The sequence below is a fragment of the Azospirillum sp. B21 genome (assembly GCF_008364825.1).
In the GTDB taxonomy this organism is placed as follows: Bacteria; Pseudomonadota; Alphaproteobacteria; order Azospirillales; family Azospirillaceae; genus Azospirillum.
Genome location: NZ_VTTO01000004.1, coordinates 187,290 through 242,026, shown reverse-complemented (window position 1 = coordinate 242,026; position 54,737 = coordinate 187,290). Strand labels below are relative to the sequence as shown.

55 protein-coding genes, 1 tRNA gene, 1 pseudogene and 1 other annotated feature (2 of these 58 cut by a window edge) are annotated in these 54,737 nt (G+C 68.4%); of the genes and pseudogenes, 25 read left to right on the top strand and 32 right to left on the bottom strand.

What is annotated here, in order from left to right; all coding sequences use genetic code 11:
- On the bottom strand, window positions 1-38 hold the 5' end (the start) of the coding sequence (locus FZ983_RS12240) for a sigma-54 dependent transcriptional regulator (RefSeq protein ID WP_149223822.1). Its footprint begins 1,384 nt before the window's first position; only the first 38 of its 1,422 coding nucleotides appear in the window; the start codon lies at window positions 36-38; the stop codon falls past the left edge of the window.
- 207 nt (window positions 39-245) lie between these two features.
- Here FZ983_RS12240 and coaBC point away from each other — a divergent pair, with 207 nt between their 5' ends.
- The 5 genes from coaBC to FZ983_RS12215 all read left to right on the top strand — a co-directional run bounded on the left by coaBC (window position 246) and on the right by FZ983_RS12215 (window position 8,650).
- Window positions 246-1,484 carry a bifunctional phosphopantothenoylcysteine decarboxylase/phosphopantothenate--cysteine ligase CoaBC gene (gene coaBC, locus FZ983_RS12235; protein WP_149223821.1) on the top strand — a complete coding sequence of 413 codons (1,239 nt, stop codon included), beginning with the start codon at window positions 246-248 and terminating at the stop codon, window positions 1,482-1,484.
- A 48-nt stretch (window positions 1,485-1,532) separates the two neighbouring features.
- Entirely contained in the window at window positions 1,533-1,988 is a 456-nt protein-coding gene (dut, locus tag FZ983_RS12230) for a dUTP diphosphatase (RefSeq protein ID WP_149223820.1), read from the top strand.
- Between the two features lie 131 nt (window positions 1,989-2,119).
- The gene (locus tag FZ983_RS12225; RefSeq protein ID WP_247883725.1) at window positions 2,120-5,815 is read left to right on the top strand and encodes an ATP-binding protein; all 3,696 of its coding nucleotides are present in this window, start codon (window positions 2,120-2,122) and stop codon (window positions 5,813-5,815) included.
- A 173-nt stretch (window positions 5,816-5,988) separates the two neighbouring features.
- Window positions 5,989-8,268 (top strand): PAS domain-containing sensor histidine kinase, encoded by a 2,280-nt coding sequence (locus FZ983_RS12220; protein ID WP_247883724.1) that lies wholly within the window; start codon window positions 5,989-5,991, stop codon window positions 8,266-8,268.
- Window positions 8,269-8,338: 70 nt separating this feature from the next.
- Window positions 8,339-8,650 (top strand): polyhydroxyalkanoic acid system family protein, encoded by a 312-nt coding sequence (locus tag FZ983_RS12215; RefSeq protein ID WP_149223817.1) that lies wholly within the window; start codon window positions 8,339-8,341, stop codon window positions 8,648-8,650.
- A gap of 231 nt (window positions 8,651-8,881) precedes the next feature.
- Here the strand turns inward: FZ983_RS12215 and FZ983_RS12210 are convergent, their stop codons facing one another.
- From FZ983_RS12210 to FZ983_RS34055, 3 genes are read right to left on the bottom strand one after another with little or no spacing between them, the layout of a single operon-like run.
- Complete coding sequence (locus FZ983_RS12210; RefSeq protein ID WP_149223816.1) at window positions 8,882-9,907, bottom strand: site-specific tyrosine recombinase XerD; 1,026 nt, start codon at window positions 9,905-9,907, stop codon at window positions 8,882-8,884.
- A gap of 4 nt (window positions 9,908-9,911) precedes the next feature.
- Window positions 9,912-11,915 (bottom strand): hypothetical protein, encoded by a 2,004-nt coding sequence (locus FZ983_RS12205; protein WP_149223815.1) that lies wholly within the window; start codon window positions 11,913-11,915, stop codon window positions 9,912-9,914.
- Window positions 11,896-12,036, bottom strand: a complete 141-nt coding sequence (locus FZ983_RS34055; RefSeq protein WP_167331734.1) for a hypothetical protein — start codon at window positions 12,034-12,036, stop codon at window positions 11,896-11,898. The genes FZ983_RS12205 and FZ983_RS34055 overlap by 20 nt, the downstream gene beginning before the upstream one ends.
- Before the next feature lie 393 nt (window positions 12,037-12,429).
- Between FZ983_RS34055 and FZ983_RS12195 the strand changes: the two genes are divergently transcribed.
- The 5 genes from FZ983_RS12195 to FZ983_RS12175 all read left to right on the top strand — a co-directional run bounded on the left by FZ983_RS12195 (window position 12,430) and on the right by FZ983_RS12175 (window position 16,298).
- On the top strand, window positions 12,430-13,104 hold the full coding sequence (locus FZ983_RS12195; RefSeq protein WP_149224041.1) for a shikimate kinase: 675 nt from the start codon (window positions 12,430-12,432) through the stop codon (window positions 13,102-13,104).
- Window positions 13,105-13,155: 51 nt separating this feature from the next.
- On the top strand, window positions 13,156-14,301 hold the full coding sequence (aroB, locus tag FZ983_RS12190) for a 3-dehydroquinate synthase (protein ID WP_149223814.1): 1,146 nt from the start codon (window positions 13,156-13,158) through the stop codon (window positions 14,299-14,301).
- A 132-nt stretch (window positions 14,302-14,433) separates the two neighbouring features.
- Entirely contained in the window at window positions 14,434-14,922 is a 489-nt protein-coding gene (locus tag FZ983_RS12185; RefSeq protein WP_149223813.1) for an SRPBCC family protein, read from the top strand.
- A gap of 167 nt (window positions 14,923-15,089) precedes the next feature.
- Window positions 15,090-15,551 (top strand): CBS domain-containing protein, encoded by a 462-nt coding sequence (locus FZ983_RS12180; protein ID WP_149223812.1) that lies wholly within the window; start codon window positions 15,090-15,092, stop codon window positions 15,549-15,551.
- 126 nt (window positions 15,552-15,677) lie between these two features.
- Window positions 15,678-16,298: a DUF2889 domain-containing protein gene (locus tag FZ983_RS12175; protein ID WP_149223811.1), complete on the top strand. Its 621-nt coding sequence runs from the start codon at window positions 15,678-15,680 to the stop codon at window positions 16,296-16,298.
- A gap of 69 nt (window positions 16,299-16,367) precedes the next feature.
- Here FZ983_RS12175 and FZ983_RS12170 read toward each other — a convergent pair whose 3' ends face one another.
- The gene (locus FZ983_RS12170) at window positions 16,368-16,847 is read right to left on the bottom strand and encodes a ribbon-helix-helix domain-containing protein (RefSeq protein ID WP_247883723.1); all 480 of its coding nucleotides are present in this window, start codon (window positions 16,845-16,847) and stop codon (window positions 16,368-16,370) included.
- A gap of 254 nt (window positions 16,848-17,101) precedes the next feature.
- Entirely contained in the window at window positions 17,102-17,377 is a 276-nt protein-coding gene (locus tag FZ983_RS12165) for a BolA family protein (RefSeq protein WP_085087049.1), read from the bottom strand.
- Window positions 17,378-17,571: 194 nt separating this feature from the next.
- Here FZ983_RS12165 and FZ983_RS12160 point away from each other — a divergent pair, with 194 nt between their 5' ends.
- From FZ983_RS12160 to cobT, 4 genes are all read left to right on the top strand, one after another.
- Window positions 17,572-18,156 carry a DnaJ domain-containing protein gene (locus FZ983_RS12160; protein WP_149223810.1) on the top strand — a complete coding sequence of 195 codons (585 nt, stop codon included), beginning with the start codon at window positions 17,572-17,574 and terminating at the stop codon, window positions 18,154-18,156.
- A 74-nt stretch (window positions 18,157-18,230) separates the two neighbouring features.
- The gene (gene cobS / locus FZ983_RS12155; RefSeq protein WP_111067384.1) at window positions 18,231-19,235 is read left to right on the top strand and encodes a cobaltochelatase subunit CobS; all 1,005 of its coding nucleotides are present in this window, start codon (window positions 18,231-18,233) and stop codon (window positions 19,233-19,235) included.
- Window positions 19,236-19,326: 91 nt separating this feature from the next.
- On the top strand, window positions 19,327-19,710 hold the full coding sequence (locus FZ983_RS12150; RefSeq protein ID WP_149223809.1) for a GxxExxY protein: 384 nt from the start codon (window positions 19,327-19,329) through the stop codon (window positions 19,708-19,710).
- A gap of 105 nt (window positions 19,711-19,815) precedes the next feature.
- Window positions 19,816-21,687, top strand: a complete 1,872-nt coding sequence (cobT, locus tag FZ983_RS12145) for a cobaltochelatase subunit CobT (RefSeq protein WP_149223808.1) — start codon at window positions 19,816-19,818, stop codon at window positions 21,685-21,687.
- A gap of 65 nt (window positions 21,688-21,752) precedes the next feature.
- Here cobT and FZ983_RS12140 read toward each other — a convergent pair whose 3' ends face one another.
- Both FZ983_RS12140 and FZ983_RS12135 read right to left on the bottom strand, forming a co-directional pair.
- Window positions 21,753-23,771, bottom strand: a complete 2,019-nt coding sequence (locus tag FZ983_RS12140) for an adenylate/guanylate cyclase domain-containing protein (protein WP_247883722.1) — start codon at window positions 23,769-23,771, stop codon at window positions 21,753-21,755.
- A 136-nt stretch (window positions 23,772-23,907) separates the two neighbouring features.
- Window positions 23,908-25,434 (bottom strand): M48 family metalloprotease, encoded by a 1,527-nt coding sequence (locus FZ983_RS12135; protein WP_149223806.1) that lies wholly within the window; start codon window positions 25,432-25,434, stop codon window positions 23,908-23,910.
- Here FZ983_RS12135 and FZ983_RS12130 point away from each other — a divergent pair.
- Window positions 25,433-26,296, top strand: a complete 864-nt coding sequence (locus FZ983_RS12130) for a thermonuclease family protein (RefSeq protein ID WP_247883721.1) — start codon at window positions 25,433-25,435, stop codon at window positions 26,294-26,296. The two genes, FZ983_RS12135 and FZ983_RS12130, sit on opposite strands and share 2 nt — an antisense overlap.
- Window positions 26,297-26,329: 33 nt before the next feature.
- Here FZ983_RS12130 and ptsP read toward each other — a convergent pair whose 3' ends face one another.
- The 8 genes from ptsP to FZ983_RS12090 all read right to left on the bottom strand — a co-directional run bounded on the left by ptsP (window position 26,330) and on the right by FZ983_RS12090 (window position 33,690).
- The gene (ptsP, locus tag FZ983_RS12125; RefSeq protein WP_149223805.1) at window positions 26,330-28,189 is read right to left on the bottom strand and encodes a phosphoenolpyruvate--protein phosphotransferase; all 1,860 of its coding nucleotides are present in this window, start codon (window positions 28,187-28,189) and stop codon (window positions 26,330-26,332) included.
- Window positions 28,179-28,481 (bottom strand): HPr family phosphocarrier protein, encoded by a 303-nt coding sequence (locus FZ983_RS12120; protein ID WP_149223804.1) that lies wholly within the window; start codon window positions 28,479-28,481, stop codon window positions 28,179-28,181. Before FZ983_RS12120 ends, ptsP begins: the two co-directional genes overlap by 11 nt.
- A gap of 11 nt (window positions 28,482-28,492) precedes the next feature.
- On the bottom strand, window positions 28,493-28,891 hold the full coding sequence (locus tag FZ983_RS12115) for a PTS sugar transporter subunit IIA (RefSeq protein ID WP_042690507.1): 399 nt from the start codon (window positions 28,889-28,891) through the stop codon (window positions 28,493-28,495).
- 122 nt (window positions 28,892-29,013) lie between these two features.
- Window positions 29,014-29,979 (bottom strand): RNase adapter RapZ, encoded by a 966-nt coding sequence (gene rapZ, locus FZ983_RS12110; protein ID WP_149223803.1) that lies wholly within the window; start codon window positions 29,977-29,979, stop codon window positions 29,014-29,016.
- Window positions 29,976-30,470 (bottom strand): HPr kinase/phosphatase C-terminal domain-containing protein, encoded by a 495-nt coding sequence (locus FZ983_RS12105; protein WP_149223802.1) that lies wholly within the window; start codon window positions 30,468-30,470, stop codon window positions 29,976-29,978. Before FZ983_RS12105 ends, rapZ begins: the two co-directional genes overlap by 4 nt.
- Window positions 30,471-30,638: 168 nt before the next feature.
- A complete protein-coding gene (locus FZ983_RS12100) occupies window positions 30,639-31,055 on the bottom strand; it encodes a hypothetical protein (RefSeq protein WP_149223801.1) in 417 nt (138 codons plus the stop codon).
- 192 nt (window positions 31,056-31,247) lie between these two features.
- Window positions 31,248-32,990 carry a stimulus-sensing domain-containing protein gene (locus FZ983_RS12095; RefSeq protein ID WP_149223800.1) on the bottom strand — a complete coding sequence of 581 codons (1,743 nt, stop codon included), beginning with the start codon at window positions 32,988-32,990 and terminating at the stop codon, window positions 31,248-31,250.
- Between the two features lie 4 nt (window positions 32,991-32,994).
- Window positions 32,995-33,690 (bottom strand): response regulator transcription factor, encoded by a 696-nt coding sequence (locus FZ983_RS12090; RefSeq protein WP_149223799.1) that lies wholly within the window; start codon window positions 33,688-33,690, stop codon window positions 32,995-32,997.
- A 296-nt stretch (window positions 33,691-33,986) separates the two neighbouring features.
- Here FZ983_RS12090 and FZ983_RS12085 point away from each other — a divergent pair, with 296 nt between their 5' ends.
- The 3 genes from FZ983_RS12085 to FZ983_RS12075 all read left to right on the top strand — a co-directional run bounded on the left by FZ983_RS12085 (window position 33,987) and on the right by FZ983_RS12075 (window position 38,213).
- Window positions 33,987-34,799: a pyridoxamine 5'-phosphate oxidase family protein gene (locus FZ983_RS12085; protein WP_149223798.1), complete on the top strand. Its 813-nt coding sequence runs from the start codon at window positions 33,987-33,989 to the stop codon at window positions 34,797-34,799.
- Between the two features lie 542 nt (window positions 34,800-35,341).
- Window positions 35,342-37,165, top strand: coding sequence for a phosphoenolpyruvate carboxykinase (GTP) (locus FZ983_RS12080; RefSeq protein ID WP_149223797.1), 1,824 nt, complete (start codon window positions 35,342-35,344; stop codon window positions 37,163-37,165).
- A gap of 268 nt (window positions 37,166-37,433) precedes the next feature.
- A complete protein-coding gene (locus FZ983_RS12075) occupies window positions 37,434-38,213 on the top strand; it encodes a DUF1003 domain-containing protein (protein WP_149223796.1) in 780 nt (259 codons plus the stop codon).
- A gap of 27 nt (window positions 38,214-38,240) precedes the next feature.
- Here FZ983_RS12075 and FZ983_RS12070 read toward each other — a convergent pair whose 3' ends face one another.
- Entirely contained in the window at window positions 38,241-39,947 is a 1,707-nt protein-coding gene (locus FZ983_RS12070) for a hypothetical protein (protein ID WP_149223795.1), read from the bottom strand.
- 116 nt (window positions 39,948-40,063) lie between these two features.
- On the opposite strand from FZ983_RS12070, the gene FZ983_RS12065 reads away from it, so the two are divergent.
- Entirely contained in the window at window positions 40,064-40,312 is a 249-nt protein-coding gene (locus FZ983_RS12065) for a DUF1289 domain-containing protein (RefSeq protein WP_211102895.1), read from the top strand.
- Here FZ983_RS12065 and FZ983_RS12060 read toward each other — a convergent pair.
- From FZ983_RS12060 to FZ983_RS12045, 4 genes are all read right to left on the bottom strand, one after another.
- Window positions 40,296-40,532 carry a hypothetical protein gene (locus FZ983_RS12060; protein ID WP_149223793.1) on the bottom strand — a complete coding sequence of 79 codons (237 nt, stop codon included), beginning with the start codon at window positions 40,530-40,532 and terminating at the stop codon, window positions 40,296-40,298. The two genes, FZ983_RS12065 and FZ983_RS12060, sit on opposite strands and share 17 nt — an antisense overlap.
- 139 nt (window positions 40,533-40,671) lie before the next feature.
- On the bottom strand, window positions 40,672-41,115 hold the full coding sequence (locus tag FZ983_RS12055; RefSeq protein WP_014249119.1) for a PA2169 family four-helix-bundle protein: 444 nt from the start codon (window positions 41,113-41,115) through the stop codon (window positions 40,672-40,674).
- A 115-nt stretch (window positions 41,116-41,230) separates the two neighbouring features.
- Window positions 41,231-41,818 carry a YgjV family protein gene (locus FZ983_RS12050; protein ID WP_188092304.1) on the bottom strand — a complete coding sequence of 196 codons (588 nt, stop codon included), beginning with the start codon at window positions 41,816-41,818 and terminating at the stop codon, window positions 41,231-41,233.
- A 610-nt stretch (window positions 41,819-42,428) separates the two neighbouring features.
- Window positions 42,429-42,710 (bottom strand): hypothetical protein, encoded by a 282-nt coding sequence (locus tag FZ983_RS12045; protein ID WP_149223791.1) that lies wholly within the window; start codon window positions 42,708-42,710, stop codon window positions 42,429-42,431.
- Between the two features lie 753 nt (window positions 42,711-43,463).
- Here FZ983_RS12045 and FZ983_RS12040 point away from each other — a divergent pair.
- Window positions 43,464-44,057, top strand: a complete 594-nt coding sequence (locus FZ983_RS12040) for a hypothetical protein (RefSeq protein ID WP_149223790.1) — start codon at window positions 43,464-43,466, stop codon at window positions 44,055-44,057.
- A 450-nt stretch (window positions 44,058-44,507) separates the two neighbouring features.
- On the opposite strand, the pseudogene FZ983_RS12035 reads toward FZ983_RS12040, so the two are convergent.
- A pseudogene (locus tag FZ983_RS12035) lies at window positions 44,508-45,186 on the bottom strand (IS3 family transposase); the annotation flags it as partial.
- Window positions 44,784-44,902, bottom strand: a sequence feature (AL1L pseudoknot). It overlaps the preceding pseudogene by 119 nt.
- 135 nt (window positions 45,187-45,321) lie before the next feature.
- Window positions 45,322-45,894, bottom strand: a complete 573-nt coding sequence (locus tag FZ983_RS12030; protein ID WP_149223789.1) for a hypothetical protein — start codon at window positions 45,892-45,894, stop codon at window positions 45,322-45,324.
- Window positions 45,895-46,236: 342 nt separating this feature from the next.
- Here FZ983_RS12030 and FZ983_RS12025 point away from each other — a divergent pair, with 342 nt between their 5' ends.
- Together FZ983_RS12025 and FZ983_RS12020 are read left to right on the top strand one after the other, a co-directional pair.
- Window positions 46,237-46,746: a hypothetical protein gene (locus FZ983_RS12025; protein WP_149223788.1), complete on the top strand. Its 510-nt coding sequence runs from the start codon at window positions 46,237-46,239 to the stop codon at window positions 46,744-46,746.
- Window positions 46,706-47,377, top strand: coding sequence for a rhodanese-like domain-containing protein (locus FZ983_RS12020; RefSeq protein WP_188092303.1), 672 nt, complete (start codon window positions 46,706-46,708; stop codon window positions 47,375-47,377). The genes FZ983_RS12025 and FZ983_RS12020 overlap by 41 nt, the downstream gene beginning before the upstream one ends.
- Window positions 47,378-47,512: 135 nt before the next feature.
- Here FZ983_RS12020 and FZ983_RS34050 read toward each other — a convergent pair whose 3' ends face one another.
- The 7 genes from FZ983_RS34050 to FZ983_RS11985 form a co-directional block, all read right to left on the bottom strand.
- On the bottom strand, window positions 47,513-47,671 hold the full coding sequence (locus FZ983_RS34050; protein WP_188092320.1) for a hypothetical protein: 159 nt from the start codon (window positions 47,669-47,671) through the stop codon (window positions 47,513-47,515).
- Between the two features lie 252 nt (window positions 47,672-47,923).
- Window positions 47,924-48,514, bottom strand: coding sequence for a hypothetical protein (locus FZ983_RS12010; protein WP_149223785.1), 591 nt, complete (start codon window positions 48,512-48,514; stop codon window positions 47,924-47,926).
- Between the two features lie 2 nt (window positions 48,515-48,516).
- Window positions 48,517-48,762, bottom strand: coding sequence for a hypothetical protein (locus FZ983_RS12005; protein ID WP_149223784.1), 246 nt, complete (start codon window positions 48,760-48,762; stop codon window positions 48,517-48,519).
- A 539-nt stretch (window positions 48,763-49,301) separates the two neighbouring features.
- Window positions 49,302-49,375 (bottom strand) — tRNA-Gly (locus tag FZ983_RS12000).
- A gap of 47 nt (window positions 49,376-49,422) precedes the next feature.
- Window positions 49,423-50,325 (bottom strand): lysophospholipid acyltransferase family protein, encoded by a 903-nt coding sequence (locus tag FZ983_RS11995; protein ID WP_149223783.1) that lies wholly within the window; start codon window positions 50,323-50,325, stop codon window positions 49,423-49,425.
- A gap of 7 nt (window positions 50,326-50,332) precedes the next feature.
- On the bottom strand, window positions 50,333-51,232 hold the full coding sequence (locus FZ983_RS11990; protein WP_149223782.1) for a GNAT family N-acyltransferase: 900 nt from the start codon (window positions 51,230-51,232) through the stop codon (window positions 50,333-50,335).
- 401 nt (window positions 51,233-51,633) lie between these two features.
- Window positions 51,634-52,047, bottom strand: a complete 414-nt coding sequence (locus FZ983_RS11985; protein ID WP_014249126.1) for a MucR family transcriptional regulator — start codon at window positions 52,045-52,047, stop codon at window positions 51,634-51,636.
- An 89-nt stretch (window positions 52,048-52,136) separates the two neighbouring features.
- On the opposite strand from FZ983_RS11985, the gene FZ983_RS11980 reads away from it, so the two are divergent.
- On the top strand, window positions 52,137-52,391 hold the full coding sequence (locus tag FZ983_RS11980) for a sulfurtransferase TusA family protein (protein WP_149223781.1): 255 nt from the start codon (window positions 52,137-52,139) through the stop codon (window positions 52,389-52,391).
- Between the two features lie 3 nt (window positions 52,392-52,394).
- Here FZ983_RS11980 and FZ983_RS11975 read toward each other — a convergent pair whose 3' ends face one another.
- Both FZ983_RS11975 and tsaB read right to left on the bottom strand, forming a co-directional pair.
- Window positions 52,395-52,865, bottom strand: coding sequence for a GNAT family N-acetyltransferase (locus FZ983_RS11975; protein ID WP_149223780.1), 471 nt, complete (start codon window positions 52,863-52,865; stop codon window positions 52,395-52,397).
- Window positions 52,862-53,650: a tRNA (adenosine(37)-N6)-threonylcarbamoyltransferase complex dimerization subunit type 1 TsaB gene (gene tsaB / locus FZ983_RS11970; RefSeq protein ID WP_149223779.1), complete on the bottom strand. Its 789-nt coding sequence runs from the start codon at window positions 53,648-53,650 to the stop codon at window positions 52,862-52,864. Before tsaB ends, FZ983_RS11975 begins: the two co-directional genes overlap by 4 nt.
- A gap of 221 nt (window positions 53,651-53,871) precedes the next feature.
- Between tsaB and ddpX the strand changes: the two genes are divergently transcribed.
- Complete coding sequence (gene ddpX, locus FZ983_RS11965) at window positions 53,872-54,420, top strand: D-alanyl-D-alanine dipeptidase (RefSeq protein ID WP_149223778.1); 549 nt, start codon at window positions 53,872-53,874, stop codon at window positions 54,418-54,420.
- A gap of 209 nt (window positions 54,421-54,629) precedes the next feature.
- Window positions 54,630-54,737: the start of a polysaccharide deacetylase family protein gene (locus FZ983_RS11960; RefSeq protein ID WP_149223777.1), read on the top strand. 945 nt of this gene lie beyond the right edge of the window; 108 of the gene's 1,053 nt are visible here — the first part of the coding sequence; its start codon is at window positions 54,630-54,632; the stop codon falls past the right edge of the window.

Sequence of the window (54,737 nt, the reverse complement as noted above, 5' to 3'; positions counted from 1 at the left end):
TCTTCGATCAGCAGGACGGGGATGGAACCGGGCGGCATGCTGTGGGCGACACGCAGAGGTAGGGGCGGGGCTGCCCCTATTGTCTAACAGATATTTCTGAAAATCCCACCCCCACGCGCATGCGCGGGGCGTGAACGCATCGATATCACTGCCGGACCGGATATGTCGCGGTGCCGCCGCTTGCCGGGGGAAGCGCGATGAACTATCAGCAGCGGGCATCAAGGTGTCGGAAGAGGGGGTTCGCCATGGCCGATCACGCCATTCTGGCCGGCAAGCGCGTGCTGCTGGTCATCGCCGGCGGCATTGCCGCCTACAAGAGCCTGGACCTGATCCGCCGCCTGCGCGAACGGGGTGTGACGGTGCGCGCGGTGCTGACCGAGGCCGGCGCCCGCTTCGTCACGCCGTTGTCGGTACAGGCGCTGACCGAGGACACCGTCTACCGGGACCTGTGGTCGCTGACCGACGAATCGGAGATGGGCCACATCCGCCTGTCGCGCGAGGCCGACCTGCTGGTGGTGGCGCCGGCCACCGCCAACCTACTGGCACGCATGGCCGCCGGCATGGCCGACGATCTGGCCGCCACCGTCCTGCTGGCCACCGACAAGCCGGTGCTGGTCGCCCCCGCCATGAATGTGCGGATGTGGCAGCATGCCGCGACCCAAGCCAACATGGCGCTGCTGGAAAGCCGCGGCGTCCGGCGCGTCGGCCCGAACGAGGGCGTGATGGCCTGCAACGAATACGGCCCCGGCCGCATGGCCGAGCCGATGGAGATCATCGACGCCATCGCCGCGCTCTTCGCGGAGGACGCTCACCGCCCCCTGGCCGGCCTCCCATTGACCGGACGCCACGCCGTCGTCACCAGCGGCCCGACGCATGAGCCGATCGACCCGGTGCGCTACATCGCCAACCGCTCGTCGGGCAAGCAGGGGCACGCCATCGCCGCCGCGCTGGCGAAGCTGGGGGCCGCGGTGACGCTGGTCAGCGGCCCGACCCGCCTGCCCGACCCGGCCGGCTGCAGCGTGGTCCATATCGAGACGGCGCGCGAGATGCTGGCGGCCTGCGAGGCGGCGCTGCCCGCCGACATCGCGGTCTGTGCCGCCGCGGTCGCCGACTGGCGTGTCGACGGCGCGTCCGACCGCAAGCTGAAGAAGGACGGCGGCGGCCCGCCGACGTTGGCCCTGACCGAGAACCCCGACATCCTCGCCACCCTGTCCCGGCCCGGCGAGCGCCGCCCGACGCTGGTGGTCGGCTTCGCGGCGGAGACCGGCGACGTGCTGGCCTACGCCACCGCCAAGCGCGCTCGCAAGGGCTGCGACTGGATCGTCGCCAACGATGTCTCCCCCGGCACCGGAACCTTCGGCGGCAGCGACAACACCGTCCACCTGATCCGCGCCGACGGCACCGAATCCTGGCCGACCATGCCCAAGGACGCCGTCGCCGACCGGCTGGCCGAGGCGGTGGCGGAGCATTTCGCCGGGAAGTAGCGTCTACCCGGCGCCCCTCCCCGACCCTCACCAATCACAGGATCCCCCATGTCTCCCACCGTCGCCTTCCTCCGCCTGCCCGGCAATGACGACCTGCCGCTGCCGTCCTACGCCACCGAAGGCGCGGCGGGGTTCGACCTGCGCGCCGCGGTGCCGGCGGATGAGCCCGCCGTGCTGGATCCTGGCAAGCGGATGCTGGTGCAGACCGGCTTCGCCGTCGGGCTGCCGGCGGGGTGGGAGATGCAGATCCGGCCGCGCTCCGGTCTGGCGGTGAAGAACGGCGTGACGGTGCTGAACACGCCGGGCACCGTCGACTGCGACTATCGCGGGCCGGTCGGCGTCTGTCTGATCAATCTGGGGGAAGAGCCCTTCACCATCGCCCGCGGCGACCGCATCGCCCAGGCGGTGATCGCCCCGGCCCCCCAGGCGGCACTGGTGGCTGTCGAGTCGTTGGACGAGACCGCGCGCGGCGCCGGCGGCTTCGGGTCCACCGGCGTCGCCTGAGAACTCCATCCCCCGCCTTCGTTTCTGTGGCATGATCGCCGCGCCGGAAGGGGTATGACGCAGCGGGCGAAGCACCCCCTCCGGCACTGGCGGCGGGCAAGGGGGTGGTCATGCGGAGTCCCCGGCGGAGCGTGGCGTTCCGCATCCTGGCGGGATTGACGGTCATCGGCGGGCTGGCCGCGGCGACCAGCGTCGTCGCCGTCTCGCTGTTTTCCCGCTTCCACCAGGGATACGAGCAGATCGCCACGGCCAAGGTGCCGGGGTTGGTCGCCGCCGCACAGCTGGTGCAGCAGAGCGGCGCCGTGGCCGCGATCGCCCCCGCCCTGGTCGCCGCCCAGGACCAGACCGCGCGCGAGGCGGTGATGGCGCGGATGGGCGACCAGATCGTCCGGCTGGAACAGCTGATGGCCCGGCTGATCGCTCATGGCGGCCAAGGGAGCGGCGGCCAAGGGAGCGGCGGACAGGGAAATGGCGGCCAAGCGAATGGCGCTCAAGCCGATCTGGGCGAACTCGACCGCCGCAAGAACGAACTGGTCGGCACGCTGCTGACCCTGAACGCCCAGGTCCGGCAGCAACTGGCCCTGACCGCAGAGACCAACGCCCGCGCCCAGGAACTGGCCGCCCTGACCGGCCGGCTCGGCGCCGCCGAGTCGCGGGAGGAGGAGGCGCCCTGGCCGATGGAGACGCGCTCCGGCCTTCCGGATGCCGAGGCGGCGGAGCGCAGCCGCGACGCGCTGGAACGCTGGCGCCGGGACCTGACCGCGGCAGCCACCACGCTGCTGGCCGCCCTGCGCGCCGACCGCGACAGCCAGCTGGACGGGTTCCAGGCAGAGACCCGCATGGCGCTGGACAATGCCGCCGCGGCGCTGGCCCTGCTGCCGTCGGACCGCGCCGCCCGGCTGCAGCCGCTGCAGCGCGAGGTGGAGGAGGCGGCCTTCGGGCGATCCCCCCTGTTCACCCTGCGCGCGGCGGAGCTGTCGTTGCAGCGGGCGGTCAAGCGGTCCGCGGCCCGCAATCAGGCGGTGTCGGACCAACTGGTCGGCATCGTGTCCGACTATTTCCTGGCGGTGGAGCAGGACGTCGCCCGCCGCTCGTCCGAATTCGAGCGGGTGATCCGCGACGGCGAGCGGGCGGTGGTCGCCATGGCGCTGCTGTCGATCCTGGGCGCCGCCGCGATTTTCGCCTACATCCACCGCAACGTGGTGGCGCGGCTGCGCCGGCTGCGCAGCGCCATGCAGGCGGTGGAGACGGCCGAGCCGGCGGCGATGCCAGACCTTGACCTGCCCCCGGCCACCCCGTCCGGCAGCCGGGACGAGATCGGCGAGATGGCCCGCGCGCTGGCCTATTTCGTCACCACCATCCGCGCCCGCGAAAGCGCGCTGGCCGACGGCGAGCGGCGGCTGCGCACCATCCTGGAACAGAGCCCGGTCGGCGTCTCCATCGGCCGCACCGACGGCACCGTCGCCTTCGCCAACGCCCGCGCCGCCGAACTTGCCGGCCGGCCGCTGGACGCGTTCATCGGCAGCCGCCACGCGCTGGCCCTGCCAGGCGCCAGCATCAGCCGGGGCGGAGCGGGGCAGGGCCCGGGGCAGGAGGTGGAGGCGGAGGCCGGCGGCGTGGTGGTGCGCGACGCGGAGGTCGCGGTCGACCGGCCGGACGGCAGCCGGGTCTGGGCCCTGCAGACGCTCCAGCGCACCAGCTTCGAAGGTGAGCCGGCGGTGCTGGCCTGGAGCTACGACATCACCGCGCGCAAGCAGGCGGAAGAAGCGCTGCGCGCCGCCAAGGAACAGGCGGAGATCGCCGCCCGCTCGAAGGCGGAATTCCTGGCGACCATGAGCCACGAGATCCGCACGCCCATGAACGGCGTGCTCGGCATGCTGGAGCTGATGGCGCTGACCCCGCTGGACGAGGAGCAGCGAACGCTGGTCTCCACCATGCGGGAGAGCGGCGCCGCACTGCTGCGGATCATCGACGACATCCTGGATTTGTCGAAGATCGAGGCCGGAAAGCTGGACCTGGAGGAGCTCGACCTGCGCCCGGCCGAACTGGTGGAGGGGGTGGCGGACCTGCTGGCGCCCCAGGCCCACCAGAAGGGGCTGGCGCTGATCTGCGACATCGACCGGTCGGTGCCGGCACGGCTGCGCGGCGATTCCGGTCGGCTGCGCCAGATCCTGTTCAACCTGGCCGGCAACGCCATCAAGTTCACCGACCGCGGCCGGGTGGTGCTGCGCGTCCATGCCGCCGGGTCCACACGCCAAAATCACGTGCGCCTGCATGTGGCAGTGGAGGACACCGGCATCGGCATCGGGCCGGAGGGGCAGGCCCGGCTGTTCCAACCCTTCAGCCAGGCCGACAGCTCCACCACCCGGCGCTTCGGCGGCACCGGGCTCGGGCTGGCGATCTGCACCCGGCTGATCGAACGGATGGGCGGACGGATCGGCGTCGAGTCGGTGCCCGGCCGAGGGTCGACCTTCTGGTTCACGGTGGACCTGCCGCAGGGGGAGGATCCCGTCTTGCCCGCCCCGGCGCCGCTGGCCGGACTGGCCGTGCTGGTCGCCGACGAGGATGACGTGCAGCGCGACGTGCTGGCCCGCTACCTGGAGCAGGGCGGGGCGACGGTGACCGCCGCCGCCACGGTGGCCGATGCGGCCTCCCGCCTGGGGCGCGGGGGGGTGGGGCTGCTGGTCACAAGCGGGGCGATGGCCGGACGGCTGGAACCGCTGGCCGGCGCCTGCGGACCCGGACTGCCGCGGCTGCTGCTGGGCGACGGACGGGGGAACGGTCCCGCGGTCGCTTCGCCCCACGGCGGACCGGGCGGGCTGGCCCAGCCGGTCCACCGCGCCGCCCTGATCCGCGCCGCCGCCCTCCTGACCGGCCGTGCCGCACCCGACGCGGACCGGGCCAGTGCCGTGTATACCGAAGCGGAGCGATCCGGTCCGCCGCTCCTTGTCCCCGCCCGCGCCGGAGCGGGAGAGGGAGAGCGGGACAGTCCGCCGGCCCACGGCCCGGTCCTGGTGGCGGAAGACCATCCGACCAACCAGCAGGTTGTTCTGCGCCAGCTGCGCCGCCTGGGCTGCTCGGTGGATCTGGCGGCGGATGGGGAGCAGGCACTGGCGGCATGGCGCGCCGGCCGCCACCGGCTGGTCATCACCGACTGCCACATGCCGGTGATGGACGGTTACGAGCTTGCCCGCCGCATTCGGGCGGAGGAGGGCGGGACCGGCCGGCGCACCGCCATCGTCGCCATGACCGCCAATGCGCTGTCCGGCGAGATGGAGCGCTGTCTGGCCGCCGGCATGGACGATTACCTCGCCAAGCCGGTGACGCTGGTCCAGCTGTCGCAGGTTCTGGCCCGGCGGCTCGACGTTCCTCCCCGCCCGCCGGAGGTGAAGGTTCCGCCTGGACCGCAACCCGCCCGCCCGCCCGACGACTCGGCCCTGCCGGTGCTCGACCTCGACCACCTGCGCGAGACCTTCGGCGGAGGACGGGAGGAAGGCATTGATGGCGGCACGCTGGACATGATGGACTTCTTCATCGAAACGACGCGGCCCACCCTGGACCGGGTGCGGCAGGCGCTCGACGCCGGGGAGATGGAAGAGGCGCGGGCGGCCGCCCATTCCGCCGCCGGGGCGGCACGCACCGCGGGCGCGCGGGTGCTGGCCGCCGCCTGCACCGCTTTGGAGCGCGCGATCGTGAACGCGCAGCTGGGGGAGGTGGAACGCCATGCCCATGCGATGGCCGCGGCCTTCCCGGATGTCGAAAAAGCGATTCGCAAGCTCCGTCACACGAAAGAGACGGTGCCCCAGCCGGAAGAGAGCATGGCGTGACCGGACGTGTTGGGGCGAAATCTACCTGGACGGGAGCGCCAACCCGAAAAGGCGCACGGTGGACGCGAGTTGCTTGTCGGTGGGGTATGGCTGAACTACTCTGGATATCTTGATTCATTTCGACTGATTCAGCCGGGCCGTCGCCAAGCCCCGGCGATCCGGGGGTGGAAAGCGTGGTCGGTTTCGCTGGCTTCTTTTGGAACAAGGAAACCCGGCGCGAGGCCGAACATGCAGCCGCAGACCGCGACCGCTGGCGGGCCATGCTCGCCGCCTCTCCCTTCCCCTGGTGCGCCTGGACCGAATCGGGTGGAGGCGCCCTGTCGGAAGAGGCAGCGGTCCTGCTGGGCATCTCCAAGGCCGACGCCGTGCCGGACGCGGTGTCGTCGCCCGACTTCGCCGCCGCCCTTGCCCGCCTGCGCCGCGACGGCGAGCCTTTCCGGTGCGAAGGGCTGGCACCGGATGGCCGGCGGCTGGTGCTGACCGGCCGGCGCGGCTGTGCCGGCGACAGCTGCTGCGACGTGGTGTGGATCGAGGACGTCACCTTAGCCCGCGACGCCGCGCAGGACGCCACCCGCCGTCACGAGACGGAAACCGGGGTCGCCCGCTCCCGCCTTGCGGAGCTGCAGGCGATGGCCGACGCCCTGCCGATCCCGGTGTGGATGCGCGACCGCTCGTTACGGCTGTCGTGGTGCAACCGCGCCTATGCCCGCGCCGTGGACAGCGATCCGGACAGCGTGGTGACGGAGGGGCGGGAACTGACCGCCACCGGTCCGGCTCTGGCCGAACGGGCGCGCAGCGGCGGCTTCGCCCAGTCCGACCGCGCACCCGTGGTGATCGGCACCGAACGCCGCCTGCTGGAGGTGACGGAGGCGCCGCTGCCGCTGACCGACGGCGGCGGCACGCTGGTGGTCGGCTATGCCCTGGACCTGACCCCGCTGGAGGAACTGCGCGGCGAACTGGACCGCCACCTGACGGCGCATGCCGAGGTGCTGGAACGGCTGGGCACCGCCATCGCGATCTTCGGCTCCGACACCCGCCTGACCTTCTTCAACCAGGCCTATGCCCGGCTGTGGGACCTGGACGAGGCGTGGCTGCGCACCGAGCCCACCAACGCCGAACTGCTGGAGGAGCTGCGCGCCCGCCGCCGCCTGCCCGAATATGCCGACTACCAGACCTTCAAGCGCGAACGCCTGACCCGCTACACCCATCTGGTGGAGCCGGTGGAGGAGATGCTGCACCTGCCCGACGGCACCACGCTGCGCCATCTGGCCGCGCCGCATCCGCAGGGCGGGCTGATCACCATCCTGGAGGACGTGACCAACACGCTGGCGCTGGAATCCTCCTACAACACGCTGATGGCCGTGCAGCAGGAGACGCTGGACAATCTGGCGGAGGGCATCGCCGTGTTCGGGGGCGACGGCCGTCTGAAGCTGTCCAATCCGGCCTTCGCCCGCATCTGGGATTTGGCGGACGGCGACCTGCATGGCGAACCGCACATCGCCGACGTCTTCGAACGCATGCGTCCGCTGCTGGAGATCGCGCCGCCGGACAAGCAGGGGGAGGCCGCCGCCTCAGGCTGGGAAGCCCTGAAGGAGGAGCTGATCGGCGCCACGCTGGAACGCAGCGTCCGCTCCGGTCGGGTGGAGCGCAGCGACGGGTCGGTGGTGGAGTTCTCCACCCTGCCGCTGCCCGACGGGGCGGTGCTGAACAGCTATCTGGACGTGACCGACGGCGCCCGGCTGGAGACGGCGCTGCGCGCCTCCAACGCGGCGCTGGAGGCCGCCGACCAGCTGAAGAGCGAGTTCATCGCCAACGTCTCCCACCATCTGCGCACGCCGCTGAACGGCATCATCGGCTTCGCCGAGGTGCTGGCGAACCAGTATTTCGGCGAGCTCAACGCCCGGCAGATGGAATATGTGCGCAGCATGCTGACGGCGGGGGAGCGGCTTCTGGAGCTGATCGACGACGTCGTCGACCTGACCAGCCTCGGGGCCGGCGTGACCACGCTGGAACGCGAGACGGTCAGCCTGCCCGACCTGCTCGACTCGGTGGCCAGCCTCACCCGCGAATGGGCCCGGCGCGAAGGGCTGCGCATGGAGGTCGTGGCGCCGGAGGCACTGGGCGAGATCGAGGGCGACGGCAAGCGGCTGAAGCAGGCGCTGTTCACCCTGGTGGTCGGCGCCATCCGCAACCCGCCGGCCGACCGCCGCATCCGGCTGGCCGGCGAACGGTTGAACGGCAGCATCACCTTGTCGGTCAGCGGCGCCGCCCCGCCGGACGCCGACCCGCAGGGCGCGGCAGCCCTCGGCGTCTCGCTGGCCCGCAACGTGATGGAGCTGCATGGCGGCCGGCTGGAGCTGGACGAGTCCGGCGGCACCGGCGTCTACCGCAGTGCCCATGTCCGCTGCATCATGCCGGTGCGCGCGCCCGCCAACGGCGTGAAGGCTGGGTGACCGGGACCCAAGACCCGCCGCCGGCGTTATCCTTGTCCATCCGATCCTGTGCAGTGCGGAGCCGCCGACGATGCCCAAGCCCCTGACCCTGTCCATCCCCCATTCGCTCGGCCGGGCGGAGGCCAAGCGCCGGCTGGTCGACGGCATGGGCGAGGCGCGGGCCCGTCTCAGCGCCGTGTCCGCCAGCGTCGACGACAGCTGGACCGACGACCGCCTGAACTTCCGCGTCGTGGCGCTGGCCCAGACCATCGCCGGCCACATCGACGTGCTGGACGACAGCGTCGAGATGGAGGTTCAGCTGCCCTGGGCGCTCGCCCTGCTGGCCGACAAGATCAAGAACAAGGTGTCCCGTCAGGGCACGCTGATGCTGGAGAAGAAGTAAGGATCGGGGGAGGTGTCGGCTGACGATGCCCCCACCTAACCTCCCCCGCTTCGCAGGGGAGGGACTGCCGCCGCCTTTCCGCACAAGCACTTACCCCCTCCCCCGCCCAGCTCTCGCACAAAGATTCGCTTTGTGCTGACGCGGCAGGCGGACCATAGGTCCGCTGAGAGCAGGGGAGGGTCGGGGTGGGGGCAATCGAAGCCCGCACCTCCCTCCCCATCCTTACCTCCATCACCCCTCCGAAGGCTCCTCCACCCTGCGGCGGGCGAGCGGGTGGTGGTCGTGCATGACCTTCTTCAGCCGTTCCGTCACCACATGGGTGTAGATCTGAGTCGTCGCGATGTCGGCATGACCCAGCATCTTCTGCACTGACCGCAGGTCGGCGCCATGGTCCAGCAGATGGGTGGCGAAAGCGTGGCGCAGGACGTGCGGGCTGACCTTCTCCGGGTCGATGCCGGACTCGATGGCCAGCTGTTTCAGCAGTTGAGCGAAGCGCTGGCGCGTCAGGTGTCCTTCGGCAGAGATGCGTGACGGGAACAGGAAGGGGCTGTGCCCGGCCTCGGCACCGGCGGCCGGCGGAATGAAATGGCCGCGCAAGGGAATATAGGCGGCCAGCGCAGCCAGCGCCGGGTCGGACAGCGGGACCATCCGCTCCTTGCCGCCCTTGCCGCGCACCAGCAGGCCGCGGCCGTCGCGCATGATGGCGGTCATCGGCAGGCCGACCAGCTCCGACACGCGCAGGCCGGTGGCGTAGAGCACCTCCAGCAGGGCCACCAGCCGCAGCCCCTCCGGCCCGCCACGCGCCTCGGCGGTGGACAGCATGGCGCCGACCTCCGCCTCCGTCAGGATCTTGGGCAGCGGACGGCCCTGCTTGGGGCTGTCGAGCGGCGAGGCGGGATCGTCGACCCGCCGGCCTTCCGACAGCAGGAAGCGGTAGAACTGCCGCATCGCCGACAGCCGCCGTGCCACCGTGCGCGGGGCGCCGTCCTTGCTCTGCACCGCCAGATAGGCCCGCAGATCCTCGGTGCCCGCCGCTTCCAGCGCGACGCTGCGCTGGGCGAGCCAGCGTCCCAGGTCGGCAAGGTCGCGTTCATAGGCCAGCCGCGTGTTCACCGCCGCCCCGCGCTCCGCCGTCAGCATGTCGAGGAAGGCGTCCAGATGCGGGGAGGTGGCGAGCGGGCGCGGCTTGCACGGCCGGCCCCGCCGCTTGGCGGGACTCTTGGGGGCGGTCATCGTGATGGCAGGCTTTCGGTGCATGAGGTCATTGCGCACCCCGGTCAGAAAGGGCGGGGGCGGAAAGGGCGGGATCGGGAGCGGCGGGTCCGGCAATGGCCGCCATCGCCTCGCGGGCAAGGGCGCGGGCGTCCTGCTCCAGCCCCACCGCCTTCAGGTTGGCCGCCACCCGCGCGGTGACCACCGGCGGCAGGCCGGAAGGCCCGGCCTCCCCCAGCAGGAGCAGGGCGGCGACCACCGTCTCGCCGACCCGCCCGCCGGCGGCGGCGTCGCCCAGCCGCTGCCACAGCGCCGGATCGACCCCGGCATCGCTGCCGCTGGGCGGACCGGCGCCGTCGGTGGCCTGCATCCAGGCCTCGTCCGGTACCGCGACGCCCGTCGCCTGCAGAAGGGCCAGCTGCCCGGCGATGCGGCTGCGGGCAGGACCGTCGGCGCCGCGCAGCGCCTCCTCCAGCCAGGCGGTCAGCGCACGCGGATCGTCGGCGCCGCGCCCTGTCGCCACGACCGCCAGCGGCCAGAGCCATGCGGTGTCGGCGCTCCGCCCGCTGCGCAGGGCCAGATCATGCCAACGCCGCCCCTGATCGAGCCGGCCCTGCGCGTAATAGAGTCGTGCCGCCGCCGGAGCCAGGGTCGCGGCGTCCCCGCTCGGCGACACGGTGTCGAGCAGCCCGGCCGCCGCACCGCCGACCGACCCGGCGCGCAGGCGCGGGTCCACCAGCTCCACCGCCAGGGAGGCCAGCGCGAGGCGGCGCTGCCCATCCATCGCCGCCGCCATCGCCTGATGGACCAGGGCACGGGTGCGGGCGCCGCGGTCGCGCCGGGCGATGTCCCTGACCCGCAAGAGTTCGTCGCCGGACGGCGGCACCTGGACATAGAGGTCGAGCAGCTGGCGAGCGTCGAGGAACAGGGAGGCCGCCGCGCGTTCCCCGGCTGCGGCGCGGGTGGCGGAATCGGTGGACGGGTTGGTGGCGATGGCGGCCAGGGCCGGCGGGTTGTCCAGCGGCAGCCGGTCGGGCGGAATCCCGATCCGCGCCGTCCGCATCGCGGCCAGCGTCAGCGCCAGTCCTTCGGGGTCGCCGTGCAGGATCAGCGAACGGGCAGGGGGCACCGCCGCGCCGGCCAGCGCATCGGCCACCATCAGGAACGGGTCGGACCGCCGGGCGCCGCCGTTGCGCAGGGTCGCCAGCGCCTCGTCGATGCCGGCGCGGTTGCCGACGCGGGCATGGCAGAACAGAGCCAGCCTGGTCCAATAGGCGGAGGCGAAGCTCTTGCCGCGGGCGAGCGCGCGTGTGCAGTCCATGCCGCCGCGCACCAGTTCCGCATCGGTCAGCGCCTTCGCGGCCACCTCGTCCACTGCCAGCGCCGCGGGCAGCAGGGCCGCCAGATCGGCCGCCCCGGCGGGATCGCCGATGCGCGCCAGCTTCTCGATGCGCAACGCACCGAAGCGGCGGAGCGGCGGCACCTCTCCCTCCGCGACGGCGGGTGACCCGGCGCTCAGCAGCAGCCGGCGTTCCAGCGCCTTGACGGCGGGGGAGGGGGTGTCGACAGGAAGAGCGGCGATCAGCGGCAGAAGCTCCGCCCGGCCGATGCCGCGCCAGGGGTCGGCGCCCAGCCCCTGCAGCCCGCTCAGCGTCCCCGCCCCATCCGGATCGGGCGCGCCCAGCGCCTCGCGGGCGACCGGAGCCGGCCGCGCCACCACGGGGGACACGGGCGGCGGCGGAGTGACCGCGGGCGGGTAGGCCGGGACGACGGCGGGCGCAGCCGCAGGTGTTGCGGCAGGGGTCGGAGAGGGAGACCGGGAGGAATCAGGCGCCTGCATCCCGGCGTCGGGTGCCAGCCGGATCGGCGGGCCGACGACCTGTGCCGCGGCGGACGCCATCCAGCCGGTGACCGTCCAGCCGGTGACCGTCCAGCCGGTGACCGTCCAGCCGGCCGCCAGCAGTCCGGCCAGCAGCAGGGTGGCCGAAAGCGGGGAGCCCGAATACGAAACAGCTCCGGCCGATGGTCGGGGTTCAGCGCGGGAAGCGCTCATCCGGCAAAACCTTCTCCACCGTCTTCGATGGAGCCGGCAGGTCCCACGAGGCGAGGAAAACCATGCCACCGGCGATCACCAGCAACAGCAGGACGATGAGGATCGAAAGAAACCGGCTCATGGCACCAAGGACGCGTTGTGTCGGAAAACAGCGGATCGGAGCGGAGCTACCACGCCCGGCGGTCGCAGGGCTTGGGACAAGCAATGGCTTTTCTGCTAAAGCATCCGCACCCCGGCCGCGGCGGACCCGGCGACCGGGAGCGCCGCCGACGGAGACTCCGTTCGGCGGCGGCGCAGTGTAGCCACAGGTTGGACCGCCGCGCAACCCGCCCACCCGGCTTTCGGGCCGGCTTTTCGGACCAGCTGACGGGGCCGGCTTTTCGGAACGACGGCTGGGAGCGCGCTTGTGCCGGCCAGCTTTCGGCGGGTATGAGTGTTGTCTGTTTCAGCGGTATGACGGCTGTCCCGCTGGATCGGGCGGACAGCGGAGTTGCGGGTACGGGTGGCGGATCAGATGGATGTGACGGGATTGCACAAGGCGACGGCGGCCCTGCTTCCGGAAACGGGGGCCGGAGCGGCGGAGGACAAGACACCGCTGCTGCCGCGCACCGTGGTGCTGGTCGGGCTGATGGGTGCCGGCAAGAGCGCCATCGGGCGCCGGCTGGCGACACGGCTCCACCTGCCCTTCCGCGACGCCGACACCGAGATCGAGGCCGCGGCTGGCTGCACCATCGCCGAGATCTTCGCCCGCGACGGCGAGCCGGTCTTCCGCTCCGTCGAGCGCCGCATCATCACCCGCCTGCTGAAGGACGAGCCGGTGCACATCCTGGCGACCGGCGGGGGCGCCTTCATGGACCCGGACACCCGCGCCGCCATCCGCCAGTACGGCCTTTCGGTCTGGCTGCGCGCCGAATTGGACGTCCTGGTCGCCCGCACCGCGCGGCGCACCCACCGCCCCATCCTGAACCAGGGAGACCCGCGCGCCATCCTGGGCCGGCTGATGGAACAGCGCTATCCCGTCTATGCCGAGGCCGACCTGACCGTGGTCAGCGACGAACGCCCGCCCGACGTGACGGTTGAACTGGTGATCGACGCGCTGGAGGCCCATTTCGGCGTCCAGCTCCCCCACCGCCAGCCGCGCGGCGGCCGGGCCGCCAAGGCCGACGCCCCCAAGGCCGACGCCCCCTGACGGCTGGTCCCCACGCCCTTTCCTGAACCTCCAGCCTCGCGGACTGCCCCGATGACCTCCGTCTCCGCCACCACCCCGGCCGCACTCGACACCGTCCGCCTGGAGCTGGGCGCCCGCAGCTACGACATCCTGGTCGGCGACGGTGTGCTGGCCGATGCGGGCGAGCGCATCGCCGCCGTCACCCGCGGCCGGGCGCCCATCGTGGTGACCGACGCCAACGTGGCGCCGCTGCATCTGGATACGCTGAACGCCGCGATGCTGGAGGCAGGGATCGCGCCGCAGCCGGCCATCGTCCTGCCGGCCGGCGAGAAGACCAAGGACTTCGGCCATTTCCAGCAGCTGATGGACGACATTCTGGGCCGCGGCATCGAACGGTCCACCGTCCTGCTGGCGCTGGGCGGCGGGGTGATCGGCGACATCACCGGTTTCGCCGCCGCATCGGCCCTGCGCGGCATCGACTTCATCCAGGTGCCGACCACGCTGCTGTCCCAGGTCGACAGCTCGGTCGGCGGCAAGACCGGCATCAACAGCCGCCACGGCAAGAACCTGATCGGCGCCTTCCACCAGCCGCGGCTGGTCATCGCCGACACCGCCACGCTCGACACCCTGCCGCGGCGCGAAGTGCTGGCCGGCTACGCCGAGGTGGTGAAGTACGGCCTGATCCGCCAGCCCGACTTCTTCGCCTGGCTGGAGCAGAACGGCCGGCGGGTGGTGGACGGCGACAGCGACGCCCGGCGCCATGCCGTGACCGTCAGCTGCCGTGCCAAGGCCGACATCGTCGGGGTGGACGAGCGCGAGAGCGGCGACCGGGCATTGCTGAACCTGGGCCACACCTTCGGCCATGCGCTGGAGGCGGCGACCGGCTTCGGCCAGACCCTGCTGCATGGCGAGGGGGTGGCGATAGGCATGGTGCTCGCCTTCGACCTGTCGGTGCGGCTGGGGCTTTGCCCGGCGGAGGATGCCCAGCGCGCCCGCGCCCATCTGGCGGACGTGGGCCTGCCGGTACGCCCGGCCGACATCCCCGGCGTCGCCTGGGACGTGGACGGGCTGGTGCGGTCGATGGCCAAGGACAAGAAGGTGCAGGACGGCCGCATCACCTTCATCCTGGCCGACCGCATCGGCAACGCCTTCACCCGTCGCGACGTCGATGCCGCCGCCGTCCGCTCCGTTCTGGAAGAGGCGGTGACCCCAGCCTGATACCCGCATCCCTTTGATCGAGCATTTGCGGATAGTCAGTCTTTCGCACAATAGCCGCCCTCGCCGTTGCCCGCCCATACTCCCGACCAAGACCGCGGCCGTCCCGTCGCGGCGGACAAGGGAGGATGGGCGATGAAGGCGATTGCGGGCATGTCGGCGTTGGGTGCTCTGCTGTTGGTGGCGGCACCGGCCATGGCGCTGGAAGTGCGCGAGCAGGCGACGATCAAGGCGCCGATCGAGCAGGTGTGGAAACAGATCGCGCCCTTCTGCGCCATCGCCGACTGGCATCCGGCCGTGGAGGGCTGCACCCTGCGCAAGACCGGCGGCACTCAGGAACGCGACCTCGCCCTGAAGGGCGGCGGCGCCATCCAGGAACGGCTGATGGCCGTCTCCGCCGCCAAGCACCGCCTGCGCTACACGCTGCTGAGCGGACCGCTGCCGGTGAAGAACTACAGTTCCACCATCCGGCTCAGCGCGGTGGATGCCCGCACCACCCGCATCACCTGGTCCTCCAGCTTCGAGGCCAGCGGCGCCCCCGATGCGGAAGCGCGCAAGACCATCGCCGGCATCTACACCAGCGGCTTCGAAGGGCTGCGCAAGCGGCTTGATTCTCCGCAGTAAAACCGGCGGAAGCGAAAACCAATCCGGAAACATGTATGGTTTTTAACAATCAGTTCTATTGACTATCAGATCATCAAGCTGACAGGATCGGCATTACCGCGCTGCGAAATCGCGGTCGAGTGCATCGTTCGTCCACAAAACCTGCAATCACGAGGGAGATGGGACACATGCCGACACGTCGACTGATGCCGGATGTCATCAAGAACCAGGAGCTGTCCTGCCTGCCGTCGGGCGCCACCGTCCGCGATGCCGCCACGCTGATGGCAGAGAAGCGCATCGCTGCGGTGCTGGTCACCGAAGGGCGGACGCTGAAAGGCATCGTCACCGAACGCGACATGACCGTACGCGTGGTGGCCGCCGGACTCGACCCCGACACCACGCCGCTGTCGGCCGTGATGACCGAGAATCCCGACACACTGGAACCCTCGGCCACGGCACTCTCCGCGCTCGACCTGATGGAACAGCGCCGTTACCGCCACCTGCCCATCGCGGTCGATGGCGAGGTGGTCGGCATGGTGTCGATCCGCGACCTGTTCGCCGTCGTCCGCGCCCATCTGGAGGACGAACTGCGCAGCCGCGAGGCCTACATGTTCGGCAGCGGCTATTCGGCGGAGGCCAGGCTCGGCTGAACGCAACGGTGACCGCAAGGCTGACCTATAGGTAACGCTGCGTTGCGGCGGGGTCGGGTTGACCGGGCGCCCGGCCCCGCCGATAGTCGATGGTGAGCCATTCTACCTGATGAACTGGAAAGCCCGATGTCCGCGCCCTCGCTGTCCGCCCCCGCCGCGCGCGAGCCGATCCACACCCGCCGCGTCACCTGCCAGGGATTCCGGCGCACCGACGGGCTGTGGGACATCGAAGGGCACCTGACCGACGTCAAGAGCTATGGGTTCCATACCGAGGAGCGCGGACATCTGGAGCCGGGAACGCCGATCCACCAGATGTGGATGCGCCTGACCGTCGACGACAAGCTGACCGTCCAGGCGGTGGAGGCGGTCACCCAGCACAGCCCCTACAACGCCTGCGGCAGCATCACGCCGCAGTTCCAGAAGCTGGTTGGCCTGCGCATCGGTCCGGGCTGGACCCGTGCGGTCAAGGACCGGCTGGGCGGGCCGAAGGGCTGCACCCATTTGGTGGAGCTGCTGGGCCCGCTGGCCACCACCGCCTTCCAGACAGTCTACCCGATCCTGGCCCGCGAGGCGGCCGAACGGGCGAAAGCTGCCGGCAAGCCGACCCACGACGACGGCAAACGGCCGGTCCTGCTGAACATGTGCCACATCTTCGACAGCAACGGCGAAGTGGTGCGCAAACATTGGCCTGCCCACTACACCGGCGAGCAAGGCGAAGACTCCGCCCGCGAGGAAGCGGCGGAATAGGCGACGCCGCTCTGCAAAACAGCGGAAGGAAAGGCGGACTGCGGCCGGTGGCCAGGTCGCGGCGCGCCTTTATGCCTCCAGCAGGGTGCTTGGCGACGCCGATTGGCCGCCGGGGGTGGGAAAGCTGCCGCCTGCCGCGACCGCGGACTGGCCGCCGTCGACGTCATCGACAGCCGGCAGTTCGAATGGCGTGCCGATGAACGGATCGCTGCCGCCATGGCCGGCGCGCACATGACCATCCTCGGTGCAAGCTCGCCGGTAGTAGGACGCAATGAAGACACGCACGGCGGAGGTCAGGGTGACGTCCGCTTCCTCGGGGTTGATGCCGCGGCGGCGAGCCTGCTCCTCGATCCGTTCCTTGATCTGCGTGCAGAGACGATTGACGGTCAGTCCTTCCCGACGGCCGATATCCTCCAGAGCATCCCACATCGACGGTTCCAGCCGCATGCTCGTGCGATGACCGCCGATCATGATGTTCTGGCTTCTCAATGGTTCCACCCCTGCCTGTGGGGTGTTCACCCGCTTTTTCTTCGGCCCACGCTTCGCCATCCGCAGCCCCTTCCACGAAGCCGCCGGCGGACATGCGAAGTTTGTGTCCGCCACGGCGCGATAAATGGTTGCATATATCGCACTTTACTAAACGCAGCGGGAATTGCAACCACGCACGCGCGTCTCATTCTTACAACATTTTCTAAAATCGACTCATAGTTGCATTCATATGTATGCAATTTCAGCCCCTCAACCGCGCGTTACTTGAGAGGCGGGAACCGAGTGTTGAAACGCGGAGGGAAGCGAAGCGGCGGTCAGGCTCCGGCTTCGCCGGGGGCGTGGGTGGTCAGGCCCAGCGCGTGCACCCGCTCGCGCAATTCGTCGGCCAGCAGGGCATAGACCATGCGCTGGCGCTCCACCCGCGACTTGCCGGCGAAGGCGGCGGAGACGACGGTAACGTGGAAATGGGTCTCGCCCGCGGCGTCCGCACCGGCATGGCCGGCGTGCCGGGCGGAGTCGTCGACCACCTCCAGACGATCAGGCGCCAGTCCGGCGGTCAGCTTCTCGCGGATGCGGGTGGCGTATTCCATGGCGGGGTTCCGGTTTCTCTCGCATGAGCGGTGGAAGGGCGGCCGGCGGAGGAGCGGCTCCCCCCGGCGATCCGCACCGCAAAGGAGAGGGTGCGATTCATCGTCTGTCAAGCGCCGCGACCCGCGCGTTGCGGATGACGGAAGCCTGATTCGGCGTGCTTGCCAGAGGCATCGGCTCTTCCCATACTTGCCCGATGACCAGGAACCGCGCCCGCTCCAGTTACGACAGCTACGCCGCCCCGCGTGCGGCCACCCGTGTGTGCGACCACCCTGAGTGCGTCGCCGCGGGCGAATACCGTGCGCCGAAAAGCCGCAGCAGTCTCAACGAGTACTGGTGGTTCTGCCTGGACCATGTCCGGGAGTACAACCGCGCCTGGGACTATTACGCCGGCATGTCCACCGACCAGATCGAGGCGGAGGTGCGGCGCGACACCACCTGGCAGCGGCCGAGCTGGCCGCTCGGCAAATGGGCGACGCAGGAGCGCTTCATCCGCGAGCGCGTGGTCAACGGCTTCAGCTTCGAATTCGGCCAGGATGCCGGCAAGACGAAGGACGAGGAAAAGGCGCACCGGCGGAGCCACGCCCGGACCGAAGAGGAAAAGGCGCTTGCCGTCCTGGAACTGACACCGCCCGTGGACTTCACGCGCATCAAGGCACGCTATCGGGAGCTTGCGAAAAAGCACCATCCCGATGCCAACGGCGGCGACAAGGCTGCGGAAGAACGCCTGAAAGAAATCAATCAGGCCTACAATACGCTGAAAGCCTGTTATGCTGCCTGAACCTCCGTTGGCGGGCCGGGTCAACCCCGCGGCCGCTGGACAACCGACACTCGCTGGAACGTAAGAAACCACCCATGGCTTCCCAAGGAGCGACCCAGGCCAGCTCGGCCCTGTTCGACCACAAGCCCGATACGACGGTCTCGGTGCGCGAGGTCTTCGGAATCGACAGCGACATGCAGGTGCCGGCCTTCAGCCAGCGCTCGGAGCATGTGCCCGACCTCGACAGCGCCTACCGGTTCGACCGGGATACGACGCTGGCCATCCTCGCCGGCTTCGCCTACAACCGCCGCGTCATGGTCCAGGGCTATCACGGCACCGGCAAGTCGACCCACATCGAACAGGTGGCGGCGCGGCTGAACTGGCCATGCATCCGTGTCAACCTGGACAGCCACATCAGCCGCATCGACCTGATGGGCAAGGACGCCATCGTTCTGCGCGACGGCGTGCAGGTCACCGAATACCGCGAGGGCATCCTGCCCTGGGCCCTGCAGCATGCCTGCGCCCTGGTGTTCGACGAGTATGACGCCGGCCGTCCGGATGTGATGTTCGTGATCCAGCGCGTGCTGGAGGTGGAAGGCAAGCTGACGCTGCTCGACCAGAACCGCGTCATCCGCCCGCACCCGGCCTTCCGCCTGTTCGCCACCGCGAACACCGTCGGCCTCGGCGACACCACCGGCCTGTACCACGGCACGCAGCAGATCAACCAGGGCCAGATGGACCGCTGGAACATCGTGGCGACCCTGAACTACCTGCCGGTCGACGCCGAGATGAAGATCGTCCAGGCCAAGGTCGCGTCCTATGACGACGCCAAGGGCCGCGACACGGTGGCGTCGATGGTGCGGCTGGCCGACCTGACCCGCGCCGGCTTCATCAACGGCGACATCTCCACCGTCATGAGCCCGCGCACGGTCATCACCTGGGCCGAGAACGCGCGCATCTTCAACGACGTCGCCTTCGCCTTCCGCATCACCTTCCTCAACAAGTGCGACGAGGTGGAGCGGCCGACGGTGGCCGAATACTACCAGCGCTGCTTCGGCGTCGAACTGCCGGAGACGGGGGTCCAGGCGAACCTCGTGTGACGATCCTGCGCCCTTGCTTTCCCTCCTGAAGTCGGGGCGCAGCACACAAGGATTTACACGGATTTCACGGATTTAAACACGGATTTCACGGATGAAGGTGAGCCTGGGTGCCGATCTCGACCGCTTGACCGAGCGGGTCATCGGTGCCGCCTTTGCGGTTCATGCCGCATTGGGCCATGGATTCGCAGAGCAGGTCTATAAAAAGGCCCTGTTTCGTGAGTTATCCGACGCCGGTTTGACGGCTGCCACGGAAGTGCCTTTCAAGGTGCTTTACAAAGGTGATCCCGTCGGCAGCTATTTTGCGGATCTCGTGGTCGAACAGCGGTTGATCGTGGAGTTGAAGGTTTGCGAGGCTTTGATCCAAGCCCACAGCCGCCAAGTTCTGAACTATCTGCGGGCAAGCGGATTGCCGGTTGGCCTTCTGTTCAACTTCGCCGGACCAAGCCTTACGGTCAAGCGAGTACTGGCACATTAGAAAATCCGTGAAATCCGTGCCCAAATCCGTGAAATCCGTGTCAATCTTGCCCGCAGCTCTCCGACCTTGTCCGAAGCCGGTACCACAACCCGAAGACGCCCCGCGATGACCACCCAGAACGACTCCCCCGTCGAGGCCTTCAAGCGGTCCACTACCGCCACGGTGCGCGCCATGTCCCGCCGGGCGGAGGTGCAGGTGGGCTTTTCGTCCGATCCGCCGGGGCTGTCGGGCCAGCGGGTTCGGGTGCCGCTGCCGGCGCGCGACCTGAATCCGGTCGAGGTCGCCAAGCTGCGCGGGGCGGCCGATGCCGTGGCGCTGCGGCTGCGCTATCACGACGCCACGGTGCATGCCCACCGCATGCCGCTGGGCGATGCGGCGCGCCAAGCCTACGACGCGCTGGAACAGGCGCGCTGCGAGGCGTTGGGCAGCCGCGACATGGCCGGCGTCGCACACAATCTCGAGGCGGCGCTGGACGACCGTTACACCCGCCAGGGCCTCGACCGTGTCGAGGATCGCGGGCAGGTGCCGCTGGCCGAGGCGCTGCGGCTGATGGCGCGCGAGGCGATGACCGGAGCAGCACCACCGCCCGCCGCCGCCCACGCGGTCGATCTCTGGCGCCCCTGGATCGAGGAGCGGCTGGGCCGCGACATGAAGGGGCTGGCCAACTATGCCGGCGATCAGGAGGCCTACGCCAAGGCCGTGCGCCGGCTGCTGGCCGACCTCGACATGGAAGTCGGTCAGGAAGCCGACCAGGAAGAGGAGGAGGACCAGCAGACCCAGTCCTCCGAGGATGAGAATTCGCCCGAGAGCGGCCAGACCCGCGGCCAGGACGAGGACCAGTCCGAGTCCGAATCCATGGCCTCGTCCGAGATGCAGGACTCCTCGGAGGCCGGCGACAGCGCCGAGGAAGGCGCCGGCGAGGAAGGTGACATGGAGATGGGCGAAGGCGAGGGGGCGGAGGAGCCCGCCGGTCCCGGCCAGCCCTGGCGCAACGACGCCAACCGCCGCAACGAACCCGATCCCAACGCCTACAAGGCCTTCACCACCCAGTATGACGAGGTGGTGGACGCCGCCGACCTCTGCGACCCGGCGGAGCTGGAGCGGCTGCGCCATCTGCTGGACCAGCAGCTGCAGCATCTGCAGGGCGTGATCTCCAAGCTGGCGAACCGGCTGCAGCGCCGGCTGATGGCCAAGCAGCAGCGCTCCTGGAACTTCGACCTGGAAGAGGGCATCCTCGACGCCGCCCGTCTGGCCCGCGTCGTCGCCAACCCGGTGCTGCCGCTCTCCTTCAAGGCAGAGAAGGAGATGGATTTCCGCGACACGGTGGTGTCGCTGCTGATCGACAATTCCGGCTCGATGCGCGGCCGGCCGATCTCCATCGCCGCGATGAGCGCCGACATCCTCGCCCGCACGCTGGAGCGCTGCGCGGTGAAGGTGGAGGTGCTGGGCTTCACCACCCGCGCCTGGAAGGGCGGGCAGGCGCGCGAGGCCTGGGTCGCCGCCGGCAAGCCGCCGCATCCCGGCCGCCTGAACGACCTCCGCCACATCGTCTACAAGGCCGCCGACATGCCGTGGCGCCGCGCCCGCAAGAATCTGGGCCTGATGCTGCGCGAAGGCATCCTGAAGGAGAACATCGACGGCGAGGCGCTGCAGTGGGCGCACAACCGCCTGCTCGGCCGGCCGGAACAGCGCCGCATCCTGATGGTGATCTCCGACGGCGCGCCGGTGGACGACTCCACCCTGTCGGTGAATGCCGGCAATTATCTGGAACGCCATCTGCGCCAGACCATCGAGCAGATCGAGACCCGGTCGCCGGTGGAGCTGGTGGCGATAGGCATCGGCCACGACGTGACCCGCTACTACCGCCGCGCCGTCACCATCGTCGATGCGGAGCAGCTGGGCGGCACGATGATGAACAAGCTGGCCGAGCTGTTCGACGAGGACGACCGCCGCGGCGGCCGGCGCGGCTGGCGTTGACGTAAGGATGGAGGGGAGGGTGTTTCCAGCTTTGTCAGTGACTTAGCTGAATACACCGCCCCGGTTCAGGGCGTATCCTTACCTACGAATTCCGGCTTGACGCCTTCTGCCGGTCCGGGAGAAGGCGCTGGAGTTGGCGTTGCGTTGGCTCCGGACGGCGCCGCCGCCTTCGCCGCGTCCTTCTTCTCCTCCTCCGGCACCAGGCGCCAGAGTTCGGTCATGCCGGTGCGGCCACGCAGGGAGCGGCCACCCTGGCGGACCAGCGGAACGGCATCCTTGCCCTTGGCGGCGGTGACGCCGCTGGTCAGCACGATCACCTCGGCATCGCCCTGGAGTCCGCCCGACAGCTCCTCGATGCGGGCGGCGACGTTCACCGTGTCGCCGACGATGGTGTAGTTGATCCGGCTGTCGGAGCCGATGTTGCCCACCACCACCGGGCCGCTGTGCAGGCCGACGCGGACATGGATCGGCGCCTGCCCGGCGGCGACGCGGCGGCGGTTGTCGGCGCGGATCGCGTGATGGATGGCAAGGGCGGCGCGCAGCGCGCGGACGGCATGGTCCTCCTGTGCCTCCGGCGCCCCCCAGAAGGCCATCAGGGAATCGCCGATGAACTTGTCCACCGTGCCGCCTTCCGCCTCGATGCAGGCGGCGAGCAGGGTGAAATGCTCGTTCAGCAGGGCGGCGGTGTCGGCGGCGGCCATATGCTCGGCCATGCGCGAGAAGCCGCGGATATCGGTGAACATCACCGTCACCTCGCGCTGCACGGAATCGAGCCCGCCTTCGGTCTCGCGCTGGCGCATCAGGCGCAGGACCAGCGCCTTCGGCACATAGGTCTCGAACCAGCGCAGGCCGGCGATCATGGCGTTGAAGGCGGCGGCGGCGCGCGCCATCTCGCGGAGGCGGGAATCCGGCAGATCGGGGATCGCGCGGAATTCGAAGGCGCGGACGCGGTCGGCGGCCTCGGCCAGCCGGGCCACCTGCCGGCTGATCCGCCGCCCGACCAGAAGCGCCACCCCGACCGACACCAGCAGGATGGCGAGCCCCACGGCGCCGGTGATGTAGAGCCGGCGGATCTCGACGCCCATCTCGCCGTCGCGATAGCCGATGCCGATGATCCAGTCCTGCTGGCCGTATCCCGCCATGCTGCGGGTCAGGAACATGTAGTCGCTGCCCAGCACGCGCACACCGCGCGCCTCCACCCGCTTCTTCAGCGACTGGACCGGGACCCCGCTGGTCCACAGCGCCGCCAGCGCCGGGTCGTCCACCTGATCGATCCGCGGCAGCGGCGGCCCGTCGAGCTTGCCGGAAAAATCGAAGCTGCGGCCGACCAGCGCCGGGTGAGCCAGCACATGGCCGTGGTCGTACAGCACGAAGGCGTTCAGCCCCTGCTCCACATACAGCACCGACAGGAAGCGCGACAGATCGCCCAGCGACACGCCGACCGCCACCTGTCCCAGATAGCGGCCGTCGCGCCGCACCGGCTGGTACAGGGTGAGGAAGCTGTTCTGCGCTTCCTTCAACCAGCGTGGATCTGCCCAGGTGGCGGCGCTGCGGTTGGGGCCGTCCAGCACCTCCGGCGGGATATCGCTCTCGCCCTGCATGTCGAAGGGCTCGGCCACCAGCCCGCCGTTCAGCCGGCCGACGCGGACCCCGGTCAGGTCCGGGCGGATGAAGGCCAGTCCCGTCACGTCCGGCGCGCCGGCCAGCGCACCGCGCAGGGTGTCGGTCATCGCCGTGCCGTCATTCGCCTGCAGGTCTCCGCGCTCGACCAGTCCGGCGACGAAGCGCGCCATTTCCCGCGCGGGGTCAAGCTGGTGGCGCACCCGCACCTCCACCCCCGCCAGTGCCAGATCGGCCTTGTCGTTCAGCAGGGCGAAGGTGTTGGTGCTGGCGCTGACCAGTCCCAGGACAAGGACGCTGGCGACCGCCGCCAGCATCAGCGACCCGAACCCCGCGACCAGCACCGCGGCGATCGGCAGCCGCAGCCGTCGCCGTCCAGCCGGCTCCGGCGCCAACTTCGCCCGCGCCCTGGTGCCCGCCTGCCCGGCCGATTTCGCGGCCGGCGCCGGAGCGGGCAGAGGCAACTGTACGCGTGCTGAAGGGCTGTCGGGCATGCGCCGCAGCCTACCCGCACGTACGTTCCGGAGCAACCCGGCGGGCTGTATCCTTACGCGGATTTCATGCGGCCAAGCTGATGTTTGCCGGCGCGCCCATCCACCCCTATTCGCCGACGATCACCTTCACCCGCTGCCCCGCTTGCAGCGGCGTGCCGGGGGGCAGGTCGTTGATGATCCGGAACAGTTCCTCGGCATAGGGCTCCTGCGGCATGCGGCGGACGAAGCCTTCGACGCTGTCGCCGGGCTGCACCGTCGCCACCTGGACGCGGCGCGGGCGGTAGCGGGCGGCCTCCTGCGCGGTCAACTGATGGAAGCTGTTGGCCGTCGCCTGGAAATCGGTATCGAAACGAGCCAGATTTCCCGCGGGTGCCAGGAAGGTGAAGCGGTACATCCGCCCGTCCGGCATGCGGATCGCCACCAGCCGGATGTCCGCGCTCTCGCCCTCCGCCTCGCCGCGGGTGGTGGCGGTGGCGGCGGGCATGCCGCCGATGGTGATGCGCTGGAGGTTGGACAGGTTGGCCCCTTTCCCCCACACCCCGGTCAGGAAGGACGCCGGGTCGGAGACGCCGGCCGCCGATCCGCCGTCGAAGGCCATGGCGGCGCCGTTCTGTCCCTTGGCGATCACCTGTTCCGCGCCGTTCAGCAGCGAATAGCCCTTCGGCACGGTGAAGGCGATGCCCAGCTGCGGGTGGGCGAAGGTCCGGTCGCGCACATAGCCGTTCTCCGGGCTGTCGCCATAGACCATGCCGTCGACCGCGGCCAGGTAAGGATCGCGCGGGCGAGCGCCGCCCTGCGGGATCGCGCGGGCAAGCTCGGCGGCGCGGCGCACGCGCTCCTCGGTCGCCGGGTGGCTGGCGAAGAAGTCGAAGCCGCCCTCGCCCTTGTTGCCGGCGCGCAAGCCGCCATACTGGCTGTCGCGGCGCAGGGTTTCCAGGAAGGTCGCCATGGCGAAGGGATCATAGCCGGCGCGGCGCAGCGTCTCGACGCCGAGCTGGTCAGCCTCCAGTTCCTGTTCGCGCGAATAGCTGGCGACCACCGCGGTGCCGCCCAGCCCGGCCAGCTGCGCCAACGTGTCGTTGCCGAACACCAGCCCGACCCCGGCGGCGAGGATGCCGGCGATGGTCTGCCGGGTCTGGCGCTGCGCCGAATGGCGGGCGGTGACGTGGCCGATCTCGTGCGCCAGCACGCCGGCCACCTCCGCCTCGTCCTTCGCCAGCGCCAGCAGGCCGCGGGTGACGTAGACATAGCCGCCGGGCACGGCGAAGGCGTTGACCACGTCGCTGTCCAGAACGGTGAAGGTCCAGGGCTCGCGCGCCCGCGCCGTGGTGGAGGCCAGCTTACGGCCCAGCTGCTCGACATAGCCCTGCAGCCGCGCGTCCTTCACCGCCCCGCCGAACTGGGCCAGAATCTTGGGATGCTCCTGCGCGCCCAGCGCCGACTCGTCGCCGGACAGGACATTGTCCAGCAGCCCGGCCGTTGCCGGGGCGGGGGCGGTCAGGGCGGGTGCCGTGACGGCCAGACAGAGGGCTGCCAGCGCGGCACGGAACGGCTTGCGGAAGGGGGCGTGGATCGGCATACCGGTCAAAACCCCGCCCGGCGGCGGTTGTTCCGCAAAGACGGCGATCTCCATGCGACTTGTCCCGCTCCCGCTTGTGGGCTTGCCGGTTCTGCTGCTGAGTTGGCTGTTGCTGACCGGTGCCGCGTCGGCGGAGCCGTTGCGCGTCACCGCCGTGCTGGACGGCGACACGCTGGAGTTGGAGGACGGCCGCCGCGTCCGGCTGGCGGGGATCGAAGCCGCCAAGCCGCCACGCAGCGCGGGTCCCGCCGACGGCCGCGTCTGGCCGCTGGCGGAGGCGGCGACCAGGGCGCTGTCCGAACTGGCGCTCGGCCGCCGCGTCGCCCTGCACGGGCCGGCGCCGGTCGACCGCCATGGCCGGCTGCTTGCCAATCTGGTGCGGGAAGACGGCTTGTGGCTGCAATCGGCCCTGGTCGTCCGTGGGCTGGCCCGCGTCCACACCCGGCCCGACGCCCGCGCCTATGCCGCCGAACTGCTGGCCGGCGAGGACGCCGCGCGCAACGCCGGGCGCGGGCTTTGGCGCAGCCGGGTCTATGCGGTTCGCGACGCCGCCGATCCCGACGACCTCGCCCGCGACCGCGACGGCTTTCAATTGGTGGAAGGGGTGGTGCTGGCCATCTCCAAGAGCGGCGGCGAGGCCTGGCTGGATTTCGGTACCGACTGGCGCAGCGACGTCACCGTCCATATCGGCCGTGCCGCGATGCGCGAGGTCACCCGCGCCGGCATCGACCCGCTGTCCTTGGAAGGGCGGCGCGTGCGCGTGCGCGGCTGGATCACCCTGCGCAACGGCCCGATGATCGAGATCAGCCACCCCGAGCAGATCGAGAAGCTGGAGCGGGAGGTGGGGCGGAGTGCGGCGGTATCGCCGACACCGGAGGGGGAGGAGGATGATTCGGAGGAGGATGAGGAGGAATGAGGGGAGACTTGCGGAGCAGCTCCCCTCCGTCGCTTACAGGATCGCGTTGAAGTCGTCGAGCAGTGTGGCGATCCGTCCGCTGTCGCTCTGGTCCATGATGACGCGGGCGCGTTTGCTCGCCTCCATCAGGTCGAGCGAGCGGATGCGTTTCTTCACCGCCGGCACCGCCAGCGGCGCCATCGACAGTTCGCGCACGCCGAGACCGAGCAGCAGCGCGGTGTAGCGCGGGTCGCCGGCGATCTCGCCGCAGACCGACACCGTGATGCGGGCACGCAAGGCCGCCTCGATGGTGAACTGGATCAGCCGCAGCACCGCCGGATGCAGCGGGTCGTACAGCGTGGCGACCTGTTCGTCGGCACGGTCGATGGCCAGCGTGTACTGGGTCAGGTCGTTGGTGCCGATGGCGAAGAAATCGGCGGCATAGGCCAGCGCGTCGGCCGACAGGGCCGCTCCCGGCACCTCCACCATCACCCCCACCGGCGGCAGCGGGTCGGCGATGGCGATGCCGCGGCGCCGCAGGCGGCGGGCGACCTGCCCCATCATCTCCCGCACCTTCTGCACCTCCGCCACCGACGCAATCATCGGCAGCAGGATGCGCAGCGGCCCATGCGCCCCGGCCCGCAACATGGCGGCGAGCTGGGTTTCCAGCAGCTTCGGTTCGCGCAGGCCGAGCCGGATGGCGCGCAGGCCGAGAGCGGGGTTGGCCGGCTCGCCATAGCGGCCCGCCATCCAGCCGGCCAGCTTCTCGCCGCCCAGATCCATTGTGCGGGCGGTGACGGTGCGGCCGCCCATCCCCTCGATCATGGTGCGCAGCACGCCGTACTGCTCATCCTCGTCGGGCAGATGGTCGCGGTTCATGAACATGAACTCGGTCCGCAGCAGGCCGATGCCCTGGGCGCCATGCTCCAGCGCCTGATCCAGGTCGCGCGGCAGCTCCAGGTTCGCCATCAGCGTCACCGCGGTGCCGTCGCGGGTGACGGCCGGCAGCTTGCGCAAGCTCTTCAGTCCCTGGCGCTCGCGTTCGCGCGCGGCCCGGCGCTCGCCATACTCCGCCAGCACATCGGCCGGCGGGTCGATCAGCACGCGGCCCTGCAGGCCGTCGACGATCACCGTCACGCCGTTGCGCACCCCCGCCAGCAGGCCGGGCGCGCCCAGCACCGCCGGCAGGCCGAGCGAACGGGCGAGGATCGCCGTGTGCCCTTCCGCCCCGCCCAGCACGGTGGCGAAGCCGCCGACGACGGTGGGGTCGAGCAGGGCGGTGTCGGCGGGGGTCAGTTCCTCCGCCAGGATGATGCTGCCGGGAGGCAGGTTGCTGAAGGCCCGGTATTCCTGCTTCATCAGGTTGCGGGTCAGCCGCCGCCCGACCTCGCGGATGTCGTCGATGCGGCCGGCCAGATAGGCGTCGTCCATGCCGGCGAAGGTTGCGGCGATGGCGGCGATCTCCGCCTGGATGGCGACCTCGGCATTGACGCGGTCCTGCTTGATGCGATGCTCCACCCCGCGGGTCAGGCGCGAGTTGGTGACCATCGACAGGTGGGCGTCCAGCAGGAAACCGATCTCTTCCGACGCCGAATCGGGCAGGACCAGCGCCTTGCTCTTCAGCTTCTTGATCTGGCGCCGCGCCTTGGCCGCCGCCTCGTTGAAGCGGGCGACCTCCGCCTCGACGGCTTGCGGTTCGACGGTGTATTCGGGGATGGCGACGGCGCCGCTTTCCACCACATGGGCCGGGCCGATGGCGATGCCGGGGGACACGCCCAGGCCGCGCAGGGCGCGCGCCGAGCCGCTCCAAGATTCGGACGAGGGGACGCCGCCAAAACCGCCGCCGGAGCCGCCGCGATCGGGACCGGCCACGGGGCCGTTGGCCGCGCCGGTGGAGGGCAGATCACTCTTCATCGAACTTGCGGTTGATCAGGTCCAGGAGGGCGTCCATCGCCGCGTCTGCGTCCGTGCCGGTCGCGCGCAGTTCCACCGTGGTTCCGGGGCCGGCAGCCAGCATCATCAGCCCCATGATCGACTCGCCGGACACGACGGACTCGCCGCGGCGCACCGAGATTTCGGCGTCGAAGGTGGCGACCAGCTTCACGAACTTGGCCGAGGCGCGGGCATGCAGGCCGCGCTGGTTGGTGATGGTGGCGGTGCGGCGGATTTCGCCGTCGGCGGGCGCCGTTTCGTCGGGAGGGCTCATCGAGGGCGGTTTCAGTCCGACAGGAGGGTGGAGGCGACGTTGATGTATTTCTGCCCGGCATCGCGGGCGGCGATCACCGACTTGTCGAGCGGTTCGGTCTTCCGCACGCTGGCGAGCTTGATCAGCATCGGCAGGTTGACGCCGGCGATCACCTCCACCTTCGCCTTGTCCATGATGGAGATGGCGAGGTTGGACGGCGTGCCGCCGAACATGTCGGTCAGCACCACGACACCCGACCCGTCGTCGACCTCCGCCACCGAGTTCAGGATGTCCTGGCGGCGCTGTTCCATGTCGTCGTCCGGGCCGATGCACACGGCGCGCACCTGCTGCTGTTCGCCCACCACGTGGAACAGCGCGGCGATGAACTCCTCGGCCAGCCGTCCGTGGGTGACAAGAACCATACCGATCATGGGACATCCTTCAAGGTTGGGTCCTCCCCGGAGACCTGCGCGAGAACCGCTGCCGCACGGCAACCGCCCGCATCGCATCTGGATCGTTGGTTGGACGTATGGTCGTCAAGGCGCAATTTGCATCATCCCATGTTGCCGGCCGGGGTGCCGGTCTGCCCGGCGGTGCGAAGCCCCAGCCGGTCGAGTTCGCGGTGGCTCAGGCTGACCCGCAGCCTCTGCTCCTTCAGCCAGGCGGCCAGCCGTTCGGCGATGAAGACCGACCGGTGCTTGCCGCCGGTGCAGCCGATGGCGATGGTCAGATAGCTCTTTCCTTCCTGGTTGTAGCGGGGCAGCAGCGGTCGCAGCAGCTCCGTCAGGTTCCGGAAGAAGGCGGGGAAGTCGGGGTCGCTTTCCACCCGTGCCGCGACGGCCGGGTTCAGGCCGGTCAGCGGCCGAAGCTCCGGGTCGTAATGCGGGTTGGTCAGGAACCGCACGTCGAAGACCAGATCGGCTTCGCGCGGAAGACCCTGGCGGAAGGAGAAGGAGGTCACGAACACCTGCAGGGCTGCCTGGGCGTCACGCCGGAAATGCCCCGACAGAATGCGCCGCAAATCGTGAATGGACAGTTGCGTCGTGTCGATCGTGACGTCGGCTTCCTCCTTCAGCGGGAACAGCAGGGCACGCTCGCGCTGGATGCCATCGGGGACCGTACGGTCCTCCGCCAGCGGATGGCGGCGGCGCGTCTCGGTGAAACGGCGTTGCAGAACCTCGTCGCCGCAATCGAGGAAGACCAGACTGACGTCCAGGTCGTCGCGGCCGCGCAACTCCGCCAGCTCGTCCAGGAAGTTCTGCGCGGAAAAGTCGCGGGTCCGGCTGTCGATCACCAGCGCCAGCGGCCGGCGCTTCGGGTCGGCCTGTTGGATCAGGGCGGAGACCAGCGACAGGCGCAGATTGTCGACCGCCTCGTATCCCAGATCCTCCAGCGCCTTCAGCGCCACCGACATGCCGGCGCCGGAAAGGCCGGTGACCAGCACGACGCGGCCGCGGACCGTCGCAGGGTTGGCCGGCGCGCTGGTGGCGGGATCGGACGGCACGTCGGACAGGCTCATGGCGCGACCGGGCTGAGCTGGGTCTGGTTCGGGCCGGGCTGGGCCGACAGGCCGGCGGGGACCCGCTCCAGCCGCCCGTCGCGCAGGCAGGCGGCGGCAAGACGGATCTTGGCGGGGGTGGAGGCGTCGAAGGCGTGCAGGCCCAGCCGGGGAAGAGTGATGCCCATCAGCATCTCGGTCTCCGCCTGCGGCAGGCGTTCCACCCCGTCGCGCGGCACCAGATCGACGACGAGCCCGACATCGGCCGACGCGACGGACGGGACCGGCAGGATGCCGACGCCCCGCACCTCCAGCAGCCCGGCCAGCGCCGGCGGGGCGGAAGCGGTCAGCCGTCCGGAGGCGGCGCGCAACGCCACCCGGTCATCCGAGACCAGCCGGGCGCCACCGTCGATCAGTCGCAAGGCCAAATCCGATTTTCCGCGTCCGGACTCCCCGCGCAGCAGCACGCCGATCTCGGAGAGCAAGACGCAGGTGCCGTGAATCGTCACCATAGTCTGGCGAAGGTGAGACGTGGCGCGGGTTCTGTCAATGGAAACGGAACGGTGGCCCGACTGGTCAGGCGGGGACACCTGACCGGGCTCCCCCATCCGCTTTCCTCCGTTCTTTCGGCATGGATCACACCCTGCCGGAACACGGGAGACGATGGCATACGGCCCCGCTCAGTTGCCGGCGGCTCCACGGGGGGTGCGGCGAATGGCCTCCAGTTCCAGGGCAAGGGCGTCGCGGCGGCGGATCATCTCGTCCAAGTCCTCCAGCTCCGCCGCCTCCTGGCAGGCGTCGCGGAAGTCCTTTTCCCGCTGCAGCCGGACCAGCAGGATCTTGTAGTTGTCGGCGATGCTGGCGAGATGGCGTTGCGCGCCCTGAAGCGCCTCCGCCAGCTGGTTGCGCTCCCGCGCGCCGTCGCGCATCAGACGGGCCAATTCCCCCTGCTGCCGTCCGGCATCGCGGATCAGACGGGCCAGCCGGTAGCGGCGGAGGTCGACGACCTCGGCCTCTCCCGGGACGGGTCCACGGGAACGGGAACCCGCCGGGGACAACCTTTTCGCGAGCGACTCGGGCGGACCGGACTCAGGCATGGCAACCCCACATGTTTGTTCCGGGGGATGGCCACCCTTCGATCACCATATGGAGCAGAGGAAACAACCGGACCGATAAGGACCGGCCGTCGCATCAGCCGGCAAGCGAGAACGACCGCCGCCATGATCGGTCGATAGACCGGGCTTGTCCACCCGATAGTGCCGGGGATGTATGTATTTTGGTCGAAGGTCTCATAACAATGGCAGGATAACGGTGAAGTCGGCGCCGTCGACCGCTCCCCCAGATACCTGACGGTTTCGCGCGGATATCGATCCGTTGTGGGCACTGACTATCTGCTTTGCTATCGAAAGTCCGAGACCGGAATGGGTCCCGAACTTCTCGCCCGCCGGACGTTCGGTGTAGAAGCGGTCGAAGATCGCCTCCTCCTTCCCGTCGGGAATACCGGGCCCCTGGTCGGACACCACCACGGTCACGGTGCGTCCGGTGCGCCGGGCGGACAGCCGCACGACGCTGCCGGGCGGCGAGAAGGACAGGGCGTTGTCGATCAGGTTCTGGAACACCTGCGTCAACCGCCCCTCCAGCCCCGGCACCACCAGCCGCTCGCCCGCGGGAATGTCGATCACGAGGCGGGGCGGCATGGGCCGGCCATCCTCCGCGCCGCCTTCTCCAGGCACTTCGCCACCACCGGCCGCCACCGTCTCGTCCACGGTTTCGGCAACCGTCTGGCGCAGTTCGGCCAGCATGGTCAGCAGAAGGCCGATATCGACCGGTTCCGGCTCCGCCCGCGACAGCTCGGCGTCGAGGCGCGAAGCGTTGGAGATGTCGCTGATCAGCCGGTCCAGCCGCTGCACGTCGTCGGCGATGATCGCCATCAACCGGTCGCGGTGGCGCGGGTCGCTGACGCGGCCGGCGGTTTCCACCGCGCTGCGCAGCGAGGTCAGCGGGTTCTTGATCTCGTGGGCGACATCGGCGGCGAAACGTTCGATGGCGTCCATCCGCGTCCACAGCGCATCGGTCATCTCGCGCAGCACGCCGGACAACTCGCCGATCTCGTCGCCGCGGCGGGTCAGGTCGGGGATCTCGGCATGACGGCCGTGGCTGGTGCGCAGCCGGTCGGCAGCCTGGGCCAGCCGGCGGATCGGCCGGGCGATGGTGCCGGCCAGATAGAAGGACAGGGCGACCGTCACCAACAGCGCCACGCCGAACACCCGCAGGATGTCGAAGCGGACGGAGCGGATGGCCCGGTCGATCTCGCCGCCGCTGCGCGCCAGCAGCACCGCGCCAAGCACCTCGCGATAACGCTGCACCGGCACCGCCACTGTCAGCAGCAGTTCCGGGTCGCCGCCCTCGCCGTCGACGCGCCAGACGGTGGCCGCCGCCTCGCCGCCGAGCGCCCGCTCCACATCGGGGTTCGGCTGGCCGGGCGCCTCGCGGTAGGCCGGCAATCCCTCGCGGCTGGGCACCACGTCGATCAGCCGGGTGTAGAGATCGTTGATCGCGCGGCTGACCGGATCCCCGGCCGGCGGAGAGGGCAGTTCGCGGATCTCGATGCGCCCCTGGGAGCCGACCAGCACGCGGCTGTCGGACAGCATGTGCCCGTCGATGTCGTACAGGCGGGTGCGGGTCGCCGTCGCCTCCGCCAACCGGCGGACCATCGGGCGGGCCAGCTCCGGCGCCAGCTCGAACCGCTCGCCTCCCTCGTCGGTGGTGGATGCCCCGGTGGGGGAAGGAGCCGTCAGGATGCGGTTCACCGCGCCCTCGCCCAGCGCGGAGGCGAAGATGCGCGCCTCGGTCGCCAGCGCCTCGGTTTCCGCCTGGATCAGCCGGTCCTGGTAGCGGCCGAGATAGAGCAGGCCCGCCGCCAGCACCAGCAGCGCCAGCACGTTCACCGCCAGGATGCGCAGGGTCAGCGGCGACACGCCGCGCCGCCGCGCCGGCCTCTCCTTGGGCCTCGCTCCGCCCGTCGCGGACACCGGCTTACTCCTTGTACCGGTAACCGACGCCATAGAGCGTTTCGATCTGGGAGAAGTCGGGGTCGACCGCCTTGAACTTCTTGCGCAGCCGCTTGATGTGGCTGTCGATGGTGCGGTCGTCGACGTAGACATGCTCGCCATAGGCCGCGTCCATCAGTTGGTCGCGGTTCTTCACATGGCCCGGCCGCTGGGCCAGCGCCCGGACCAGGAGGAACTCCGTCACCGTCAGGTCGATCGGCTGGCCCTTCCAGCTGCAGGCATGGCGGGCGCCGTCCAACAGAAGCGGCCCGCGGGTGATCATCTGGCCGGGATCGGCCTCGGCGGTCTCGCCGCGCAGCGCCTCGCGCCGCAGCAGGGCCCGGATGCGCTCGATCAGCAGGCGCTGCGAGAAGGGCTTCTTGATGTAGTCGTCCGCCCCCATGCGCAGGCCCATCAGCTCGTCCAGCTCGTCGTCCTTGCTGGTCAGGAAGATGACGGGGATGTGGCTGGTCTGACGCAGACGTTGCAGCAACTCCATGCCGTCCATGCGCGGCATCTTGATGTCGAGCACGGCGAGGTCCGGCGGGCGCTGGGTCAGGCCGCGCAGCGCCTCGGCGCCGTCGGTATAGGTGCGCACGTCGAAACCTTCGGCCTCCAGGGCGATGGAGACGGAAGCCAGGATGTTGCGATCGTCATCCACCAGGGCGACGGTGTGGGCCATGGTCGTAACAGCTTCCCAATCGGTCGGAACGGAACGGTCGAGCGGGGCGGGACCTGAAATGTTAGCGGAAACATCAGGCATAGGCCGAGTGGTCATCCCAATACTTTATGCCAGAGTCCAGGTACCAGCGGCAGTTTTCTCTTTTCCCGCAGCATTTGTATGGTCCAATATGGCGGCAATGCGGCGCCGAACAACGGTGCCGCGCGGGAGAACGCACTCGTTTTGGAATGAGTTTTCTGAACGCCTCTTCGGCGTCCTCTCCGACCGGCACCGTTCCGGACGGGAAGGAGGGCGCGATGCCTCCCGGCGACCGCACGGGCGGCACGGCTCCGGCCACCAGCGCCCGGCGCCTGATGCGCGCCTGCGACCGCGCCGCGCTGGCCACCGCCCAGCGGCCCGACGCCACCGGCAGCGCTGAGACCGGTGGCCCGGACAAGGGCGGCTGGCCCTACCCATCGCTGGTGCTGGTGGCGTTCGACCATGACGGCAGCCCGCTGCTTCTGCTTTCCACACTGGCCGACCACACCCGCAACCTGCTGGCCGACGGCCGGGTCGGCCTGCTGTTCGACCGCACCGCCGGGTTGGCGCAGCCGCTGACCGGTGCGCGCCTGTCGGTCCTGGGCCGGGCGGAGCGGTCGGACGACCCCGCCCACCGGGCGCGTTACTTGCGCCGCCATCCCGATGCCGCCTTCTATGCCGGCTTCGCCGATTTCGCGATCTACCGCGTAATGGTGGAGCGCGCCCATCTGGTCGCCGGCTTCGGCCGCATCCACTGGCTGTCCGCCGCCGAGCTGGACCTGCCTGCCTCCGCCCCGGCGCTGGCGGCGGGGGAGGCGGAGCTGCTCGACCGCCTGAACGGCGAGGGGTACGGCCCCCGGCTGGTTCCCTCCACAGATGAGGACGGCGCCGGGCAAGGGGAAAGCTGGAGCCTGACCGGGGTGGACCCGGAGGGATGCGACCTGCGACGCGGGGGGTACGTCGCCCGCGTCGATTTTGAGCAGAGAATCCATGACCCGGAATCGGCTAGACTGATGCTGGATGCACTGATCCGGCCGCAGGACGGGACCGGACCGCCAGGACATGCGATAACCGGCGAAGGGGGCGCCTGACGGACCCCGAAGCCCAAGAAGGGACGCCCGAACAACAGGGACGCCCGAACAAAGGGCCACCGAAAAGAGCCCGACCATAAAAGCAAAAGAAGCCGAAGGCGGAACAAGCCAAAAGGCGCGATCACAGACCGAGAGAGACGAGCAGCCAACCGTCAGCCCGAACGACCAGCCGAGAGGTCGCTTCGACACCACCGCACACCGCACCAAGAACAAGAAGGCGGCGTGTGGGCTTGCGCAACCAGGAGAACACTTCAGTGGACCATAACGGATCGACCCGTTTCCCGTCCGGGCCCCTGGCCCCCAGACCTGTCGCCTCAGGGCCGCCCTTTGCACCGTTTCGTCGCCGCGCCTGCGCGGTGCCGCCGATCCCGGCGGGCCTCCGGCCCTGCCGCCCGTTCGGACCGGCATCCCGCTGATCGGACCGCCGATCCGGCGGACTCCTTCCATCTGACACGACAACGGACAAAGACGGCCGGACCGGCCGCGGGACCCCGATGGGATGCCCGGCGCGGCGGTACCGGCCCAGCCTTCGAGAGGACGATATGACTGGCAATATGCGGACGCGGAACAAGAAGCTCCTGGCCTGGGTCGAGGAGATCGCGCTGAAATGCAAACCGGAGCGCGTTCACTGGTGCGACGGGTCGCAGGAAGAATATGACCGTCTCTGCAACGAGATGGTGGAAGCCGGCACCTTCATCCGCCTGAACGAGGCCAAGCGCCAGAACTCCTTCCTCTGCCGTTCCGATCCGGGCGACGTCGCCCGGGTCGAGGACAGCACTTACATCTGCTCCAAGACGCGCGAGGAAGCCGGTCCGACCAACAACTGGATGGCGCCGGAGGAGATGAAGGCCAAGCTGGACGGCCTGTTCGAGGGCTGCATGCGCGGCCGCACCATGTATGTGGTGCCGTTCAGCATGGGGCCGCTGGGTTCCGACATCTCGCACATCGGCGTGCAGATCTCCGACAGCCCCTATGTCGCCGTCAACATGCGCCTGATGACCCGCATGGGCCAGAAGGTGCTGGACATCCTGGGCGACGGCGACTTCGTCCCCTGCCTGCATTCCATCGGCGCCCCGCTGGAGCCGGGCCAGCAGGACGTGCCGTGGCCCTGCAATGCCGACAACAAGTACATCGTCCATTTCCCGGAAGAGCACCGCATCGTCTCCTACGGCTCCGGCTACGGCGGCAACGCGCTGTTGGGCAAGAAGTGCTTCGCGCTGCGCATTGCGTCCTCCATGGGCCGCGAGCAGGGCTGGCTGGCCGAGCACATGCTGATCCTCGGCGTGGAAAGCCCGACCGGCGAGAAGACCTATGTCGGCGCCGCCTTCCCGTCGGCCTGCGGCAAGACCAACTTCGCCATGCTGGTCCCGCCGAAGGAGTTCGAGGGCTGGAAGGTCCGCACCATCGGTGACGACATCGCCTGGATCAAGCCGCAGCCCGACGGCACGCTGCGCGCCATCAATCCGGAGGCCGGCTTCTTCGGCGTCGCCCCCGGCACCAGCGTGAAGTCGAACCCGAACGCGCTGAAGACGCTGGACCACAACGTCATCTTCACCAACGTCGCCCTGACCGACGACGGCGACGTGTGGTGGGAAGGCCTGACGGACGAGGCGCCGGCGCACCTGATCGACTGGCAGGGCAAGGATTGGACCCCGGGCTGCGGCCGCGTCGCCGCCCACCCGAACAGCCGCTTCACCGCCCCGGCGGCGCAGTGCCCGTCGATCGATCCGGCCTGGGAGGATCCGGCCGGCGTTCCGATCAGCGCCTTCATCTTCGGCGGCCGCCTGTCGAAGACCTTCCCGCTGGTGTTCGAGGCCTACAACTGGCGCGAAGGCGTCTATTGGGCCGCGACCATGGGCTCGGAGGCCACCGCCGCCGCCGTCGGCCAGGCCGCCATCCGCCGCGACCCGTTCGCCATGCTGCCCTTCTGCGGCTACAACATGGCCGATTACTGGAACCACTGGCTGTCGATGGAAGGCAAGGTGGAAAGCCTGCCGCGCATCTACCGCGTCAACTGGTTCCGCAAGGACGAGAACGGCAAGTTCGTCTGGCCGGGCTTCGGCGACAACATGCGCGTGCTGAAGTGGATCGTCGACCGCGTCCGCGGCCGCGCCACCGACGTGGCGGAATCGCCCTTCGGCTATTCCCCGCGCTACCAGGATCTGAACTGGTCCGGCCTGAACTTCCCGGCCGACAAGTTCGCCAAGATCATGGACATCGACCGCAAGGAGGCCGAGGCCGAGGCGAAGGACCAGGAGGAACTGTTCAACCGCTTCGGCGACCGCCTGCCCGACGAGATCGAGCAGCAGCGGATCGCCCTGCTGAAGCGGCTGGAGAACAGCCCGGAGGTCTGGCGCATCGGCTGACGGGCCGATACGCCGCACAGGTAAGGATAGGGGCTGCCGCAAGGCGGCCCCTTTTCCTTATGCGGCCGACAAGGATGAACCGCCTGTCATCTTGGCTTCGCCAAGGCGGCAGCCGGTGGTGTCTCGTGCCGCGGCAAGTCTCCAGCCGTCGCAACGGCTCCCCTACTTTGCCGGGTCTTACGATCTTTCAGCGATTTAACCGGCTTGCCGCAACGGTCGGGCATAAAGTCGGTCACCCCGGTCCGCGCATTCGAGGGAGGGCGACATCATGACCGACCATCAGCTTCCGCCGGACGACGGCGACGAGTCCGCAGTGCCGAACCTCGGTGCCGGCCAGGAAGACGCGGGCCCGTTGGCGTCCAAGCGCCAACCCTGCGCCATCAGCGGCAAGCGCCGGCCAAAGCGCGACCTGATCGCACTGGACGCGCTGCGCCCCAACCTTGCCGACCGCATCCGGCTGGACCACCCGCATCTGGAGCCGGACTCGCAGATCAGCCGGCAGGAGCTGGCGCGCTACCGCTCGCTCTATGTGGCGGAGCTGCTGCAGGCCGAGCATGGCGAACTCAGCGAACTGGACCGCGAGGTCGCCGAAAGCCTCGCCCGCCACGAGACGCTGGCCGAGAACCCGGAGGAGGAGTACGACGACCGCCGCACGCTGGGAGAACGCCTGTCGGACGGGCTGGCCAGCTTCGGCGGCAGTTGGGCCTTCCTGATCTCCTTCGCCTTCTTCCTGGGCGTGTGGATGATCATCAACATCATCGAAGGCGATCCAAAGGCCTTCGACCCTTATCCCTTCATCCTGCTGAACCTCGTGCTGTCCTGCCTGGCCGCCATCCAGGCCCCGGTCATCATGATGAGCCAGAAGCGGCAGGAGGCGAAGGACCGGCTGCGCTCCGAGAACGACTACCGCGTCAACCTGAAGGCCGAGCTGGAAATCCGGCACCTGCACGAAAAGATGGATTACCTGATCCAGCGCCAATGGCAGCGCCTGGCCGAAATCCAGCAGCTGCAGCTGGAGATCATGCAGGAAAAGCGCCCGCGCAAGTGACCGCTTGCCGGAAGGACCACAGCCGCGTCAGCGCTTGCGCTTGCCGTCCAGTTCCAGCATGCCGCGCAGTGCCGCGATGGTCTTGCTGAGCGGCGTCGGATCGACCGCCTTGGGGGCGAGCTGCTTGGCAACCGGTTCCGCGGGCTCAGCCTCTTCCGCGGAAGGGACGATCGGCTCGCTGCGGGACGGAGGGCGCGGTTTGCCGGCACGCGGCTTCGGGGCGGGGGCGGGGGCGGGGGCGGGGGCGGGGGCGGATGCCGGAGGCGGGGGCTCGAGCGTCACCTCCTCCTCGATCAGGCCGCGCAGGGCCTTCATCGCCTCTTCGATCTCGCGTTCCTGGGCGGAGCGGCGGCCGGCCGGCGCAGAGTCACGGTCGGGATCGGGGTCGGGCGCCGGATCGGCATCGAAACCGGAGAGCGGATCGTCCACGCTCTTGTCCTCATCCTCCCATCCGGCTGCCGCTCCGCGGGGGCTGTCGGTGTTCCTGTCGGTGCCTTTGTCGATGCCCCTTGCCTCCGCAGCAGGCGACTTCCGCGGCAGGGGCGGAGCATCGTCGTCCGGGTCATTGGCCGCATCCTCGATCATCGACCGCAAGGCGGCGAGGGTGCGGTCGAAGCCTTCCTCATCCTCCGGCGGCGGGGGTGGACGCTGGGCACGGCGTTCGGCGCGGTGCTGGTCGAAATCGAGCGGTTCATCGGCCGGCGGCGGTGCAGCGGGCTTGGCCGACTTGGCCGCCGGCCGGTTTATCGGCTGAGCAACCGGTTTTTCCGGGTCGCGGATCGCGAAGGACAGAATCTCCTCGTCAGACGGCTCCTCATCCTCATCGAAGCCGTCCGCCGTGTCGCGGTCCTCTTCCGACCGCCAGCGGTCGAACTCGGACTCGGGTTCTCCCCAGTCTTCCTCGAAATCCTTGCGCACCAGGATCTTATGGGAGAAGACCGTCGGCTCGTCCTCTTCCGCTGACCCGTCGATGTCCTCTTCCGTCCCCGGCTGCTCGAAGCGGCGGGCGGTCGTCGGCGCAGGGGCTTCCGGTTCGTCGTCCTCGCTCCAATGGGCCTGGGCCAGCAGGCGATGCATCGCCGCCAGCGTCTCGTCCCCGCCCTCGTCGGGATCGGCGTCGGGAGCATTGTCGCGGGCGGTCTCCTTCCCGGCGGGGCGGGCAGGCGGGGCCGGATCGTCCCAACCGTCATCGAACGGATCGCCGCCATCCGGTTCGCCGTCCCGGTCGGGCTCATCGTCGCCCGGCCTGATCGCACCCAGCCGTGCCGCCATGTCCGCCAGGGAAACCGGCTCCCACAGCGGAGCGGCGCCGTCATCGCCCGGACCATCGGCCACCAGATCGGCCAGCGGAAGCTCCGACAGCGGCTTGCTGCGCACCGGGGCGGCGGGAGCAAGTGGGGGAGGAGGGGGAGGCGGAGAAACGGACTGCCCTTTCGCCGCCGGTGCGTCGCCACGCAGCGAGGCGAGCAAACCGTTCAGTGCCGCCAGCGGCGCGTCGAAGGACGGCTCCTCGTTCGCGGCCTCGAAGGAGGCGGCCGGCGGCGGCGCCAGGATCGGCCGGCTTTCGATGTCGCGGGAGTCGCAACGCGAGCAGCGGTAATGCGGCGCGATCGACAGCACCGGATAGTTCGGGCCGAAGCGCCGTTCCAGCATGGCACGGGGAAGCACGCCGCCATGCCCGCAGGCGCGGCAGCGCAGTTGCACGTCGGCGTCGATGTCGCGGAGGAACAGCATGCGGGCCATGCCGCACAGTATAGCGGCGGGCCTGCGGCTTTCCCATCCCATTCGGGAGAGGTGGCCCGCGCAACGCACCGCTTGCCGCGATGCGGCAGCCTTGGCACAGTCGCGCCATGACGCAAGCGACCCGCGACGATCAGGTTCCATCCCCCTGCATCCGGCTCTGCACGCTGGACGATCGGGAGGTCTGCGTCGGCTGTTACCGGACGCTGAACGACATCATGGTCTGGAGGGATCTCGATCCCGCCGGGCGCCTCGCGGTGCTGGACGCGGCGGACCGGCGTCGTGCGGCGGCGGCGGGGACCGGGATATCGGGGCAGGCGCCGGCTGTGGCACCCGGCCGGGTCACACCGCGCGGGTGACGGTCAGCCCCTGTTCGGACAGGCTGTCGAAGACATCCTTGAACTTTCGCAGATAGCGGGAGCGGTAGGCGTCGAAATCGGCGGCGATCGCCGCCTCGGCATTCTTGGACTTCTTGAATTCGGCCACGCGGTGGGCGTTCTCGGCGTGGTAGAGGGCGAAAGCGCCCTTGGTGACCAGATCGTTGCCGGACTGGTCTGCTTTCTGTTTGTCGCTGTTCATCAATCCATGTCCAGGTGGAGCCGACATCCGGCCACCATATGCCGGATGATCGGCGGGGCAGTTGGTCCAGCCAGCGGGCTGGACCACGGACCGAAAGCCTACGCCCGCTCCGGCGCCCCCGCAATGCTGCGACGCACCATCATGCCACCACCCCGCGCAACGCCGCCATGCGGTCACGGTCGACGCGGATGCGGTCCAGATGCTGGGCGATGACGGCGGTGATGGGCAGGGGAAGCTCCTTCGCCATGGCTTCGTCATAGCGGCGCAGGCATTCGGTTTCGCCCCGTTCGACCTCCGCGATGATCGCGGCGCGGTCGTGGCCCATCACGGCGGACTTCAGTTCCAGGAAGAAGCGATGGGCACCGCCCATCATGGTGCCGCCCATGTCGGGCGCCCCGCCCTGTTCGGCGACCAGCCTCTGGATCTCGCGGACGATGGCGCCGCGTTGGGCGGCCAGATCGTTGAACAGGGCCTTCAGATCCTCGTCCTCGGCGGTTTCGGCGGCCTGCCGGTAACCTTCGTGACTGTCCTCGACGATGCGGATCAGGTCATTGAGCGTATCGACGATCTGGTCTTTTTCCATAACGGCAGGTCCTCCCAAACTTCCCCTTCGTTGCCACAACCCTGCCGTAGGGCTGAATGTTCCCGCTCCGCACCGGGAGCAATCGGGGGTGCACCGGTGGGGTGCGCCGACGGTTTCAAGCAGCTGTCCCGAAAACGGTGCGCACGGCGGACAGGCGGTCGGACAGCCCCCGGAAGGTCCCGGCGCGCCACAGGGCGAGGCCATGCCCGGTCAGCGCCATCGCGTCCGACACCAGCCCGAAGACCGATCCGGCCAGCAGATTGTGCCCCGACCCGACCAGCGTCGCGCCGATGAAGAACAGCCGCATCCGCCCGACCGCGCCCTGCCAGCGGCCGAGCGTCGCCAGCAGAAAGCCCGTTGCCGACAGCGCCGACATCGGCCCCTGCCAAGTCAGCGCCGCCACCGCCAGGGCCGCCGGCACGGTCAGCGCATAGAGCAGCCCCAGCAGCCGCCCCGGTTGCCGCCGGCAGCGCACGACCATCTGCACCAGCCCCAGCGCGCACATCAGCATGCCGGTCCAGGCCCCCAGCAGCAGGAAATGCAGTAGAAAAAGCATGGACGCCGTCGCCTGCGCCAACAGGATCGCCCGCCGGTCGCCGAGCAGCGTCGACAGTGTTCCGGCCATCAGTCCGGCAATGCCGGTCGCCGCGACGGGAGAAATGGCGGTAAAGGTGGGAAGATAATCCAGAAGAAATGCCGTCATGGAGCGCCTTCGCATGAAGAACATGCCGCAATGCAGCGAAGGCGGCGGACGCTAGTCTCCAACGGTTAACTGGTTATGAACGGCGGTGTGACCGGAAACAGACCAAAAGATGACCGCGTCATTGCCCCAGACAATTGGCGGAAGCAATCATGTGAAGCGTGCCGAAGTCTGTAGTGACTATTGTGTGTTCTCTGCAAAGCCGCCCGACAACGAGCAGTTTTGAGCCGCCTGCCCACACGGAAGGGCAACGATTTCGGGTTGGAACCTGTCCATCCTTGTTGTTGGCAACGCAGCGCGACGGCGGCATTCTCGCTCCGCCACGACCGCGTTGTTATCGATGCCTATGGACGCGTTTTGGCCGTGATCGGGGGATCACCGCAAACCAGGGGAAAGACCATGGCGCAGTACGGACGGCATCCCGCCTCGCTGGGATGGGAACCGAAGCCGAAATCGGCAAAGACCGGCGCCGCGCGCGCCCAATCCGGGCGTGCGGCGCGCAACGGTCCACTGTGCTGCGCCTGCGGCCGGCCGATCCGCACGGGCGATCCGCATTGGGCCGGCCATGGCGACCAGCGCCCCTGGCATTACGCCTGCGCCGAGCGGGCGGGCCTCACATGGTCATGGGCCTCCCGCCCGGCCATGCCCCCTCTTCCCGCCGCGGAGATGGATTGACCGCGGCTTTCCCGTCCTCGGTGCTCACCAGAACCGCGGCACCGCCCGATCCGGCCAGCGCCTCCTCGCGCCCCCGGCGATAGGCGTCGCGCTCCGCCTCCAGGATGGTTTCCGCCAGCCGCCGTTCGAACTCGCGCTCCACCAGGGCGGAGAACAGGTCGATGCGGAAGCGCGCTTGCAGGGACCGGCTGAGGCGGCGCGCTCGTTCGATTGGCTGCATGGGCGTTCCCCTTCGGGCGGACGGACGATGCTGCCCAGCCTCAAGGATCGCCGCCAGCCCGGCAACCACCCCATCGGCGAACTGCCAACGCAAAAGAGAGCGCCCATCCGTACCCACCGGCACAGACCGCCCAGCCTTCACGACCAGATTTTCAAAAGGGAAATTTTCAAGCCGCAACCGATGCGGCGTTAGGAGCGGGTGAAGGGAATCGAACCCTCGTCGTAAGCTTGGGAAGCTGAATTTACTCTCCCATGATGCAGGGCGATGCTGGTAAGCGATTGATTCTTCATTGCAACGCGATGCATGGAGATGCAGCGTTGTGCACCAGCACTGCCCCACTTTGCCCCGTGTTTGGATGTGCGGCAGATTGACGCGTGGCGGTAGGTGGAGGTCCGACCTGGGCTGTGCAGTCGATCTACACAACTCCAGCTTTTGGTGCGCTTCGGTTCACCGCGCCCCGCCGGAAGAGATTGGGCAACCTGTGTAGTATCCGGTCTAGACGGCGCTAGACAGCAGCGACTTCCGCGAGTACGACCTCCAGTCCTCACGCTGGGGCACGCTCACCAACGAGCAGGCCGACGCGTACCATCGGGCCGTCGAAGTTCTCGGCGCGAAGCTCACCAAACGTAGGCTGAAGGCTTCCACAAGCCGCAAGGCCGACCTCGGTGGCGCCATCGCCGCCGTGCAGAGGGACGTTGCCAAACGGCGCCCCAGGCTCCACGGCTGCCCTCAGTTCCTTAACCGGAGACATCAGTGAGATTCCTGCACACTACCCTTGCTGCCGCTGCCGTCCTTGCGCTGTCCGGTTGCTTGCTCCCCAACGACTATAGTGCCACGGTCACGCTCGATTCAGCTCGTACGTGGACCGCGACATTCGACGGGAAGGCCACCCACCTCCTGGCCTACCAGCAGTACGTCCAGTACCCGCAGCTTGCGGCCAAGAGCGACGAGGAGATGGAGCGCAACGTTCGGGAACTGCACAAGGTACGGGGCGTGAAGTCCGCGAAGCATCTGGGCAAGGGCGTGCTGGCGCTGTCTCTGGAGGACCGCGGCACCGTCGCACCCGGCGCCTCCGCAGGGTTGCCGCTCGACTTCCTGAGGGTGGCATCCGGTGCCGACGGCAGAGAGATCACCCTCTCCTCCAAGGAGATCCCGGACCGTGAGATCCGGCAAGTGAAGGGTGCCGGTCTGACGAGCGTGGGAGATGTGTGCGTCCGTACGCCGCTCCGGGTGATCGATCATAATGCCGACGAGACGCCTTCAAAGCCGGGCGGATGCTATCTCTGGAAGCGGTTCGACGTGCTATCGGGCAAGCGTCTCAACATCAAGGTTGCCGCAGAGGGATGACGGTTGTCTCCGGTATGGCAATGGGTGCTGCGGGTGCTGCGCTGTAAAAACTTCCGCCCCGTGTAGAACTACACCATTGCTCCAAGATCAGAAGATCAAGCAATTATTTGATATTTACCCTAACCTTCCATGCCTGCCGCCTTCGTATGTGGCGGCAGGCGGAAGAGCAGTCTGTCCACGTAGCGGTTTAGAAAAAGTTGAGCTGTGCGAGCAAGTGCATCCGCAGTTCCGGTGCATTGGCCATCATGTGGAACATCATCGAGCCCACCAGAATTCTGCGGCGCGTACCGTCACGACGGTCGCGCTCCCGCTGCTGCGCCAGGAGCCGGCTTGCGAGGTCGTGAACCGCCTTAGACAGAAGGCCATCTGGCTCGAGTCACGCCGCAATAGCGACGTCTTCGGTTTGAGCATAGTATCGCGCTTCGGCCTCAGCGGGGGGAATGTTGCCGCAAGGGGGCATGGCGCCGCGCGGTCGCTGATCGTTGTGCGCACCGTCTTGCCCCGTGTCGCCCCTTTCAAGCCCATGTGCTACATCGGCCGGGCCACTGTGCAGCGCGCCACATCGATGCCCTCCCGCCGCAACTGCCGCCACACTTTCCTCACCCCATAGACCTTGAAGTTCGCATCCCAGACCCGCCCGATGGCAACGCTCAGTTCCGCGTCGCTTCGCGAACGGGCCGGCGCCCTGGACGGATCGGCCCGCCGGGCGGCATGGGCGTGGTAAGTCGATGGGCAATCGGCAGCACTCGGCAGGTCGGCTCGTCCCCGCGAACGGTGCGGAGCGCGGCGATGAAGGCGATCATTACCTGAACGGGCGGTCGAACTCCGCCTGGGCGAAATACGCCGACGCCTTGCGTAGGATCTCGTTCGCTTGGCGCCGCTCTCGGTTTTCGCGCTCCAGCGCCTTGATCCGCTCCTGCTCGTCCGTTGTCGGACCGGGCCGCTTGCCCTGGTCACGGTCGGCCTGCCGGACCCAGCCCCGCAACGTCTCCGCCGTGCAGCCGATCTTCGCCGCGATCGAGCTGATCGCCGCCCACTGCGAGGCATGCTCGCCCTCGTGTTCGAACACCATCCGAACCGCGCGCTCGCGCACGTCACGGGCGTATTTGGGTGATGCCTGCTTCGTCATAATGACTCCACCCTCTCAGATGATGGGGCCTCCAGGAAACCTGGTGCGGTTCACCCCTCAATTCCCGTCACGACCATCGCTCACCACCGCGAGCAGATGGCGAAACGGTGTGAGTCATGATTCGCGGATTGTGATTTATTGGCTACGGGCGGCACCGATCTGGACACGCTGGGCGGTCATATTCGGCGCCCGAACTTTGTTGACACCTGAATCGCGCTCGTACAGCCCTTTGAGCACAAGACCGTTCTTGGGCTCGTACCAGTAGTAATATCGTCCAGCGCTGTCGCCGTAGAGGCTGGTGTAGGCGCGTTCGATCACATAGGTGTCGAAGGTGCCCGCCGGGGTGATCAGGCGTTCGGACCGGAGCACGGTGATGGTCTCATTCACGCCAGTGACGAACTTGGCGTCGATGTCGTCGTTGCCCGTGAGGAAGGGATCGCGCTCAGAGATCACAGCCTTGCCGACTTGGAGCGGCCACAGCTTGGTTAGCACTGAGCGCAGCGCGTCGGCGGCGCGGCGGTCTGCGGGGATGAGGTTGTAGATCATGGACTGGGTGCGCGCGCCGTTTGTAATCAGGCAGGCGTCTGGTTGTTCCTGGGCGAGGTAGGTTATGGTGCGCCCGGCCTCGTACTCGACCACAGTGCCTGTCGGCGGGCACCGGAACGCCGCCGGAGCGAGAGCAACAGGCTCGCCGGGAACGACAGCCATCTTAGGCGGTGTCTGGCAGCCGCTCAGCAGAGCGGCGCCCACTGCTAGCGCGGAGACTCTGCGGGCAGAAAAATGGCCAAGGCGCATGAATAGTGTACCTATGATTGTGCCTTCCGTCGCTATTCCACCTTTTATCAGCGATAGCGTGGGTAATGGTCTGAACGGTTACGGTGCATGGCGCGTCCATATACGCGATTCTGAGCAACTCGTAAAATCCGAAGCTGAGCAGCCACTCCAGCCTTCCGCAGATGTTTGATTGCTTTTGAAGATTGCTCTACTAAGTTGCGGCCTCGAGCCTCCGGTAGGGGCACCGGGCAGCAACAAAAACAGGATCTTATATAAATGCGCATCTTGAACGATTTGGGTCGATTCGGCGCCATTAGCTTGCTGGCCGCCGCTGCGGCGCTGTCTGCCTGCCAGACCACGTCCGGGGCAGGCAGCGAGACAAAGATCATCGGCTCTGACTTCCGCACCACCATCGATCCGTCGGTTGCCTCCGGTGATCCGCGCTTGGCCAACGTTGCCAAGGAACTCGCCGGTATTTGGAACGGCAGCGCAAATGGTTCCGGTACCGGTGGCGTGAAGATCACCCTTGCTATCGAGAGCGTGACCAAGGGATCGAGTAGCAACACTCTCAAGGCAAAGGGCTACACCGCCAGCGAGCGTTCCAACGGACGCGGACGTCCGGCCGACATCGACATCGAAGTCAAAGACAACGGCTACAGCATCGTCGTAGACGCTGCCTCAGGTCGGGTTGAGGCCCATTCGATCTCGCAACCGGGTGTGATGGAGGGACAGATCACCACCGGACGTGGCGTCGCGCATCTTACGCTGGCCAAGACACAAAGCTGAAGAGCCTGTTACTTTGATCACTCCAGGAAGAGGAACCTCCATCATCGTGAAAAAATTTGCACTCCTTATTTCCATTTCGTCGCTTTTTCTTGCCGGTTGCCAAACTACGAGCACCTCCAGTCAATCAATGACCCAGGTGGTATCGCAGCTTGAAGCGCGTCCTTTTAGCGCCGAGGATAAGGACTGGGGGGTTGCGCCTCAGGATGTCATCCGTAAGGGCAGCTATCATGCGCCGACTCCGGTCACCTTGCCTGGTGCCAAGGTGGTCGCCACCTATGCCCTTGCCCAATCGCTCCAGGGCAATAGTAAGCCGGTCCTGATCAATGTGCTCACCGGCTCCTGGGTTAACGCGCTGCCCGGCTCCGTGTGGCTGAGCGGTGCAGGACAGGGCGCCGGCTTCGACGACCCGACCCAGGCGCGCATGGCGAAGCGCTTGGATGAGTTGACTGGCGGCGACAAAACCAAGCCGGTGGTCTTCTATTGCCTAAGTTCGGAGTGCTGGCTGTCCTACAATGCCGCGCTGCGCGCCCAGCGTATCGGCTACACCAACGTCGGCTGGTACCGCGGCGGTGTAGACTCGTGGAAGGCGGCTGGACTTCCGATAGAACGCATAGACCGCGATCAGTGGTGATGTTCGGGAGCGCTTCTCCGGAGGTGCCCCCTCCGGAGAAGCGTGCAGCAAGTTTGCCTACGCCATTGAATTGCAATCAAATTTTCGGCATTTTCCCCTGTCAGCAGCGGGTCAGCAGCAGCCGCTGGTAAGGCGCTAGATTCGGGAGCGGCGCGCCATTCCTTCGAGGACAAGACTGAGCAGCGCGCGCGCCTCATTGGCCGACTTGGCGACGTAGCTCGCGATCACGTCACGCGGCGAGGTGTCGAGCCCCTTCTCTCGGCGGCGCGCCACGAAATCCTCCAGCCGGCGCACGATCCTTTCCAGCGGGCTGAATCTGCTCCGAAATCCTCCAGAGCGCGCCGGCAGACTTCCCAGGAGAAGCAATCAGAAAATTGAACCTTTGCATGAGCCCATCCACCAAGGACTCAGGGTCAATACACTGGTGGAAGGTAGCATCCACCGTAATTCCGAGGATCGTAAGGGCTGGATTGTCCACGACCTCATAAGAGTCCTTGAGCCGCTTCTCCAGGCGCTTTCCGTCGTAAATGCGGAGAATGTAGTCCTTCATGCCGCCAATGTGGGACTGCTCGGGTCTTTGAGGTACTTCAGCAGCTGGCCGAACTCGTCCCGGAACCACAGGGTACGGTTCTTGCCTGACCTGAGAGCTTCAAAGTATCCCGCTGACGAACTCGGGTCCTCGAAGTATACGGGCCGGCCGATGTCGAGAACACGGTCGGCTCCGAACGTCTTTGCGGACCCGGAGAGCGCCAGGATCACCAGCCACAACGTAGGATCAACGGTATGATCGGCGTCAATACGGACGACCGAGCCGTTGGCAATCAGGCGTGCGGAGATCATCGCCATTGCGGCGCCGAACGCAACCTCCGGCGGTGGGGAAGTTTGAGAGGTCACACCTTCGATTGCTAGATCGGCGAAGCAACCTGCCGGAACGGCGCGCTTGCCGTGCCAGTCCGGATTCGGCACATAGCGCAATAACACCTCAATCAGGGAATGCGCCTCATCGCTCTTTTCTACCGCGCGCAGGAGCGCGCTCGCGTTCAGCGTGAGGCCTTTCCGCTTGGAAGGCTTGCTCTTCGACCGCTGCGAGGTCTTGGTACGGCTGGAGTCCGGCTGAACAGCCTTGATCGTGCGCATGGTCACGCCTCCGCCGCCAAGCGAGCCATCTCGCTCCGGCGGGCGATCTGCTGCGCCTTCGTCGGCCGGCCAGGTCGCCGGTGGCGAGTGGCAGGCGGGTGCGCGATGGCAATGGTAACGGACTTGAGCTTGCCCGCAGACACCCAGGCGTCGAGATCGACCGTGTCATAACGCACGACGCGGCCGGGATACGGGATCGGCTTCGGCGCCTCGTGCTCCGGCAGGTGAGCGAGATAGGACAGCGACACGCCAAGATTAGGCGGTTGCCTCGCGGCGGGTGAGATAACGCTTAACCATAGAGGGACCTTTCCCTACGACCGGTCCTTTGACGGGCGGGAGATTGAAAGGACCCCTCTAGAGGATAAGGAAGCGCGTCAGATCCTTGGAACAGGCGGACGCTGCTGGAACTGAGGAGAGTGTAGGTGGAGGGCGCGCCGCTCTTCAAGACGAGATGCGCGCTGATCTCAACCGAGACGCGACGCCAGCTGCGCCGTCCGCAGGTGGGGAGTGCAACGCTCAACGGCGTATTCTTTGCCGCGCGGGTGTCCTCGTACTCTTCGCCAACGATCTGGCCTTCCAGCCTCTGCGCCAATCCTCGGTGGCCTTGTGCGTCTCAAAGGTCCGGGTTTCCGCAACTTCACGGATGCGAATTTTGGCGCGGAACTGATACGCCCCGCGCTTTTCGCCCCGCGCTTTTCGATAGTGGCCAAACTGGGCTCCTCTCGGTAGGAGGCACACCGTGTGCCTCGGCGAGGATCCCATATTGTCCCAAAAATCAGTAGGAAATTGGAGCGGGTGAAGGGAATCGAACCCTCGTCGTAAGCTTGGGAAGCTTCTGCTCTACCATTGAGCTACACCCGCGCGCCCGCTGTTTATAGGCGACCGGCGCGGCGGATACAAGAGCGGAATCAAGCACTCCCGTGCGCAGGATCGCTGATCGCCGGAGCAAGGGCTGGAGTGGGGGAGGCCGCTGCCTGCGGAGCGGTGTCCTTGGCCCGCACCGGCGCGTCGGGGCGGCCGGAGATGGCGCGGGCGACGCCGTCGGCGACCACGCGCTGGCAATGGTCCGCCAGAGCCTTGCGGCTGGAAAAGCCGTCGATGGTCACCGGCGCGTGGAATTCCACCTCGATCGTCATGCCGCCGAGGCGGAAGGCCTGCCACAGGTGCGGCACCAGATCCATGTCGCCGTACCACGCATAGAAGGGGCGGAAGGCGATGCCCATCGGGATGCCGTCGAGCCGGGTGGCGGCGACGCTGACCGGCTGGACCGTCAGCGGACGGCCGTCGATGCGGCGGGCGGCGACGGCGAACAGCGCGGTCTTGAAGGGAAGGGTGCGGTTGCCGTCGCTGGAGGTCCCCTCCGGGAACAGGATCAGGCTGTCCCCGGCATCCAGGCGGCCGCCGATGTCGTCGCGCTGCTTGTCGACCGAGGTGCGCGCCTTGCGCTCCACGAAGACCGTGCGCTGAAGGCGGGCGAGCAGGCCGAAGAAGGGCCAGGTCCCGACCTCCGTCTTGGCGACGAAGGAACCGGGGATCAGCGACCCCAGCACCGAGATGTCCAGGTAGGAGGAGTGGTTGGACACGAACAGCACCGGTCCGCCGGACACCTGTTCACCGCGCACCACCACGTCCAGCCCCATCAGCCGGGTGCAGACGCGGTGATAGAAGCGCGGCAGGGTACGGCACAGCCGCCATCCCCGCGCCACGGCCAATGCCTGGAGCGGGATCAGCAGCAAGGTCCACAGCAGGTACAGGCTAAGGCGCAGGGCCCCGCGGCCGGACGATCCCAGGGCGCGCGCGGTACGGGTCATGATCGCCTCAGCTAGCCTGGCTGTCGCGGCTGCGACGTTCGTAATGCTTGAAGTACTTGTCGGTGATCAGGTCGGTCTTCACCACGATGCAGACATCGGTGGTGTTGAACTGATGATCGATGACCGCACCGTCGCCGATGAACCCGCCCAGGCGCAGATAGCCCTTGATCAGCGGCGGCAGGATGTTCAGAGCCCGCCGGGGATCGATGCGGTCCTTCGGCATGCGGTCGAGCGAGACATGGCGTTCCGGCAGGGCCGTCGCCCGCAGCTCCGGCGGGGCGAGGTGATGGTGGTACAGGTAGGACAGCGGCTCCGCCAGCGCATCGGGGTCGGTGCCGGGCAGGCTGGCGCAGCCGAACATCAGGGCGATGTCATGCTGGAAGACATAGGCGGCGATGCCCTGCCACAGCAGCTGCATGCTGCCGCGCGAGCGGTAGCCGGCGTCGACGCAGGACCGGCCCAGCTCCAGCACCTCGCCGGGATAGCTGGCGAGCCGGCCGATGTCGTATTCGTCGCTGGAATAGAAACGCCCGACCTTCTCGGCGGCAGGCCGGCGGATCAGGCGGTAGGTGCCGACCACCATGTCCGGACCGTTGCCGCGCGCATGGTCGATGACCAGCAGATGGTCGGCCACATCGTCGTAATCGTCGAAGTCGCGGCCCTGGGCCTGCATCGCGGGAGAGGGGATCGCCGCCATCTCCTCATAGAAGACGCGGTAGCGCAGGGCCTGCGCCCAGTCAATCTCCTCCGCCGACCGGGCCAGCCGCACCTCCAGCGTGCCCAGGCGGATGCCATCCATGAGCCTGGAGACCGCCGCATCGGAACCGACGGCGTCCTGTGCGGACGCTTCGCCCCGCTCCGGGCTGGTCCGGGTCATGTCCGGCTGGTCCAAGCTTGCATCAGCCATGTCGACGGTCCGCTGCGATGGTTCGGGACGATGCGCCGCGCCGGCTGTTTCCGCCGGGGCCCGGGCGGCCACGTCGGGACGAACAGCGTCGCACGCAGCGCAAGGGATAACACGATCAGGCGGTTCCCGGTCAACCGACATCGTATGGCGCCGCCAGCCGGCCGGGACCGGCATCCGCGGTGCTGCAGGCAAGGGCGTCGAACCTATGGTTTGGGGGCGATCGCCTGGCCACCACGGTTTTCAGGTGAGGTTTTCAGGTGACCGCGAGCGGGACGACCGCGGAAGGGCAGGAGCGGCGGCCCAGGACGTAAGGCGCACCGGAAGAGTATGGGCCGGAAGAGGATGGGCCAGAGCGGGGGCGCCGTGATCGGCATCCGCCCGCCCTGCGGAAACTCCGATCCTCAGGCGCCGCGGCGGGCGCGGGTGCCGAGGCCGATCTGCTTGGCCAGTGAGCTGCGCTGGCGCGCGTAGTTCGGCGCAACCATCGGGTAGTCGGCCGGCAGGCCCCAGCGGTCGCGGTATTCTTCTGGGGTCATATTGTACGCCGTCTTCAGATGGCGCTTCAGCATCTTCAGCTTCTTGCCGTCTTCCAGGCACACAATATAGTCCGGCGTGACCGACTTCTTGATCGGCACTGCGGGCTGCGGCCGCTCCTCCGCCACCACCGGTTCGGTGCCGACGTTGGCCAGCGACTTGTAGACCTGCTCGATCAGGGTCGGAAGATCGGTCAGTGCGACTGTATTGTTGGAGACATGCGCCGCCACGATCTCCGTGGTCAGAGACAACAGCGCGTTGGAAGGGGACCCGTTGCTCATGTAAGCTTGCTCCGCGGCATTCGTACCTCACCATATAAAGAGGTTTTCTGCGGCGTGCAATATCCATCCTTTGGAACAAAGAGGAATCGGTGACCGAAAAAAGCTCCACAGACTTGTTTCTCGACATCACCTCGCAGGTTTGTCCGTTAACCTTCGTCAAGACCAAGTTGATGGTGGAGCGGATGGACGCGGGTCAGACGCTCGAAGTCCGGCTGAATGCAGGCGAACCCTTGGAAAACGTTCCACGATCCTTGATGGAGTTGGGTCACAGCATTCTGTCTGTCCACCCCGAACGATTGGATGGGCCGGAGGGAGTCCACCGCCTGATCGTTCGGAAAAATTAACCCCTATGCCCCGTCGAGATTGCGGCGCAGGACAAGCGCCGCGACCCGGCCGTCAGGTCGTTTGTAGTATCCGGGACGGCGTCCGACGGAAAAGAAGCCGCAAGCCTTGTATAGAGTCCATGCCGCCTGGTTGTCTTCTGCGACCTCGAGAAACAGCGCAGTCGCTCCCAGGTCACCGGACCCGGCGACCGCCGCCTCGACCAGCAGGCGGCCGACGCCGCCCTGCCGGGCCTGCGGCAGCACGCCGATGGCCAGGATCTCCGCATCCTCCGCCGCGACCCGGGCCATGACGAAACCGACCGGCTGGTCCTGCACGTCCAGCGCGATGACGGCGAAACCGGCAGGCGGAGCGGTCAGGGTGGCGACCGACGCCTCATCCCACGGATCCTCCGGGAAGCAGGCCTGCTGCAGGGCGGCGACCACCCCGGACTCCAGCGAGCCGGCAGGGTGAAGGCGGACGGCGGGCGCGGTCACGACCAGTTTCCCGATCCGCCCTTGGGGCCGTCCCCAGGACCGTCCCCAGGGCCGGCCTCGGCATCGGCCGCCTTCGGCACGGTGGCCGCCTTCGGCAGGGTGACGTCGGGCGGACGAAGATAGAAGGGTTCGGCCGGCAAGCCGGTCGGACGGGCGGCCCCCAGCGCCGCCACCACCGCGGCATCCGGCAACCCGTCGCCCGCCGCCACCGCCAGCCCGGACCGACCGGCCAGCAGCGGGACCAGCGCCGCCGCCGCGTCGCCGGCCAGCAGCAACGGTCCGGACGGGCACAGCGCGTCGAGCCAGCCGGGGATCGCCGCCGGGTCCGGCATCGCCGGCTTCCCCACCGGCGCCAGCGCGGCGTCGTAGAGCTGCAGGAAGGGCTCGGCCCGCCGGCTGTCGACGGCGACCAGCAGGGGGCGCCCGGCACGCTCTGCCTCCGGCACGCCATGGGCGATGGCGTCGAAGCTGGTGATGCCGACCACCGGAAGATCCCGCGCGACGGCGATCCCGCGGGCGGCGGCCAGCGCGATGCGCAACCCGGTGAAGGCCCCCGGCCCGACGGTGACGGCGATGCGGTCGAGGTCGTCGAACGCGGCGCCGGCTTCCGCCAGCACCTCCTGCGCCAGCGGCACCAGCACCTCGGCCTGCCCGCGCGCCATCGGGGCGCTGCGCCGCACGGTCACGCGTGGCGCACCACTCGGGGCACCGGCCAAGCCGACAGTGCCCTCCCACAGCGCGGCCGAACAGCCGGACGTCGCCGTATCCAGACCCAGAACCTTCATCGCCCCACCTTCCTTAACCGCCGCCGTATCGGGTTTCCCCGCCGCGCCGGCCCGTCTTCATACGAGCCTGCCTTCACCATGGATTGCCGGCCGGACACAATCCCGTACGGGCCCGCACCGGCAGCCGGCCCGGGCATGGCAGACCCGCGACCATGGCAGGCGGCGCCGGCACCATGCTAGAGGTCGTGCCTCTTCCCAATACGCCGACGATTGCCCTTTCCATGCTGACCGAAATCGCGCCTCCGGCCTTCGATATCGACCTGGAGCTTCTCTACGCCACCGCCGACAACCTGTCGGGCGCACCGATCTACCGGTCGGCGGTGTGCCTGCTGCACCCCGACGCGGCCCGCCGGCTGACCGACGCCATCCGGCTGGCGCGCGGCATCGGCTGCCGGTTGCGGGTGTACGATGCCTTCCGCCCGGCAGAGGCGCAATGGCGGCTTTGGCATGCCTTTTCCGATCCGACCTACATCGCCGACCCCCGGCTGGGCTCCAACCACACCCGCGGCGTAGCGATCGACCTGACGCTTGTCGATGCCGCCGGCGTACCGCTGGACATGGGCACCGGGTTCGACGCGATGACGGAACGGTCGCACCATGGCCGCAGCGACCTGACCGCGGAGCAGCAGCGCAACCGCGCCATGCTGCTGGGCGTGATGGTCGCCGCGGGCTGGGAGCACTACCCGTCCGAATGGTGGCATTACCAGCTGCCGGATGCGGAGCGCTACCCCCTGTTGACCGACGCCGCCGCCGGCGGGCGGCTGATGTAGGATCGGCCGACACAGGCTGGGCAGCATCCCGACGCCGTCCGTATCGGGGCGTGTGCTGCGGATCAGGCGTTCCATTGTTGCACGCGCGCACCGCATCGCTGCCCTCAGCGGGAAAGTGGCGGTCGGCGCTTGTTCGCATGGCGGAGACTATGGCACACCCTTTGCGTCGGGGCGGAGGTCGTCCCGGCCAGCCTATTCCGCAGGGCGCCATGCCGTTCCGTCGTGCCGTCAAGGTTCTCGCTGCCGCCGCGCTGTCCGTCTGGACCGCGCTCGTGCCGGCGTCGCGGCCGGCCATGGCCGACTCCGCCCTTCCGCCG

Excerpts from the sequence above, each read along its gene's own strand:
- FZ983_RS12100 (WP_149223801.1), bottom strand. The coding sequence starts at position 31,055 with ATGCCTGAGTCCGGTCCGCCCGAGTCGCTCGCGAAAAGGTTGTCCCCG.
- FZ983_RS12150 (WP_149223809.1), top strand. The coding sequence starts at position 19,327 with ATGAAGGTGAGCCTGGGTGCCGATCTCGACCGCTTGACCGAGCGGGTC.
- FZ983_RS12195 (WP_149224041.1), top strand. The coding sequence starts at position 12,430 with ATGGATGTGACGGGATTGCACAAGGCGACGGCGGCCCTGCTTCCGGAA.
- FZ983_RS12120 (WP_149223804.1), bottom strand. The coding sequence starts at position 28,481 with ATGAGCCCTCCCGACGAAACGGCGCCCGCCGACGGCGAAATCCGCCGC.
- FZ983_RS12085 (WP_149223798.1), top strand. The coding sequence starts at position 33,987 with ATGCCTCCCGGCGACCGCACGGGCGGCACGGCTCCGGCCACCAGCGCC.
- coaBC (WP_149223821.1), top strand. The coding sequence starts at position 246 with ATGGCCGATCACGCCATTCTGGCCGGCAAGCGCGTGCTGCTGGTCATC.
- FZ983_RS12070 (WP_149223795.1), bottom strand. The coding sequence starts at position 39,947 with ATGCTGTTCCTCCGCGACATCGACGCCGACGTGCAACTGCGCTGCCGC.
- FZ983_RS12060 (WP_149223793.1), bottom strand. The coding sequence starts at position 40,532 with ATGAACAGCGACAAACAGAAAGCAGACCAGTCCGGCAACGATCTGGTC.
- FZ983_RS12115 (WP_042690507.1), bottom strand. The coding sequence starts at position 28,891 with ATGATCGGTATGGTTCTTGTCACCCACGGACGGCTGGCCGAGGAGTTC.
- FZ983_RS12210 (WP_149223816.1), bottom strand. The coding sequence starts at position 9,907 with ATGCACCGAAAGCCTGCCATCACGATGACCGCCCCCAAGAGTCCCGCC.
- rapZ (WP_149223803.1), bottom strand. The coding sequence starts at position 29,979 with ATGAGCCTGTCCGACGTGCCGTCCGATCCCGCCACCAGCGCGCCGGCC.
- FZ983_RS12135 (WP_149223806.1), bottom strand. The coding sequence starts at position 25,434 with ATGGAGATCGCCGTCTTTGCGGAACAACCGCCGCCGGGCGGGGTTTTG.
- FZ983_RS12025 (WP_149223788.1), top strand. The coding sequence starts at position 46,237 with ATGCGCATCTTGAACGATTTGGGTCGATTCGGCGCCATTAGCTTGCTG.
- FZ983_RS12065 (WP_211102895.1), top strand. The coding sequence starts at position 40,064 with ATGACGCAAGCGACCCGCGACGATCAGGTTCCATCCCCCTGCATCCGG.
- FZ983_RS12080 (WP_149223797.1), top strand. The coding sequence starts at position 35,342 with ATGACTGGCAATATGCGGACGCGGAACAAGAAGCTCCTGGCCTGGGTC.
- FZ983_RS12105 (WP_149223802.1), bottom strand. The coding sequence starts at position 30,470 with ATGGTGACGATTCACGGCACCTGCGTCTTGCTCTCCGAGATCGGCGTG.
- cobT (WP_149223808.1), top strand. The coding sequence starts at position 19,816 with ATGACCACCCAGAACGACTCCCCCGTCGAGGCCTTCAAGCGGTCCACT.
- FZ983_RS12170 (WP_247883723.1), bottom strand. The coding sequence starts at position 16,847 with ATGGCGAAGCGTGGGCCGAAGAAAAAGCGGGTGAACACCCCACAGGCA.
- FZ983_RS12130 (WP_247883721.1), top strand. The coding sequence starts at position 25,433 with ATGCGACTTGTCCCGCTCCCGCTTGTGGGCTTGCCGGTTCTGCTGCTG.
- FZ983_RS12185 (WP_149223813.1), top strand. The coding sequence starts at position 14,434 with ATGAAGGCGATTGCGGGCATGTCGGCGTTGGGTGCTCTGCTGTTGGTG.
- aroB (WP_149223814.1), top strand. The coding sequence starts at position 13,156 with ATGACCTCCGTCTCCGCCACCACCCCGGCCGCACTCGACACCGTCCGC.
- FZ983_RS12160 (WP_149223810.1), top strand. The coding sequence starts at position 17,572 with ATGACCAGGAACCGCGCCCGCTCCAGTTACGACAGCTACGCCGCCCCG.
- FZ983_RS12090 (WP_149223799.1), bottom strand. The coding sequence starts at position 33,690 with ATGGCCCACACCGTCGCCCTGGTGGATGACGATCGCAACATCCTGGCT.
- FZ983_RS11995 (WP_149223783.1), bottom strand. The coding sequence starts at position 50,325 with ATGACCCGTACCGCGCGCGCCCTGGGATCGTCCGGCCGCGGGGCCCTG.
- FZ983_RS12010 (WP_149223785.1), bottom strand. The coding sequence starts at position 48,514 with ATGCGCACGATCAAGGCTGTTCAGCCGGACTCCAGCCGTACCAAGACC.
- dut (WP_149223820.1), top strand. The coding sequence starts at position 1,533 with ATGTCTCCCACCGTCGCCTTCCTCCGCCTGCCCGGCAATGACGACCTG.
- FZ983_RS12055 (WP_014249119.1), bottom strand. The coding sequence starts at position 41,115 with ATGGAAAAAGACCAGATCGTCGATACGCTCAATGACCTGATCCGCATC.
- FZ983_RS12205 (WP_149223815.1), bottom strand. The coding sequence starts at position 11,915 with ATGAGCGCTTCCCGCGCTGAACCCCGACCATCGGCCGGAGCTGTTTCG.
- FZ983_RS34055 (WP_167331734.1), bottom strand. The coding sequence starts at position 12,036 with ATGAGCCGGTTTCTTTCGATCCTCATCGTCCTGCTGTTGCTGGTGATC.
- FZ983_RS11985 (WP_014249126.1), bottom strand. The coding sequence starts at position 52,047 with ATGAGCAACGGGTCCCCTTCCAACGCGCTGTTGTCTCTGACCACGGAG.
- FZ983_RS12030 (WP_149223789.1), bottom strand. The coding sequence starts at position 45,894 with ATGGCTGTCGTTCCCGGCGAGCCTGTTGCTCTCGCTCCGGCGGCGTTC.
- FZ983_RS12175 (WP_149223811.1), top strand. The coding sequence starts at position 15,678 with ATGTCCGCGCCCTCGCTGTCCGCCCCCGCCGCGCGCGAGCCGATCCAC.
- FZ983_RS12180 (WP_149223812.1), top strand. The coding sequence starts at position 15,090 with ATGCCGACACGTCGACTGATGCCGGATGTCATCAAGAACCAGGAGCTG.
- ddpX (WP_149223778.1), top strand. The coding sequence starts at position 53,872 with ATGCTGACCGAAATCGCGCCTCCGGCCTTCGATATCGACCTGGAGCTT.
- tsaB (WP_149223779.1), bottom strand. The coding sequence starts at position 53,650 with ATGAAGGTTCTGGGTCTGGATACGGCGACGTCCGGCTGTTCGGCCGCG.
- FZ983_RS11990 (WP_149223782.1), bottom strand. The coding sequence starts at position 51,232 with ATGGCTGATGCAAGCTTGGACCAGCCGGACATGACCCGGACCAGCCCG.
- FZ983_RS12215 (WP_149223817.1), top strand. The coding sequence starts at position 8,339 with ATGCCCAAGCCCCTGACCCTGTCCATCCCCCATTCGCTCGGCCGGGCG.
- FZ983_RS12165 (WP_085087049.1), bottom strand. The coding sequence starts at position 17,377 with ATGGAATACGCCACCCGCATCCGCGAGAAGCTGACCGCCGGACTGGCG.
- ptsP (WP_149223805.1), bottom strand. The coding sequence starts at position 28,189 with ATGAAGAGTGATCTGCCCTCCACCGGCGCGGCCAACGGCCCCGTGGCC.
- cobS (WP_111067384.1), top strand. The coding sequence starts at position 18,231 with ATGGCTTCCCAAGGAGCGACCCAGGCCAGCTCGGCCCTGTTCGACCAC.
- FZ983_RS12075 (WP_149223796.1), top strand. The coding sequence starts at position 37,434 with ATGACCGACCATCAGCTTCCGCCGGACGACGGCGACGAGTCCGCAGTG.
- FZ983_RS12045 (WP_149223791.1), bottom strand. The coding sequence starts at position 42,710 with ATGCAGCCAATCGAACGAGCGCGCCGCCTCAGCCGGTCCCTGCAAGCG.
- FZ983_RS12050 (WP_188092304.1), bottom strand. The coding sequence starts at position 41,818 with ATGACGGCATTTCTTCTGGATTATCTTCCCACCTTTACCGCCATTTCT.